The organism is Klebsiella sp. SYXHC3, assembly GCF_057196925.1.
In genome coordinates this window covers 1-57671 of record NZ_JBXUNG010000015.1, presented here as the reverse complement: position 1 = coordinate 57671, position 57671 = coordinate 1, and the positions used below count along the sequence as shown (strand labels likewise).

The window sequence follows — 57671 nt, the reverse complement described above, 5'->3', positions numbered from 1 at the left end:
TTTTATCCCTCGGCCTGGCCAGACGAAGGATACAAAAAAGCCGCCCTGAGGCGGCTTTTTCTGGCAACTTACTTGCTGCCCGGGATGCTGAAGCGCTTGTTGAAGCGGTCAACACGGCCACCGGTAGCAACATCACGCTGTTTGCCGGTGTAGAACGGGTGGCATTTACCGCACACGTCGAGGTTCAGGTCGTGACCAACGGTGGAACGGATTTTCATGACATTACCGCAAGAACAGGTAGCAGTAATTTCGTCGTAATTTGGGTGAATACCTTTTTTCATGGGAGAACCTCAGTTAAGGCCGCGTCGCTCTTCCAGCCCTAACGCCAGACACCACGCGATATTAATAATTTCCCGACGACCTTCGCGCAGCTGGCGTAAACCGGCTTAGCGAATTTCCCGGGTTTTGGGATGTTTGATGCGGCATAAAGCGCACCAAAGGCGGCGAATCATACAGAATTTGACCAGCAGATGCAAACTTATCCGCGTCACCTTCGGTAATGTGTATACTAACCCGCCAGATTTCAAGTCAGGAAGATTCCATGTCCGTCGCTCATGTCGCCCTGCCCGTTCCGCTGCCCCGCACCTTTGACTATTTGTTGCCTGAAGGCATCCCGGTCAAGGCGGGCTGTCGCGTACGCGTGCCGTTCGGCAAACAGGAGCGGATCGGTATCGTGGTGTCGGTCAGCGAACGTAGCGAACTCCCGCTCGCCGAACTCAAACCGGTCGCCGAAGCGCTGGATAGCGAACCGGTATTTTCCTCTACCGTCTGGCGCATGCTGCTATGGGCCGCGGATTACTATCATCATCCCATCGGCGACGTGCTGTTCCACGCGCTGCCGATTATGCTGCGCCAGGGCAAACCGGCCAGCGCCGCGCCAATGTGGTACTGGTTTGCGACGGAACAGGGACAAGCGCTGGATATCAACAGCCTTAAACGCTCGCCGAAGCAGCAGCAGGCGCTGGCGGCGCTGCGCCAGGGCAAAATCTGGCGCTATCAGGTCGCAGAACTTGAATTCAATGACGCGGCGCTACAGGCGCTGCGTGGCAAAGGGCTGGCGGAGCTAGCCTGCGAAGCGCCAGCGATTATTGACTGGCGGACCAGCTTCGCGGTGCCCGGCGAACGGCTGCGCCTGAATACCGAGCAGGCGACCGCCGTCGGGGCAATTCATAGCGCCTCCGACCGTTTCTCCGCCTGGCTGCTGGCGGGTATTACCGGCTCAGGGAAAACGGAGGTCTATCTGAGCGTGCTGGAGAACGTGCTGGCGCAGGGTCGACAGGCGCTGGTGATGGTGCCGGAAATCGGCCTGACGCCGCAGACTATCGCCCGCTTCCGCCAGCGTTTTAACGCCCCGGTGGAGGTCCTGCATTCGGGCCTCAACGACAGCGAGCGCCTCGCATCATGGTTAAAGGCGAAAAATGGCGAAGCGGCGATCGTTATCGGCACCCGCTCGTCGCTGTTTACGCCGTTTAAAGACCTCGGCGTTATTGTCATCGACGAAGAACACGATAGCTCCTATAAACAACAGGAAGGCTGGCGTTATCATGCTCGCGACCTGGCGGTATGGCGCGCCCATAGCGAACAGATCCCGATTATCCTCGGCTCGGCGACCCCGGCGCTGGAGACGCTCTATAACGTGCGCCAGCGCAAGTACCGTGAGTTAAAGCTGACCAAACGCGCGGGCAACGCCCGCCCGGCGCAGCAGCACGTGCTGGATTTAAAAGGCCAGCAGTTGCAGGCGGGCCTATCGCCTGCGCTGATTAACCGCATGCGACAGCATCTGCAGGCCGACAATCAGGTGATCCTGTTTTTGAACCGCCGCGGTTTCGCCCCGGCGCTGCTATGCCACGACTGCGGCTGGATAGCGGAGTGCCCGCGCTGCGATAGTTACTACACCCTGCATCAGGCGCAGCATCATCTGCGTTGCCACCACTGCGACAGCCAGCGCCCCATTCCGCGCCAATGTCCTTCCTGCGGGTCGACGCACCTGATGCCAGTGGGTCTCGGGACTGAACAGCTGGAGCAGGCGCTGGCGCCGATGTTCCCTGATGTACCAATCTCACGTATCGACCGCGATACCACCAGCCGTAAAGGGGCGCTGGAGCAATATCTTGCCGACGTCCATCGCGGCGGCGCACGCATTCTGATTGGCACCCAAATGCTGGCTAAGGGACATCATTTCCCGGACGTCACCCTGGTGTCGCTGCTGGATGTCGACGGCGCGCTGTTTTCCGCCGACTTTCGCTCGGCGGAGCGTTTTGCCCAGCTCTATACCCAGGTCTCCGGCCGCGCCGGGCGCGCGGGCAAGCAGGGTGAAGTGATCCTGCAAACCCATCATCCGGAACACCCGCTGCTGCAGACCCTGCTGTATAAAGGCTACGATGCGTTTGCCGAGCAGGCGCTGGCGGAACGGCAAACCATGCAGCTACCGCCGTGGACCAGTCACGTGCTGATCCGCGCCGAAGACCATAATAACCAGCAGGCGCCGCTGTTTTTACAACAGTTACGTAACCTGTTGCAGGCCAGCCCGCTGGCCGATGATAAACTGTGGGTACTCGGCCCGGTCCCCGCGCTGGCGCCAAAGCGCGGCGGTCGCTGGCGCTGGCAAATTCTGCTGCAGCACCCTTCCCGCATACGTCTACAACATATCGTCAGCGGTACGCTGGCGTTGATAAACACCCTGCCGGAAGCGCGTAAAGTGAAGTGGGTACTGGATGTCGATCCTATTGAAGGCTAAGTCTTCTCTTGCGAGGCGGATCGAAAAATTCAACAACCGTCACGTTTTTCATGAAAATTCTGTAACTCTCAGGCTGTACTATCTGTTAAAAATGTTGCTGATGTCAGCACGCAAGGGATGTGTCTGCGCAGTCAGCGAGGAGAAACCAGGTGAAGCCCAAAAAACAAATGGTTGCCGCCACCATGAAAGACGTCGCCCTGAAGGCAAACGTTTCAACGGCAACCGTATCCCGTGCGCTAATGAATCCCGACAAAGTGTCGCAGGCAACCCGCAGTCGGGTGGAGCAGGCGGCGCAGGAAGTCGGCTATTTACCGCAGTCGCTCGGGCGTAACATGAAACGCAATGAGTCGCGGACGATCCTTGTGATCGTGCCGGATATTTGCGATCCCTTCTTCAGTGAGGTGATTCGCGGCATTGAAGTGACCGCCGCCGACGAAGGCTATCTGGTGCTGATCGGCGATTGCGCCCATCAGAATCAGAAAGAAAAAACCTTTATTGATCTCATTATCACCAAACAAATTGACGGTATGGTGCTGCTGAGTTCGCGCCTGCCGTTCGACGCCAGCGTCGAAGAGCAGCGTAATTTGCCGCCGATGGTCATGTCGAACGAGTTTGCGCCGGAGCTGGAGCTCCCTACTGTGCATATCGATAACCTGACCGCCGCGTTTAATGCCGTTAATTATCTCCACGAACTGGGGCATCAACGTATCGGCTGTATCGCCGGGCCGGAGGATATGCCGCTGTGCCATTACCGGCTGCAGGGATATGTTCAGGCGCTGCGCCGCAGCGGTATCACCGTCGATCCGCACTACATCGCCCGCGGCAACTTTACCTTTGAAGCCGGGGCCAACGCGCTGGAGCAACTGCTGGCGCAGCCGGTGCCGCCGACCGCGGTCTTTTGCCATAGCGACGTTATGGCGCTGGGCGCATTGTCGCTGGCCAAACGTCGCGGCCTGAGGGTGCCGGAAGATTTATCGATTGTTGGGTTTGATAACATCGCGTTGTCTGAATTTTGCGATCCGCCGTTAACTACCGTTTCACAGCCGCGTTTTGATATCGGCCGTGAAGGAATGCTGCTATTACTCGAGCAAATGCAGGGCCGTAACGTCAACAGCGGCTCGCGTCTGCTCGATTGCGAACTGATCGTTCGCGGCAGTACGCAAAAAATCAGACGATAACCATCAGGCTTTCGGGCCTGCTCTTCTGGTCAAAGGCCCGCCGCTTAAGTAACATGGCGGGCTGACGAACGAATATAAGACAGCGAAACGATAGTGGCACAACGAGATTATGTACGCCGCAGCCAACCGGCTCCTTCGCGGCGCAAAAAGAGCAGCCCCCGAAGCTCAAGGAAAAAGCAGAGCAGCCTTCCGGCGATTTCACCGACTATGGTTGCGATCGCAGCGGCCGTGCTGGTGGCCTTTATCGGTGGTCTGTATTTCATTACCCATCACAAGAAAGAAGAAGCGGAAGCGCTGCAGAACCGTCAGGCGGCAGGCAACGGTCTCCCGCCGAAACCGGAAGAGCGCTGGCGCTATATTAAAGAGCTGGAAAGCCGCCAGCCGGGCGTTCGCGCGCCGACTGAGCCAACCGCCGGCGGCGAAGTGATGAAACCCGAGCAGCTTACCGACGAGCAGCGCCAGTTGCTGGCGCAAATGCAGGCGGATATGCGTCAGCAGCCTACGCAGCTGACTGAAGTGCCGTGGAACGAACAAACGCCGGCGCAACGTCAGCAGACGCTGCAGCGTCAACGTCTGGCGCAGCAACAGCAGCAGGCGCAACAGCAGCAGTGGGCGCAGACGCAGCAGCAGACCGCGCAGCAACAGCCGCGCGTCCAGCAGCCGAAGCCGGTGCAGCAACAGCAGCCGAAGCAAACCGCGTCCAACCAGCAGCCGTACCAGGATCTGCTGCAGACGCCGGCGCATAACACCACTGCTCAGCCGAAAACCCAGGCCGCCGCGCCGGTCGCCCGCGTAGAAGAAGCGCCGAAAGCCGCGGCCGCCGAGAAGAAAGACGATCGCAGCTGGATGGTTCAGTGTGGTTCCTTTAAAGGCGCCGAGCAGGCCGAAACCGTGCGCGCTCAGTTGGCCTTTGAGGGCTTTGCTTCGCATATCACCACCAACAACGGCTGGAACCGGGTAGTGATTGGGCCGCTGAAAGGCAAAGAGAACGCCAACGATATGATCAACCGTCTCAAGATGGCCGGACACGCAAACTGCATTCGTCTCGCCGCCAGGGGTTGAAACCCCAAAAATCCCCCCCATCTATAATTGCATTCTGCCCCGCGTAACCCGCGGGGCCCCTATTCCGCTTTTGCAACCAAGGGGTCTGCTCGTGACAACAATAGTTAGTGTTCGCCGTAATGGCCATGTCGTTATCGCCGGTGATGGCCAGGCCACGCTGGGCAACACCGTGATGAAAGGCAACGTGAAGAAAGTGCGTCGTCTGTACAACGACAAAGTGATCGCTGGTTTCGCTGGCGGCACCGCTGACGCCTTCACCCTGTTCGAACTGTTCGAGCGTAAGCTGGAGATGCATCAGGGCCATCTGGTGAAAGCCGCCGTTGAGCTGGCGAAAGACTGGCGTACCGACCGCATGCTGCGCAAACTGGAAGCGCTGCTCGCCGTCGCTGACGAAAACGCGTCGCTTATCATCACCGGTAACGGCGACGTGGTTCAGCCAGAAAACGATTTGATTGCGATTGGCTCCGGCGGGCCATATGCCCAGGCCGCCGCTCGCGCGCTGCTGGAAAACACCGAAATGGGCGCTCGCGACATCGCCGAGAAAGCGTTGGATATTGCAGGGGATATCTGCATCTATACCAACCACTTCCACACCATCGAAGAATTACCTTCTAAAGCGTAAGGATCTCCCATGTCTGAAATGACCCCACGCGAAATTGTCAGCGAACTGGACAAACATATTATCGGCCAGGACGCGGCCAAGCGTTCTGTTGCTATCGCCCTGCGAAACCGCTGGCGCCGTATGCAGCTTAATGAAGAGCTGCGTCATGAAGTCACGCCGAAAAACATTCTGATGATAGGCCCGACCGGCGTCGGTAAAACCGAAATCGCCCGTCGCCTGGCGAAGCTGGCCAACGCGCCGTTCATCAAAGTTGAAGCGACCAAGTTCACCGAAGTGGGCTATGTTGGTAAAGAAGTGGACTCTATCATCCGCGATCTGACCGACGCTGCGATCAAAATGGTACGCATGCAGTCCATCGATAAAAACCGCTATCGCGCCGAAGAAATGGCCGAAGAGCGTATCCTCGACGTGCTGATCCCGCCGGCGAAAAATAACTGGGGCCAGGCTGAACAGCCGCAGGAACCTTCCGCTGCGCGCCAGGCATTCCGCAAGAAACTGCGCGAAGGCCAGCTTGACGACAAAGAGATCGAAATCGATCTCGCCGCGGCGCCGATGGGCGTTGAAATCATGTCCCCTCCGGGCATGGAAGAGATGACCAGCCAGCTGCAGTCCATGTTCCAGAACCTGGGCGGCCAGAAACAGAAACCGCGTAAGCTGAAAATCAAAGACGCGATGAAGCTGCTTATCGAAGAAGAAGCGGCGAAGCTGGTTAACCCGGAAGAGCTGAAGCAAGAAGCTATCGACGCCGTTGAACAGCACGGTATCGTGTTCATCGACGAAATCGACAAAATCTGTAAGCGCGGCGGCAACGCCTCCGGCCCGGATGTGTCTCGTGAAGGCGTTCAGCGCGACCTGCTGCCGCTGGTGGAAGGCTGCACCGTCTCCACTAAACACGGGATGGTGAAAACCGATCACATTCTGTTTATCGCCTCCGGCGCGTTCCAGGTCGCCAGCCCATCAGATTTGATCCCGGAACTGCAGGGCCGTCTGCCGATCCGCGTTGAGCTGAAAGCGCTGACTACCCATGATTTCGAACGTATTCTGACCGAGCCGAATGCCTCCATCACCGTGCAGTACAAAGCGCTGATGGCGACCGAAGGCGTGAATATCGAATTCACTGAAGATGGTATCAAGCGTATCGCTCAGGCGGCATGGCAGGTTAACGAAACCACCGAAAACATCGGCGCGCGTCGCCTGCACACGGTGCTGGAACGTCTGATCGAAGACATCTCTTATGATGCCAGCGAAATGAACGGCCAGACGGTGACCATCGACGGCGATTATGTCGGTAAACACCTGGATGTTCTGGTGGCAGATGAAGATCTGAGCCGTTTTATCCTATAATCCGGTTCAATGCATTTTCATCACACACGGTGGGGCTATGATAGCCCCATTTTTTTGGCTGAAAGAAATGACTGAACAACCGATAACACGCACTAAGGCCTGGCTTGAAAGCCTGCGTCCAAAAACATTACCTCTGGCTTTCTCCGCTATCATCGTCGGCACCGCGTTGGCGTGGCAGCAAGGCCACTTCGATCCGCTGGTCGCGCTGCTGGCGCTTATTACCGCCGGTTTGCTGCAAATTTTATCTAATCTCGCCAATGATTATGGCGACGCCGTCAAAGGCAGCGATAAACCTGACCGTATCGGGCCGCTGCGCGGAATGCAAAAAGGCGCCATCACCCAGTCGCAGATGAAACGCGCGCTGATCGTAACGGTAGCGCTGATTTGCCTGTCCGGCCTGGCGTTGCTGTTCTCCGCCTGGCAGACAATGGCGGACTTCATCGGCTTTATGGTACTCGGCGGGTTGTCGATTATCGCCGCTATCACCTATACCGTTGGCACGCGTCCTTACGGCTATATTGGCCTTGGCGATATCTCGGTGCTGGTTTTCTTCGGCTGGCTGAGCGTCGTCGGCAGTTGGTATCTGCAGGCGCATAGCATCGAGGCGGTTATTTTCCTGCCCGCTACCGCCTGTGGCCTGCTGGCCGCCGCAGTGCTGAATATCAATAACCTGCGCGATATCGATAGCGACCGCCTGAACGGTAAAAATACCCTGGCGGTCCGTCTGGGGCCGGTGAACGCTCGCCGTTATCACAGCGTCCTGCTGCTTGGCGCTCCGCTGTGTCTGGCGCTTTTTAACCTGCTGGCGCTACATAGCCTGTGGGGCTGGCTGTTTATTCTCGCCATTCCGCTGCTGGTAAAACAGGCGCGTTTTGTCATGCGTGAACGCGAACCGGTGGCGATGCGTCCGATGCTGGAACGCACGGTCAAAGCGGCATTATTAACCAACCTGCTGTTTGTCATCGGGATTATCGGCAGTAAGCTGGCGGCATAACTGACAAATATCAATTAACAATTGATGATTTTGCAAACAATGCAGTTCACGGGATATACTAAAAATTCTCGCAGCAACTGAACGTTAAGCCTATGAAATACGATACTTCCGAGCTTTGCGACATCTACCAGGAAGATGTCAATGTCGTGGAACCGCTGTTTTCCAACTTTGGAGGGCGGTCGTCGTTTGGTGGACAGATCATTACGGTAAAATGTTTCGAGGATAACGGGTTGCTCTACGATCTGCTCGAGCAGAATGGCCGTGGTCATATTCTCCTTATCGACGGCGGCGGTTCCGTGCGACGCGCGTTAATTGACGCCGACCTGGCGCGTCTGGCGGTACAGAACGAATGGGAAGGGCTGGTGGTCTATGGCGCGGTGCGCCAGGTTGACGACCTGGAAGATTTAGATATCGGTATCCAGGCGTTAGCCGCCATTCCTGTGGCCGCTGCTGGGGAAGGTATCGGCGAAAGCGACGTGCGCGTCAATTTCGGCGGCGTCACCTTCTTCTCCGGCGATCATCTGTATGCCGACAATACCGGTATCATCCTTTCCGAGGATGCGCTGGATATCGAATAACGCGCTCGATAACGCCCTAATAAAAAAGGCCTTCTCACTGAGAAGGCCTTTTTGTTATGCCGCGAAACTTAGTACAGTTTCTTCGCGCAATCCATCCAGTCAGACTTGAACGGACGCTTCATATTTTCGATAGCATCGATGATGTCGTGGTGAACCAGCTTCTCGTTCTGGATACCAACACAGCGGCCGCCAAAGCCCTGCAGCAGCAGTTCGATGGCATATGCGCCCATACGGGAAGCCAGAATACGGTCGTAAGGAACCGGAGAGCCGCCGCGCTGAATGTGACCCAGCACGGTCGCACGAGTTTCACGGCCCGTTTCTTTCTCAATGAAGCTAGCCAGTTCGTCAACGTCGCACATGTGCTCGGTGATGGCCACGATCGCGTGTTTCTTACCTTTCGCGATGCCGGCTTTGATTTCAGCCACCAGATCGTCGCGGGTATATTCTACTTCCGGCACCATGATGAACTCACAGCCGCCGGCAATCGCCGCCGCCAGAGTCAGATCGCCACAGTAGCGGCCCATCACTTCCACCACAGAGATACGCTGGTGCGAAGAGGAGGTGTCACGCAGGCGGTCAATCGCTTCAACAACGGTGCTCAGCGCGGTAAAGAAACCGATGGTGTAGTCAGTACCTTTGATGTCGTTGTCGATGGTGCCCGGCAGGCCGATGCAAGGGAAACCCATCTCGGTCAGACGCATCGCCCCCATATAGGAACCGTCGCCGCCGATAACAACCAGCGCGTCCAGGCCGCGCTTTTTCATATTTTCAATGGCGACAGCGCGAATATGCTCTTCGCGGAATTCCGGGAAACGAGCGGAGCCGAGGAAGGTACCGCCACGGTTGATCATGTCGGACACGCTGTAACGGTCAAGCTGAACCATACGATCTTCATACAGGCCGAGGTAACCGTCATAGATTCCAAAAACTTCCAGACCTTCCGTTAATGCCGCGCGCACAACGCCGCGAATTGCTGCGTTCATGCCCGGCGCATCACCGCCACTTGTCAACACACCGATTTTCTTAATCATGACTACCTCTGAACTTAGGAAGCAAAAAATAATCCTGTTGCCTGAAGCGCTCCCATACCAGGAGTGCACGACGATAATTGCAATAGTATATCAAACGCTTCTGGCTGAATTGATTCAGGTCAGACCAAATGGCGGTAATTTATACAAAAAATGCCTACCCGCCCCACATTTTTACATCGAGTTTACAGACTATAACCGAAAGCTCAAAAAACGCCCTGCCGCGCCGGCGGCACCACAGAACAGGGATCCTGATGGATGATGACATCCGATCCCGGGAAACGGCGCAAAATAGCCTGCTCCACCTGGTCGGCGATTACGTGCGCCTGCACCAGCGGGAGGTTATCTTCCATTTCCAAATGTATTTGAATAAAGCGAGTCGGCCCTGACTGCCGCGTTCGTAGATCGTGCGCGCCGCTGACGCCGGGCCAGCTGTTCACGATACTGATGATTTCCTGACGTTCCTCATCCGGAAGCGCACGGTCTAATAACGATTGCACCGCGTCGTAACCCATACGCAGCGCGCTATATAAAATATAGATGCCAATCCCTAATGCAAACAGCGCATCGGCGCGGTGCCAGCCGTACCAGGAGAGGCCGAGGGCGATAAGAATAGCGCCGTTCATCATAACATCAGACTGATAATGAAGCATATCCGCACGCACGGCCTGGCTCTGGGTTTTTCTGACCACCCAGCGCTGAAAGGTCACCAGCATCAGGGTGCTTATCAAGGCGATCAGCGTCACCACCATCCCGACGCCCGCCGCCTGCATCGGTTCAGGGCGAATCAGATGCTGGATCCCGGTCAGGAACAGAAACAACGCCGAACCAGAAATAAACATGCTCTGCGCCAGCGCCGCCAGCGATTCCGCTTTCCCATGGCCAAAAGTATGTTCTTCATCAGCAGGTTGTAGCGAGTAACGCACCACCAGCAGGTTGGTCAGCGAGGCGGCAATATCCACCAGCGAATCCACCAGCGCCGCCAGAATACTCACCGAACCGGTATACCACCACGCAAAAATTTTGATCAAAAGTAACACGGAGGCCATCGCCGTCGCGGCAATAGCCGCGCGACTCACCAGCCGCCCATAAGATTGATTCATAAACGCTCCTTTTCCGGCGATGCGCTTAGTATAACCTGAACTTTTACCCGGAAGATGAACGGGCATGCGGCGGCTGAGGCGAAAAAAAGACAAAAAAAACCCCCACATCATGTGGGGGAAGACAGGGATGGTGTCTATGGCAAGGAAAACAGGGTTTGTTACTTGGGTTGCACGGTACTGCTACTACTGGAAAGCATCATGGCTGAGCCTTTCTGCATCCTTGCAACCTCACGCAACTGATCCATACGCTGCTGGTGCTTAGCATTTAAAACCGCTTGCTGCTCAGGAGTTAGCAGGTGGTACATCTGGTTGCGGACTTTCGCCATTTCTACCTGGCGGGCAACCTGTTCCTGCGCCATCTTTTCTGCCTGAGCGCGCACAGCGCTTTCATCAAATTTATCTGCGGTGACAAGGCTATGCATTGTCTCCAGTTCGCTAACATTAACAGGGAGCCGGTCATGGCGCGCCCGTTGCATAAGATCCCGTAACTGCTGTCGTTGCTGTTCGGTTAGACTTATGCCGTCAAACATATGGCTCTGGCCGCTGCGCTGGGCTCCCTCTTCTCCGTGGAGCCAGTTAACGCCGGTAACGACTTCAGCGGCTTGGCTAGTAGCACTTAGCGCCAGCGTTGAGGCCATGACGGCAGCGATAACATTGCGCATCACATACTCCCAAAACGTTTGTGTCGCGATTCAACGAGAGACAGTTTACGATTCAGGCTGCAAACATGCGTCAGGGGGTGTAAAACAACGTAAAGTCATGGATTAGCGAGCCTTGATGACGTAATTTCTGCCTCGGAGGTATTTAAACAATGAATAAAATCCTGTTAGTTGATGATGACCGGGAGCTCACCTCCCTGTTAAAAGAGCTGCTCGATATGGAAGGTTTTAATGTGCTCGTTGCCCATGACGGTGAACAGGCGCTGGCGCTTCTTGACGACAGCATTGATCTCCTTTTGCTTGATGTGATGATGCCGAAGAAAAACGGTATCGACACGCTTAAAGAATTACGTCAGACACACCAGACCCCGGTTATCATGCTAACGGCGCGCGGAAGCGAGCTGGATCGCGTTCTCGGCCTCGAACTCGGGGCGGATGACTATTTGCCTAAGCCGTTTAACGATCGCGAGCTGGTGGCCCGTATACGCGCGATTCTGCGTCGTTCCCACTGGAGCGAGCAGCAGCAGACCACCGAATCCGGTTCTCCGACCCTGGAAGTGGATGCGTTAAGCCTCAATCCGGGTCGTCAGGAAGCCAATTTTGATGGGCAAACGCTGGAGCTGACCGGCACCGAGTTCACCCTGCTGTATCTGCTTGCGCAGCATCTGGGTCAGGTGGTGTCACGTGAACACTTAAGCCAGGAAGTGCTGGGCAAGCGGCTGACGCCGTTCGACCGCGCTATCGATATGCATATTTCCAACCTGCGGCGTAAGCTGCCGGAGCGCAAAGACGGCCATCCGTGGTTTAAAACATTGCGCGGACGCGGCTATCTGATGGTTTCTGCTTCATGATTGGAAGTTTAACCGCACGCATCTTCGCTATCTTCTGGCTCACGCTGGCGCTGGTGTTGATGCTGGTACTGATGTTGCCCAAGCTGGACTCGCGCCAGATGACCGAGCTGCTGGAAAGCGAGCAACGTCAGGGCATCATGATTGAGCAGCACGTCGAGGCCGAACTGGCGAACGACCCGCCGAACGACCTGATGTGGTGGCGACGCCTGTTTCGCGCCATCGATAAGTGGGCGCCGCCGGGGCAGCGGCTGCTGCTAGTCACCAGCGAAGGCCGCGTGATCGGCGCAGAACGCAACGAAATGCAGATCATTCGTAACTTTATCGGCCAGGCCGATAATGCCGATCATCCGCAGAAGAAGCGTTACGGACGCCTGGAGATGGTCGGCCCGTTTTCCGTCAGGGATGGTGAAGATAATTATCAACTTTATCTCATCCGCCCTGCCAGCACTTCACAATCCGACTTCATCAACCTGCTGTTTGACCGTCCGCTATTACTGCTTATCGTGACGATGCTGGTCAGCGCCCCGCTGCTGCTCTGGCTGGCGTGGAGTCTGGCGAAACCGGCGCGCAAGCTGAAAAACGCCGCCGACGAAGTTGCCCAGGGTAACCTGCGGCAGCATCCTGAACTGGAAGCCGGTCCGCAGGAGTTTCTGGCCGCCGGGGCCAGCTTCAACCAGATGGTGACCGCGCTTGAGCGAATGATGACCAGCCAGCAGCGGCTGCTGTCGGATATCTCGCACGAGCTACGCACGCCGTTAACCCGTCTGCAGTTAGGCACTGCGTTGCTGCGCCGCCGCAGCGGTGAAAGCAAAGAGCTGGAGCGTATCGAAACCGAAGCGCACCGGCTGGATAGCATGATTAACGACCTGCTGGTGATGTCGCGTAATCAGGCGAAAAACGCGCTGGTCAGCGAGACGGTGAAAGCGAATCAGCTGTGGGGCGAAGTGCTGGACAACGCGGCATTTGAAGCCGAACAGATGGGGAAATCCTTCACCGTTGAGTATCCGCCGGGCCCCTGGCCGCTGTACGGTAACCCTAATGCGCTGGAAAGCGCGCTGGAAAATATCGTGCGCAACGCGCTGCGCTACTCGCACACGAAAATTTCCGTCAGTTTCTCGGTGGATAAAGACGGAATCACGGTCAACGTCGATGATGACGGCCCGGGCGTCAGCCCGGAGGATCGCGAACAGATTTTCCGTCCGTTCTATCGTACCGACGAGGCTCGCGATCGCGAGTCCGGCGGCACCGGTCTGGGGCTGGCGATTGTCGAAACGGCGATTCAGCAACATCGCGGCTGGGTTAAAGCCGACGATAGCCCGCTGGGTGGGCTGCGTTTAACAATCTGGCTGCCGCTGTATAAGCGTACTTAACCCTGTCCCGGCTTGCGCTACGCTGAGCCGGGCTACTGGTTGCAACGTTCAATATGGGGGAATTATTTCCCCCATAATCTGCGCGAATTATCCTCGATCTGCCCGCTTAAACGCCGTTTCTGCATGGTTCTGCTCCAGCTCACCGACAGTCCCGCCGCCGATAGCAGACGGTGATACTGGTCGTCGTCAAACGGCATATGCCAGGCAATCGCACCAGCCTCATGCACGCTCACGTCGCTCAGACGCGATACCAGCTCCAGCGGCGCATCGCTGGAAACCCGGCCGCCGGCGATAATGCGGTAGAGCCAGCCAACCTTGCCGCTGTTTTGCATCAGTTGCGCCATATCGCTAATACCGAAATGGTAATTCAGTTTGAAGCAGGGAGAGCGCGGTTGAGTGACCTGAATTAGCGCCTCGCCCCAACGAAAGATATCGCCGATATAGACGTTTTTTTCCGTTAGCCCTTCGGTAGAAAGGTTTTCGCCGAATGCGGGGGCGCAGAACAGATCGGCCTGCTGCGGGAATTCGCGGATCCAGTCGAGGTAATGCTCGCGGGGATAGTGGCACAGCGCGCGATCCGGCCCGCCGTGAATTTTCTTTTCCGCCTGCTCGTCCCCTTCCAGCCCGAGATCGCCGAGCTGTAATTCGCCATCGACCTGGATTTTGCCAATTGCGCTGGGGCGGCTACCGTCGTAGTCCCTGATTTTGCCGACAAAGACATTCACCGGATAATGCATTGCTGCTCTCCTTGCTACGGATATAAAAAAAGCGAGTCATCAGACTCGCTTCTCTCTTAGCACAATGCAACCTTATTTTTTGGCGGCAAAACGCGCTGCTGCTTCGTCCCAGTTCACCACGTCCCAGAAGGCTTTGATGTAGTCCGGACGGCGGTTCTGGAATTTCAGGTAGTAAGCGTGTTCCCACACATCCAGGCCGATAATCGGGAAGCCTGAAGCGCCGGAAATGGCTTCGCCCATCAGCGGGGAGTCCTGGTTAGCGGTAGAAACGACGGCCAGTTTGTCGCCTTTCAGCACCAGCCACGCCCAGCCGGAACCAAAGCGGGTAGCTGCCGCTTTTTCGAATTCAGCTTTGAAGTTGTCCACAGAACCGAAATCACGCTCGATAGCGGCTTTCAGGTCGCCCTGCAGGGTGGTGCCGGTTTTCAGGCCTTTCCAGAACAGGCTGTGGTTAGCGTGGCCGCCCGCGTTGTTACGCAGTACGGTTTTTTTGTCAGCCGGCAGTTGATCAAGCTTAGTGATCAGCTCTTCCGCGGACAGGTTAGCGAATTCCGGCAGGCTTTCCAGCGCTGCGTTAGCGTTGTTAACGTAGGTCTGGTGATGCTTAGTATGATGGATCTCCATCGTCTGCTTGTCGAAATGCGGTTCCAGAGCATCGTAAGCGTACGGCAGGGATGGCAGTGTATAACTCATAATCATCTCCATTATTATCGGGCGGCAGAGGGTGTTAACGCCGCGTAAGCAGTCGGTTCATTATAGTTAATTAAATGATATTGAAAATGATTATCAATGCCGTAGTTTTACTAAGGTTATACCCAAAATAGATACACACCGGTTTGTGAGCCAAAACAACCCATTAAGCCCCTGATTGCCAGAGTTTCGTCTGAGGTGGCAACAGCTCAAAGGCGTAAAAACTGCGCAATTTTTACACTCATCGCATCGGAGAGAGTCTATCCAACCCAACACAGATGAGGGTAAAGGCAATGAATCATGCGATTACGATGGGAATTTTTTGGCATTTAATCGGCGCCGCCAGTGCCGCCTGTTTTTATGCCCCTTTCAAGAAGGTGAAACACTGGTCGTGGGAAACCATGTGGTCGATCGGCGGGATTGTTTCCTGGCTAATTCTGCCGTGGGCGATAAGCGCCATGCTGCTGCCCGATTTCTGGGCCTACTATCGCTCATTTAGCGCTTCCACGCTGCTGCCGGTGTTTTTGTTCGGCGCGATGTGGGGCATCGGTAACATCAACTATGGCCTGACCATGCGCTATCTGGGGATGTCGATGGGTATCGGTATCGCTATCGGCATTACGCTTATCGTCGGCACCTTAATGACGCCGATCCTCAACGGCCACTTTGATGTGTTGATTCACACCAAAGGCGGACAAATGACCCTGCTCGGCGTGCTGGTGGCGGTGATTGGCGTGGGTATCGTCACCCGCGCCGGCCAGCTTAAAGAGCGCAAAATGGGCATCAAAGCGGAAGAGTTCAACCTGAAAAAAGGGCTGATGCTGGCGGTAATGTGCGGTATTTTCTCCGCCGGCATGTCATTTGCGATGAACGCCGCTAAACCAATGCATGAAGCCGCCGCGGCGCTGGGCGTCGATCCGCTGTATACCGCGCTGCCAAGCTACGTGGTGATCATGGGCGGCGGCGCACTGGTTAACCTCGGCTTCTGTTTTATTCGCCTCGCCAAAGTGAAGGATTTGTCGCTAAAAGCCGACTTCTCACTGGCAAAACCGCTTATCATCAGCAACATTCTGCTTTCCGCATTGGGCGGGCTAATGTGGTATCTGCAGTTCTTCTTCTATGCCTGGGGCCACGCCAGTATCCCGGCGCAGTATGACTACATGAGCTGGATGCTGCATATGAGCTTCTACGTACTGTGTGGCGGGCTGGTTGGGCTGGTGCTGAAAGAGTGGAACAACGCCGGACGCCGCCCGGTCAGCGTGCTCAGCCTCGGCTGCGTGGTGATTATCATCGCCGCGAATATCGTCGGCCTGGGAATGGCTAACTGATTTCCCCTTACGCGGCGGCGCGACTGCGCTGCCGCCACTGTCCCGGCGTCATGCCAATTTCCCGATTAAACACCACCGAAAAATAGTTACTGTCCTCAAACCCGCACTGCATGGCGATCTCGCCGATTAGCCGCTCGGTATGCTGCAGTAAATACTGCGCATGGCAGATCCGCAGCTGGCGCAAATAGTGAGTTATCGTCATTCCCGTTTGCTGGCGAAACTGCTGGCGTAACGCACGTTCGCTGCAGCCTTCACGCAGACAGAAGCTATCCAGATTAAAGGGGCGATTCAGACTTCCGGCCAGCGCCGTTAGCAGTTTATCGAGCTGTGTTTCGCTTTGCGTCGCCGCCAGGTTATCAGTGGCGTAGCGATAGCGCTGGAGCGTCAACACCAGTTGGGCGAACAGCAGCTCCGCCATGCTATCCGCCTGCGCATCCTGCCGCGCGCTTTCGTGCTCCAGCTGGGTAATCACCTGCCTGACCTGCGCCATCCCGCTGCTGCCGATCCGCCAGTGCGGCTGCCACGGCGTGCCGAATAATCCCGGAATATGCGCCGCCCAGTCAAAATTGAGCCGCAGCCGATCCGGGCAATAAATAATATTCTGCAGCACCAGGTCGTTGACCGACGCATAAGAGTGTTTATCTTCCGCGCGAATATAAAAGAGATCGCCGCGGGTAATCCGCCACGGGCGATCGTTGAGGATATGCAGACCGTTGCCGCGCCACACCAGCACCAGCTCGCAAAATTCATGGGTATGCTCGGCGAAGACGTTTTGCGGGTAACGGTCAGCCACCGCCACCGCCTGCGAGGGGGAGGCAAAAAACTCATCTTTGCGAAGCACCAGCTGACCTGCCACAACTCTCACTCCCGACGCGGAAACCAACCATTATTCGCATTTTGCTGAGGCAATACGTTGACTCTTCTCGCGTTACTGAAGAATAGCGTCGCGCCCCTGGCGAATATCGCGCGGCGACCAGTCGAATTCACGGCGAAATAGCGTCGAAAAATGGTTACTGTCGCCGAAACCGCAGCGATAAGCGATTTCTGTCACGCTATCATCGCTGTGGCGCAGCAGGTGCCGCGCTTTCATCAGGCGCACCCGGTTGAGATAGCGCTGGGGCGTCAGCCCGGTTTGCAGCTTTAACTGACGATGCAGGGTGCGTAAAGAGAGCGAAAACTGCGCCGCCACCTCCTCCCAGCATATCTCTTCGGCAAAATGGTCTTCCAGCCAGGCCATTAGTTGATTCAGCCGCGCCTCGTGGTTGCCGGCGCCTTCCGCCAGGCTGTTGCTGTGCAGCAGCACCAGTAGCTGCATAAAAAGGATCTCACGGCTGGCGATGGTATGCGGCTCGACGCCCGGGCCGATCTTTTCCATCTGACCGACGATTTGCCGCACCTGCTGTAGCACCGTTTGGTTGACCCGCCAGTGTGAAAGATAGTTGCCGTCCTGTTCTTGTGGCAGCAGCTGGTTCACGCCGGTCAGAAAACGAAAAGCATCCGGCGCGCGGTAAAGCACGTTGGTCAGACACAGGTTATTGGTGTGTTCGTAAAGATGGCGATCGTGATCGCGAATAAAGCAGACCGAACCGCCGCTGATGGTATAGGGCTGGCCGTTGAAAACGTGGATGCCCGTACCCTGCTCAACGATAACAATCTCATGAAAATCATGGTGATGCTCTGGAAAGGCCGCTTGAGGAAGACGCGGTTCAATCGCCACCGCCGAGACGCCGGCCTTAAAGAAATCCGTACTGTGCAACACGGTCATAGCAGCCTCCACGAATGAGAAAAATTATCAACCGTCGTCGCAAATAGTAATTAAGGGCCGGCAATCCGGCCTTCAATTTTTGACCGCAAACCGCGTAAAGCCTGCCGTTTTTTCAAGAACCAGCCGGAAATATCCGGAACTGCGGCCAGCATCACACCCCGCCTCGCGCCGCCCATAAAACGAAACTGTGACGCTTCTCACGGTCACCTTTGCTGTGTTGCCAGCCGCCCGCTTTCGCTGTCAGTAGCGAGAAGGTGACGCAGAGACGCCTTTTTTAGACTGCCTGTAATGATTTTAAGAAGGGTCGTGCCATGAGTATTCGTCATTGTGTCGCCGTTGATTTAGGCGCTTCCAGCGGTCGGGTCATGCTCGCGAATTATGCAACCGCGACGCGATCGCTGACGCTGCGCGAGGTTCATCGTTTCACTAACCGCCTGCAGAAAGTGGATGGCTACGATTGCTGGGATATCGATAGCCTGGAAGCGGAAATTTGTTGTGGGCTGGTGAAAGTATGCGAACAGGGGATCCTGATCGACAGCATCGGTATCGACACCTGGGGCGTTGATTTCGTCTTGCTGGATAAGCGCGGCCAGCGCGTCGGCCTGCCGGTTTCTTACCGCGATAGCCGCACTCACGGCCTGATGGCGCAAGCAATCGAACAACTTGGCCGCGCCAATATCTACTGCCGCAGCGGCATCCAGTTTCTGCCGTTTAACACCCTTTATCAATTGCGGGCGCTGGTCAGCCAGCAGCCGGCGCTGGCTGAACAGGTTGCCCATGCGCTGCTGATCCCAGACTACTTCAGCTACCGCCTGACCGGCGCGATGAACTGGGAATATACCAACGCCACCACCACGCAACTGGTCAATATCAATAGCGATAACTGGGATGACGAGCTGATCCGCTGGAGCGGCGCGCAGCCGGACTGGTTCGGTACGCCGACGCATCCGGGCAATGTTATCGGCCACTGGATCTGCCCGCAGGGTAACCGCATCCCGGTGGTCGCCGTCGCCAGCCACGATACGGCCAGCGCCGTGATCGCCTCGCCGCTGGCGGACAAAAATGCCGCCTATCTCTCATCGGGCACCTGGTCGCTGATGGGCTTTGAAAGTAAAACGCCTTACACCAGCCAGCAGGCACTGAAGGCGAATATCACCAATGAAGGCGGCGCCGAGGGGCGTTATCGGGTACTGAAAAACATCATGGGCCTGTGGCTGCTGCAGCAGGTACTGCAGGAGCAGAACATTAGCGATCTGCAGGCGCTGATTGTCGACACGGCGCAGCTACCGGCCTGTCGTTATCTGATTGATTGCAATAACGATCGCTTTATCAACCCGGCCAATATGAGCGCCGAAATTCAGGCCGCCTGCGCGGAGTCCGCCCAGCCGATCCCGGTCACTCCCGCCGAACTGGCGCGCTGCATTTTTGACAGCCTGGCGCTGCTGTATGCCCGGGTATTGGGCGAACTAGCGGCACTCCGCGGCCACCCTTTCAGCCAGCTGCATATCGTCGGCGGCGGCTGCCAGAACGCGCTGCTTAACCAGCTATGCGCCGATGCCTGCGGCCTGCCGGTGGTGGCCGGCCCCATTGAAGCCTCCACGCTTGGCAATATCGGCATCCAGCTGATGACGCTGGATGAACTGCACAACGTCGATGAATTCCGTCAGGTGGTAGGCGACAACGCGTCGCTCACCACGTTCACCCCACATTCAGATAGCGAAATTGCCCGCTTCGTCGCGCAATTTCAGCCACAACCTACGAAGGAGCTTTGCGCATGACCACTCAACTTGAACAAGCCTGGGAAATTGCTAAGCAGCGCTATGCCGCCATCGGCGTTGATGCCGAAGAAGCTCTGCGCCAGCTGGACCGCCTGCCGGTGTCAATGCACTGCTGGCAGGGCGATGACGTGGCGGGCTTTGAAAACCCGGAAGGCAGCTTAACCGGCGGCATTCAGGCCACCGGCAACTATCCCGGCAAAGCGCGTAATGCCCAGGAGCTACGCGCCGATCTCGAACAGGCGCTAAGCCTGATACCGGGGCCGAAGCGCCTTAATCTGCACGCGATTTATCTCGAATCCACCACGCCGGTAGCGCGTAACGAAATCAAGCCGGAACACTTTAAGCACTGGGTGGAATGGGCCAAACGCCACCAGTTGGGGCTCGATTTTAACCCTTCCTGCTTCTCACATCCGCTAAGCGCCGACGGCTTTACGCTGTCGCACGCCAACCCGGAGATTCGTCAGTTCTGGATCGATCACTGCAAAGCCAGCCGCCGCATATCCGCTTATTTCGGCGAGCAGCTTGGGACGCCATCGGTAATGAATATTTGGGTGCCGGACGGCATGAAAGATATTACCGTCGATCGCTTCGCCCCGCGCCAGCGGCTGCTGAACGCGCTGGATGAAGTTATCAGTGAAAAACTCGATCCGGCGCACCATATCGACGCCGTTGAGAGCAAGCTGTTCGGTATCGGCGCCGAAAGCTATACCGTTGGCTCCAATGAATTCTACATGGGCTACGCCGCCAGCCGTCAAACCGCGTTGTGCCTGGATGCCGGCCACTTCCATCCGACGGAAGTCATCTCTGACAAAATCTCCGCCGCCATGCTCTATATCCCGCGCCTGCTGCTGCACGTCAGCCGCCCGGTACGCTGGGACAGCGATCACGTGGTGCTGCTGGATGACGAAACCCAGGCCATCGCCAGCGAAATTATCCGCCACAACCTGTTCGACCGCGTGCATATCGGCCTCGACTTCTTTGATGCCTCCATCAACCGCATCGCGGCGTGGGTTATCGGTACCCGCAATATGAAAAAAGCCCTGCTGCGCGCGCTGCTGGAGCCGACGGCGCTGCTGCGCCAGCTGGAAAACGACGGTGATTACACCGCCCGCTTGGCGCTGCTCGAAGAGCAGAAATCGCTGCCGTGGCAGGCCATCTGGGAAATGTACTGCCAGCGTCACGATACGCCGGCAGGCAGCCAGTGGCTGGAAAACGTGCGGACCTATGAAAAAGACGTGCTGAGCCAGCGCGGCTAATGCCTGACTTCCCCGGATTGCACCGCACAGGGCTTATTCGGGGAGTCACACCTATTGCGAATCAACAGGAAAGACAAGACTATGCACAACATTATCAATTCATGGTTCGTTCAGGGCATGATCAAAGCCACCTCCGACGCCTGGCTTAAAGGCTGGGACGAACGTAACGGCGGCAATCTGACGCTGCGCCTGGATGAAGCGGATATCGCGCCATTCAAAGCCGATTTTCACCCCCAGCCGCGCTATATCGCCTTAAGCCAGCCGATGCCGGAACTGGCTAATCAGCCGTTTATCGTCACCGGATCCGGTAAATTCTTCCGTAATGTGCAGCTCGATCCCGCCGCCAATCTCGGGGTAGTGAAAGTGGACAGCGACGGCGCGGGCTACTTCATTCTGTGGGGGCTGACGGAAGAAGCCGTGCCGACGTCGGAACTACCGGCGCATTTCCTGTCGCATTGCGAGCGCATCAAAGCCACCGGCGGCAAAGACCGCGTGATCATGCACTGCCATGCCACCAACCTGATTGCCCTGACCTACGTGCTGGAGAACAACAGCGATCTGTTCACCCGCAAGCTATGGGAAGGCAGCACCGAATGCCTGGTGGTGTTCCCGGACGGCGTCGGCATTCTACCGTGGATGGTGCCGGGCACCGACGAGATTGGCCAGGCGACCGCCGGCGAAATGCAGAAACATTCTCTGGTGCTGTGGCCATTCCACGGCGTCTTCGGCAGCGGCCCGACGCTGGATGAAACTTTCGGCCTGATCGATACCGCCGAAAAGTCCGCTGAGGTATTGGTGAAAGTCTATTCGATGGGCGGCATGAAACAGACGATAAGCCGCGAAGAGTTGATTGCGTTAGGCCAACGATTTGGCGTCACGCCGCTGGCCAGCGCACTGGCGCTCTAAGAAAGCGAGTCGCTTTGTAAGGAGAATAATCATGAGCTTTATGTTGGCACTGCCGAAAATCAGCCTGCATGGCGCGGGCGCGATCGGCGATATGGTGAGCCTGGTGGCGGACAAGCAGTGGGGAAAAGCGCTGATTGTCACCGACGGCCATCTGGTGGAAATGGGCCTGCTCGATAGCCTGTTTCAGGCGCTGGAAGCGCATCAACTGTCTTATCATCTGTTCGATAACGTCTTTCCGAACCCAACTGAAGCGCTGGTTCAGCAAGGTATCGCCGCATTCCGTGCGGCGCAGTGCGACTATATTATCGCCTTCGGCGGCGGCAGCCCGATCGATACCGCTAAGGCGGTGAAAATCCTCAGCGCTAACCCAGCGCCGTCGACGGCCTATTCCGGCGTGGGCAAAGTGAAAAATGCCGGCGTGCCGCTGGTGGCAATTAACACCACCGCCGGAACCGCCGCCGAAATGACCAGCAACGCGGTGATTATCGATAGCGAACGTCAGGTGAAAGAGGTCATCATCGACCCGAACATCATCCCGGATATTGCCGTCGACGATGCCAGCGTCATGCTGGATATTCCGCCGTCGGTTACCGCCGCGACCGGTATGGATGCGTTAACCCACGCTATCGAAGCGTTTGTCTCCGTTGGCGCCCATCCGCTGACCGACGCCAACGCGCTGGAAGCGATTCGCTTAATTCACCAGTGGCTGCCGCTGGCCGTCGATGACGGGCACAATCTGCAGGCCCGCGAGCAGATGGCATACGGCCAGTATCTGGCAGGGATGGCGTTCAACAGCGCAGGTCTTGGTCTGGTACACGCGCTGGCGCATCAGCCGGGCGCAACCCACAATTTGCCGCACGGCGTTTGTAATGCCATCCTGCTACCGATTATCGAAAACTTTAACCGCCCGAACGCGGTGGCGCGTTTTGCCCGCATCGCCCAGGCGATGGGCGTCGATACGCGCGGCATGAGCGATGAAACCGCCAGCATGGCGGCGATTAACGCGATTCGCGCGTTGAGCAAACGAGTCGGTATTCCTGAAGGTTTTAGCCAGCTTGGCGTGAGTAAGGCTGATATCGAAGGCTGGCTGGATAAAGCGCTGGCCGACCCCTGCGCGCCCTGTAACCCGCGCAGCGCCAGCCGCGACGAGGTACGCGAGCTGTACCTGGAGGCGTTATGATCCGCAAAGCCTTCGTGATGCAGGTCAATCCCGACGCCCACGAGGAGTATCGGCGCCGTCATAATCCCATCTGGCCGGAACTGGAAGCGACGCTGAAAGCGCATGGCGCGCACCACTATGCAATCTACCTCGACAAACAGCGCCATCTGCTATTCGCCACGGTGGAAATTGAATCGGAAGCCCGCTGGAATGCGGTGGCGGAAACCGAGGTCTGCCAACGCTGGTGGCGCTATATGCGCGAGGTGATGCCGACGAATCCGGATAACAGCCCGTTGAGCGCTGAACTGAGTGAAGTGTTTTACCTTGCGTAATAAAGAAAACGCCTGAGCAATCAGGCGTTTTTGCTACCAGAGGGATTAGGCATTTTTGCGCACAAAGAAACCGTAGCAGCAGGCGCCCATAAACAGCAGTATCCCACCGAGAATAAATACGTTGGTAAAGTGCCCGGTAGCATCAAGAATAATGCCGGTGATAATCGGCGCCAGCGCCGCGCCGAGAAAGCCGCCAAAGTTCTGGATAGCACCCAATGAGGCGACCTGTTCTTTCGGCGCCATATCGGTCGCTAACGTCCAGATCACGCCGGAAGGCATTTGTGAACAGAAGTAGCCCAGCGTCAGCAGGGCGATCGCAACGCCGCTATTATCAACAAACGGAATCGGCATCACGAAACAGGCCGCCAGCGCGGCACCCGCCACAATCGGCACTTTACGCGCGGTAACGGCGTTCATCCCTTTACGCACCAGTCTGTCAGAAAGCATCCCGCCACACAGCACGCCGATAATACCGGCAAAGAAAGGAATCGAGGCGATAAAACCGGTCTGCTTGAGGCTAAAGCCCAGCGAGGTTTCCAGATATCCCGGCAGCCATGTCAGATAAACCCAAATGGTAAACATGATGCAGAAGTTACCGGCAATCATGAACCACGTGGTTTTCCGGCGAAACAGTTCGCCCCAGCTGACCTTCGGCTGCTCACCTTCGGGACGCATGACTTTGCCGGTGTTTATCAGCATCGCCTCGCGCGCGTCCGGGTCGCGATAAAATTTAAGCCACGCCAGCAACAATGGCAGTCCGAGCAGGCCGACAACCATGAACATGCCGCGCCAGCCGATCCATAACAGCAAAATAGTCAGCACCGGCGGCGCTATCGCATTGGCGATTTGCGAACCGGTATTGATAATCGATGTCGGCAGCCCGCGCTCTTTCTCCGAGAACCAGCTCTGGGTGATCTTGATACCGGAAGTGAAGAACGGTGACTCCGCCACGCCCAGCAGCATGCGCAAACCATAGAAGAAGCTATAGGTATTCACAAAACCCATTAAGAACGTTACCGCTGACCACAATCCCAGCGCGCCGCTGAACATTTTCTTCGCGCCGAAACGGTCTACCAGCCAGCCGGCGGGTAAATTCGCCAGCGCATAGGGCCAGAGAAACGCTGACAATAACAGCCCCATCTCAGTACCAGAGAAGCCAAACTCCCTGGCGATGGTGGTGTTCGCGATGCTCAGGTTGGCGCGATCGAGGTAATTGACCACCGCGGCCAGCAGCAGGATTAAAATAATGCCCCAACGTCGACGCGAGAGTTTCGGCGCCGCAATCGCTTCAGCCGCCGTTTGATTTAGCGAACTCATAAACCCTCCTCCAGCAAGGCGCGATCGATTTTCATCACCGCTTTACGGATATGTTGCCGCTCGCCATCGCGCGGATGGCAGCAGGGACGATGGATGTCCTGGGGAAAGAAAATAGCGAACATGCCGGGCTTCAGGGTTATCTGTGTCTCCTCATCTTCGACGTGCCAGAACAGGATGTCCTGCTGCGGCGTCCGATCCTCGGTAACGCGAGGACAGCCGCTTTCTGCGCGGCTGACACCCATCCGCTCCTCGCCGGAAATCAGATACTGAATATCAATAAACTGCTTATGCGACTCCGGTCGCGCCTGCGCGAAAGGCACACTCTCCATCTCCTGCAGCAGGCAGAAAAGTTTCCCGGGGATCAGGTCGATTTTCCCCGGCGCGAAGCGCTGGAAATCCTGGCTGGCGATAAACGCCAGCGCCTGGCGGATCGCCGGATGAAACGCGGCCTGTTGCGCAGGCCACGCCTGCAGACTCGATACGATCATAATGATCCCTCCCTTAGCCGGCGATCCGCTGCTGCCACAGTTCAGTCCCGGCGCGGATCTGGTCGAGGATCACCGTCAGCCCCCAGAATTTGCTCAGCACATCGTCTTTATTAACCCGGCAGGCATCGCTGTCGAAGGTCCCCAGCCGTTGATGGTAAATTTTGGCGTTTTTCGGGTAGCCCAGCGTTTCGGTTACCGCACCCAGCGACAGAAATATCGCCAGTTCATCGGCCAGCGCCCGCTGATTTTTGCCTTCCCGCCACAGCCAGCCGTACAGTTCGGGATGGAAGTTGGTGAACACGCCGCTGAAACCTTCGGCGCCCGCCAGCATCGCCGGCCAGGCGATCGCAGCATTGGCGTTAATGACCTTCAGCGGGGTTCCCTGCGCCAGACGCACGCGGCGCTCAACGGTTGGCAGATCGCAGCTCACATCTTTCAGCACCACGAAACGACCACTGTTGGCGCACCAGGCGAACTCGTCGTCGCTAAGCAGGCGGCGATACGGCGCCGGGCACTCGTACAGCCCCAGCGGCATGGAAGAAGGCAAAGCCGCTAACAGCGATTGCAGGGTAGCGAAAAAGACTTCACTGCCCTCATTACGCGGATCGAGATGATTAGTGACCAGCACCAGCGCATCAATGCCGGTCTGCGCCATTGCCAGCAACTCCTCTTTTTGCGCCGCCAGATCATCGCTGATATGGCCCGAGGCAATGACTGGAATGCGTCCCGCCACGCGTTGCACCACGAAACGCGCCAGCTCGACACGCTCCTGTAGGCTGAGATATTGCATTTCGCTGGACTGGCAGACGGCAAAAAGCGCATCCACGCCCTTTGCCAGATACCAATCAATCAGCTTCGCCAGCGCCGGATAATCAATCTGGTCGTCAGCGGTAAAAGGGGTCAGCATGACGGGTACAACACCGTTAATCGTTTTCATCTTATTTTTCCTGGATTAGAGGGTACGGAGTCGGGCACTTGCCTGCGCAAAGTCAGGCATGTTGGAAGCCCCCTCCAGCTCGACGGCCAGAGAGGCGAAAGCAGAGGCCCAGGTCGCGGCCTGAACCAGGGTGTTGCCGGCAGCCAGCGAGGCGGCGAGCGCGCCATTAAACGCATCGCCAGCGCCGGTGGTATCGACGGTGACCGCCGGAAAGGCGCGAATTTGGCTAAACTGGCGATTATCCAGCAGCAGCGCTCCGCGCGACCCCATGGTAATCAGAACTTTCTTTACACCTAATTCAGCGATGCGCAGCGCGGCTTCTTTGGCAGTATCAACATCGTGAATGTCGATACCGGATAATAATGAAGCCTCGGTTTCATTCGGTGTAATCACATCGATATAAGGGATGCTTTTGATTATTTCCGCCGAGTATGGCGCCGGATTGAGAATGACTGTCTTACCGAGTTCCCGGGCGATTTTTATTAGCGAATGGGTGGCGTCAAAATTATTCTCAAGCTGAACAAGTAAAACGTCGGAGGCGGACAACTCTGGAATAATCGCCTCAATCTCATTATGCGTTATTGTAGTATTGGCGCCAGAGTAAATAGCAATCATATTTTCGCCATTTTCCTGCGAAACATAAATAATGGCATTGCCGGTAGGTTCGCTCTCAGATTGATAAAGCGTATAGGAGTGTATTTCTGAACGAGTGAGATGATCGGCCGCCAGGTGGCTAAACTGATCCTTGCCCACCTTAGCGACAAAATGGACCTGCGCGCCGGCTTTACTGGCCGCCGTCGCCTGATTCGCCCCCTTGCCACCGGGCCCAAGGCTGCTGGCGAGCGCCAGTAGCGATTCTCCGCCGCGCGGAAAACGCTCCACTCGGGCCACGATATCCACATTAAATGAGCCGAATACACACACTTTGCCGTTCATCGATTTTCCTTTCTGCTGACCGCTCGCCGTAGGTTTCCGATGGTTAATCGGCTGCAGCAGCACGCCGAAACTATCACCGGTTTCAGAAATAAGTTCAGCCTTTAAATTGTGCCGGGAAATAATCGCTCCGCCATAACAACGTTGCACCAACCCCATTTCTGCAAGAATATTTAAATCACTGCGAATGGTTTCTTTTGAAACACTAAAATAAGCAGCAAAATAATTAACAAAACCACGCTCATGATCGTTTAAATATTTCAGGATATGCTTTCTACGTTCTTCTAAAAACATAATAGGCCCCAATGTCACGAATTAAGTATACGAACCCCTTCCGGAAGGAAGAGTGACATCAATCCCATGTTTTCAGGCAAAACGGAAGGAAACAAAAATGGAAAAACAATGAAGAAATTGAGTGAATAAATAATTCACTCAATCATTAATGGGAAATGAAATAATCTTCTGCGCATCAGAATAAAATGCGCAGATTCTGACTAATTTTGCTCTGCCACCAGCAGCGCCTGGGTATCCGGCTCCAGCGCCTGAAAGAGGTGTTCCCGATCGGCCGGGTAGCAGATGTAATCCCCTTCTCCCAGCTCTTCCGGCGCTTCGGTAAGACCAACGCGCGCGCGCCCCTGAGTGATAATAATATGTTCGACCGACCCGGGCGGGTGCGGGTGCGAGATCCGATCGGCGCCGGGCTGCGTCAACAGCAGATAGATGTCGCGACGCGCGCCGGGGGGACAAGCCGCCAGCAAAATGGCCTGATAGTTGGCCTGCTCAGCAACCACTTTGGTGCCTTCGCCGCGGCGAATCACCTGGGTCTGATTGGCCTGCGGCTCCAGTAAGCGGGCGAAGGGAATGTCCAGCGCCACGCACAGCGCCCACAATGTTTCCAGGCTAGGGTTGCCATTGCCGGATTCCAGCTGTGACAGGGTCGATTTGGCTATCCCGGCGCGGCGCGCCACCTCCGCCAGTGAGAGCCCGGTGCGCGAGCGCTCGCGCGTCAGGCTTTTAGCAATTACGCTGATGGGCTGTGTCATACACCGCTCCTCGTATTTTATATCGAACGAATCGTTCGCCTTGAAAAACCATTCTGTTGCGTTCATTATAATGGAAATTCGTTCGATATGGCTAAAGCGTATGCGTTACAAATTTTCCTGTCTCAGTGGGGACACCATTAAAGCAATCGTTCTGGTATGCCTGGCGGTCGGTGTGGTCGGCATGTCTTACGGTTCATTAGCGATGGCCTACGGTTTTCCGCTGTGGGTGCCGTTTGTCCTTTCCATTACGGTGCTGGCCGGCGCCTCTGAGTTTATGTTTATCGGTATTGTCGCCAGCGGCGGTAACCCTCTCGCCGCCGCCGCCGCAGGATTACTGGTGAACGCCCGCCACGTTCCTTTTGGCGTCACCGTGCGCGATCTGGTCGGCGCACGCGCCGCCAGCCTGCTCGGCTGCCACATTATGAATGATGAGAGCGTGGTGTTCGGCTTGTCGCAGAAAACCCCGGAGCAACGGAAAGCCGCCTACTGGCTCTGTGGCCTGGGTGTGGCGCTCATCTGGCCGCTCGGTACCCTGCTGGGCGCCGGGGTCGGGAAATTGTTACCCGCTCCAGAAACCATCGGCCTGGATGCGGTATTCCCGGCCATCCTGCTGGCGCTGGTGGTACCGGCTTTTAAAAAACGTACCACACTGATTCGCGCCTGCAGCGGCGCGGTTATTTCGCTGGCTGCCGTGCCCTTCGCGCCGGTTGGATTACCGGTTCTGCTCTCATTGTTTGGCTTACTGGCGAGGAAAAAATAATGGGCAATATGACGCTGTTTATCGCCGGGATCGCGATTCTGTCGATCGGCACATATCTGATGCGTTTGGGTGGGGCAAAGCTTGGCAGTCGTTTAGCGTTTTCCGAGCGCTCGCAGGCGCTGCTTTCTGATGCCGCGACGGTATTGCTTTTTTCCGTGGCGCTGGCGACCACCTTTTATGAAAGCGAGCATTTTTCCGGCATGGCGCGGGTACTGGGCGTCGGTTTTGCCGTGTTCCTTGCCTGGCGCAAGATGCCGCTTATCGTGGTGATTATCGCCGCGGCGGTGGTGACGGCGCTGCTGCGCCTGGCGGGTATAAACTAAAAAAGCGCCCTGAGGCGCTCTTTCGACGGTAGTGGGTTGCTAGCTTATTTGTTCAGCTCAGCGGTCATATGCACGCGGTTACCGTTAAATGCTTCGGTAATGGTGTAAGAAGACGCGCCGGCAGCCTGCGCCTGAGCGGCGATTTTCGCTTCCGCGGCGTCCATAGTGGAGGCGGTGGCGGTCACGGATTGCGCGGCGAAAGAACCGAAAGAAGCGGCCAGAGCGATAACAGCGACAAAAGTTTTGATGCTTTTCATGATATAAACCCTTTCATTTAGTTGTTTGGATAAGGCACCGTGCCTTGATGTGATAAATAATAGTCTTCACATCCCGTAACTAAAAGCGGAAGGATTTGCTGTCATCTTTCAAAAAAACTGACCAACATTTAACCGGCAATAAGACGCTGCGGATGAGTATAAATCGTCGCTCTGCCTGGCCTGCAGAACCCCACCAGCGTCAGATTACAACGTTCGGCGACTTCCACCGCCAGCGTCGTCGCCGCGGAGACCGCAAACAGAATTTCCACCCCACACATCGCGGCCTTCTGTACCATTTCATAACTGGCGCGGCTGGAGACTAAAGCTGCGCCCCGCTGCCAGCCCTCTCCTTCTGCACTACGACGACCCAGCAGTTTATCCAGCGCAACGTGACGGCCTACATCTTCATGCCCGCCTGCAAGTTCACCGTCAGGGCGCACCCACGCGGCGGCGTGCGTACAGCCGGTCAGGCGGCCGATTGGCTGAACCTCATTTAACTGTTTGAGCGCGCGATCGAGATGAGAGAGCGCAAAGGTCTGGCTAAAGGGCAGTGGCTCAACGGGCTTACCGATATCATTTAGCTGCTCGACGCCACATACTCCACAGCCGGTTCGCCCGGCGAGCGCCCGGCGGCGCTCTTTCAGCCCCATAAACCGGCGGCTGGAGAGTTCGATTTGCACTTCTACCCCGTTACAGGCCTGTACCACGTCCATCCCGTAGATCTCTTGTCGGCTTTGTATAATCCCTTCAGATAGGGAAAAACCGACGGCGAAATGTTCCAGGTCACGTGGCGTCGCCATCATGACGACGTGCGAGATGCCGTTATAAACCAGAGCGACGGGTACCTCTTCTGCTACCTCGTCTGGCTGAGGATGTTGCAAATCCTCACGTTTCCAGAGGGTAACCTGGCGATAACCTGTGACATCTGTCACATTTTTGATTTGTTCAGGAAGGTTCTTATTCACTTTCATTTAACCGTATTGGAACAGGCATACACACAATGTGGTATTCTGTTTTTATATCCCTCCAGGACCGAGGGAAATTAACTCAATTCTGAACCTTTGCGGCCTTCACCGCAAAGTAAATAACTACATGTGACAATGTCGAAACAAGGAGCGAACCATGCAGGTCAGCAGAAGGCAGTTCTTTAAGATCTGCGCTGGCGGTATGGCAGGTACGACGGCAGCAGCGCTGGGCTTTGCCCCGGCTACTGCGCTCGCGGAAACCCGGCAGTACAAACTGCTGCGTACTCGCGAAACCCGCAACACCTGTACGTACTGTTCCGTTGGCTGCGGGCTATTGATGTATAGCCTCGGCGACGGTGCGAAAAACGCCAAAGCATCCATTTTCCATATCGAAGGCGATCCGGACCATCCGGTAAACCGTGGTGCGCTCTGCCCGAAAGGGGCCGGTCTGGTGGACTTTATCCATTCTGAAAGCCGCCTGAAATTCCCGGAATATCGCGCGCCAGGTTCTGATAAATGGCAGCAAATCAGCTGGGACGAAGCGTTCGATCGCATCGCGAAGCTGATGAAAGAAGACCGTGACGCCAACTTTATCGCCCAAAACAGCGCCGGCACCACCGTTAACCGTTGGCTGACCACCGGTATGCTGTGCGCCTCCGCTTCCAGTAACGAAACCGGCTATTTAACGCAGAAATTCACCCGCGCCCTCGGGATGCTGGCGGTGGATAACCAGGCGCGTGTCTGACACGGACCAACGGTAGCAAGTCTTGCTCCAACATTTGGTCGCGGTGCGATGACCAACCACTGGGTTGATATTAAAAACGCCAACCTGGTCGTAGTGATGGGCGGTAACGCCGCAGAAGCGCATCCGGTAGGGTTCCGCTGGGCGATGGAAGCCAAAATTCATAACGGCGCCAAGCTCATCGTTATCGATCCGCGCTTTACGCGTACGGCGTCGGTGGCTGATTTCTATACCCCGATTCGTTCCGGTACCGACATAACCTTCCTGTCGGGCGTCATCCTGTATCTGCTGAATAACGAAAAATTCAACCGTGAATACACCGAAGCCTATACCAACGCCAGCCTGATCGTGCGTGAGGACTACAGCTTTGATGATGGTCTGTTCAGCGGCTACGATGCCGAAAAACGCCAGTATGACAAAACCAGCTGGAACTATGAACTGGATGAAAACGGCTTCGCCAAACGCGATACCACGCTGCAGCATCCACGCTGCGTCTGGAATCTGCTAAAACAGCACGTTTCCCGCTATACGCCGGATGTGGTCGAAAACATCTGTGGTACGCCGAAGGCCGATTTCCTTAAAGTTTGCGAATATATTGCAGAAACCAGCGCGCACGATAAAACCGCGTCGTTCCTGTATGCCCTCGGCTGGACCCAGCACTCCATCGGCGCGCAGAACATTCGCACCATGGCGATGATCCAGTTGCTGCTTGGCAACATGGGGATGGCAGGCGGCGGCGTCAATGCCCTGCGCGGTCACTCCAACATCCAGGGTCTGACCGACCTCGGCCTGCTCTCAACCAGCCTGCCGGGTTACATGTCGCTGCCTAATGAAAAACAGGCCGACCTGCAGACCTACCTGAGCGCCAACACGCCAAAACCGCTGTTGAAAGACCAGGTGAACTACTGGGGCAACTATCCGAAGTTCTTCGTCTCCATGATGAAAGCCTTCTTCGGCGATAAAGCTACGGCGGAAAATAGCTGGGGCTTTGACTGGCTGCCGAAGTGGGATAAGAGCTACGACGTGCTGCAGTATTTCGAGATGATGAATCAGGGCAAAGTGAACGGCTATATTTGCCAGGGCTTTAACCCGGTCGCCTCGTTCCCGAACAAAAACAAGGTAGTGGCTTCCCTGTCGAAGCTGAAGTTCCTTGTGACCATCGACCCGCTCAACACCGAAACGTCCACCTTCTGGCAAAACCACGGTGAGTCCAACGATGTTGATCCGGCGAAAATCCAGACCGAAGTGTTCCGCCTGCCGTCCACCTGCTTCGCCGAAGAAAACGGTTCTATCGTCAACTCCGGCCGCTGGCTGCAGTGGCACTGGAAAGGCGCGGACGCCCCGGGGATCGCCGTGACCGATGGTGAAATCCTCGCCGGTATCTTCACCCGCCTGCGTAAGATGTATGCCGAAGAAGGCGGCCCAACGCCGGAGCCGGTGCTTAACATGACGTGGAACTACTCCACGCCGCACGAGCCGGCGTCTGAAGAAGTGGCGATGGAAAGCAACGGTAAAGCGCTGGCGGATATCATCGATCCGGCAACCGGCGCGGTAATCGTTAAGAAAGGGCAGCAGTTGAGCTCCTTCGCACAGCTACGCGACGACGGCACGACTTCCAGCGGCTGCTGGATCTTCGCCGGTAGCTGGACGCCGGAAGGCAACCAGATGGCGCGCCGCGATAACGCCGACCCGTCAGGCCTCGGCAATACGCTGGGCTGGGCCTGGGCATGGCCGCTAAACCGCCGTATTCTGTATAACCGCGCCTCCGCGGACCCGCAGGGTAAACCGTGGGATCCGAAGCGTCAGTTGCTGAAATGGGACGGCGCGAAATGGGGCGGAGTGGATATTCCGGATTACAGCGCCGCCGCCCCTGGCAGCGACGTCGGTCCGTTTATCATGCAGCCTGAAGGGATGGGGCGTCTGTTCGCTATCGATAAGATGGCTGAAGGGCCGTTCCCGGAACACTACGAACCGTTTGAAACGCCGCTGGGGACTAACCCGCTGCATCCAAACGTGGTCTCTAACCCGGCCGCTCGCGTCTTTAAAGGCGATCTCGAGCAGATGGGCAAGGCCGAGAAGTTCCCGTACGTCGGCACCACTTACCGCCTGACCGAGCACTTCCACTACTGGACCAAACACGCGCTGCTTAACGCCATCGCGCAGCCGGAACAGTTTGTGGAGATCGGCGAAAAACTGGCGAATAAGCTCGGCATTGGCCACGGCGATACCGTGAAGGTCTCCTCTAACCGCGGCTATATCAAAGCCAAGGCGGTGGTGACCAAGCGTATTCGTACGCTGCAGGTTCACGGTAAAGAGGTGGATACCATCGGTATTCCTATTCACTGGGGCTACGAAGGCGTGGCGAAAAAAGGCTTTATCGCCAATACGTTGACGCCGTTTGTCGGCGACGCCAACACGCAGACGCCGGAGTTTAAGGCCTTCCTCGTGAACGTGGAAAAGGTGTAACGGAGACGACTTATGGCTTATCAATCGCAAGATATTATTCGTCGTTCCGCGACTAACGGTTTCACTCCCGCGCCTCAGGCGCGGGACCACCAGCAGGAAGTGGCGAAGCTTATCGACGTTACCACCTGCATCGGCTGTAAAGCCTGCCAGGTGGCCTGTTCTGAATGGAACGACCTTCGTGACGAAGTGGGTAGCAACGTCGGGGTGTATGACAACCCGGCGGACCTGACCGCCAAGTCATGGACGGTCATGCGCTTCTCGGAAGTGGAACAAAACGACAAGCTGGAATGGCTTATTCGTAAAGATGGCTGCATGCACTGCGCTGACCCGGGCTGCCTGAAGGCCTGTCCGTCAGAAGGCGCGATCATTCAGTACGCTAACGGCATCGTCGACTTCCAGTCTGAGCAGTGTATCGGCTGTGGCTACTGCATCGCAGGTTGCCCGTTCGATGTACCGCGCCTGAACCCGGAAGACAATCGCGTCTACAAATGTACGCTGTGCGTAGACCGCGTGACTGTCGGCCAGGAGCCGGCCTGCGTGAAAACCTGCCCGACCGGCGCTATCCACTTTGGTTCGAAAGAGGATATGAAAACGCTGGCCGGCGAGCGCGTCGCAGAGCTGAAAACCCGCGGTTATGACAAGGCGGGTCTGTACGATCCGGCTGGCGTTGGCGGCACCCACGTGATGTACGTGCTGCACCATGCCGATAAACCGAATCTCTACCACGGTCTGCCAGAGAATCCGGAAATCAGCCAAACGGTGAAATTCTGGAAAGGTATCTGGAAACCGCTGGCGGCGGTCGGCTTTGCTGCGACCTTCGCAGCCAGTATCTTCCACTACGTCGGCGTCGGTCCGAACCGCGCAGATGAAGAAGAAGACAACCTGCATGAAGAGAAAGACGAGGTGCGCAAATGAGAAAACGTGACACCATCGTGCGCTACACGGCGCCGGAACGCATCAACCACTGGATAACCGCCTTCTGCTTTATTCTGGCGGCGGTAAGCGGGTTAGGCTTTTTCTTCCCGTCGTTTAACTGGCTGATGCATATTCTCGGTACGCCGCAGCTGGCGCGTATTCTCCACCCGTTCGTCGGGGTGGTGATGTTCGCGTCGTTTATCATCATGTTTTTCCGTTACTGGCATCACAACCTAATCAATCGGGATGATATCTTTTGGGCGAAGAATATTCGTAAGATCGTCGTCAACGAGGAGGTAGGCGATACCGGGCGTTATAACTTCGGCCAGAAATGCGTATTCTGGGCGGCGATTATTTTCCTGGTGCTGCTGCTGGTAAGCGGCGTGATCATCTGGCGTCCGTACTTTGCGCCTGCATTCTCAATCCCGGTGATCCGATTCGCGCTGATGCTGCATTCTTTTGCCGCAGTCGCGTTAATTGTGGTTATCATGGTGCATATCTACGCCGCCCTTTGGGTGAAAGGCACCATTACCGCGATGGTGGAAGGCTGGGTTACCAAAACGTGGGCGAAGAAACATCACCCGCGCTGGTACCGTGAAGTCCGCCAGAAACAGGAAAAATAGACTGCATGAGTATTCGCATAATCCCGCAAGACGAGCTGGGTTCGAGCGAGAAACGCACGGCGGAAGCAATTCCGCCGCTACTGTTCCCCAGACTGAAGAATCTTTATAACCGCCGCGCAGAGCGCCTGCGCGAGCTGGTCGCCAACAACCCGCTGGGCGATTACCTGCGCTTTGCCGCGCTGATCGCTCATGCGCAGGAAGTGGTGCTGTACGACCATCCGTTGCAGATGGATCTGACTGCCCGCATTAAAGAGGCCAACGATCAGGGCAAGCCGCCGCTGGATATTCACGTATTGCCGCGTGATAAACACTGGCACAAACTGCTGCATTCGCTGATCGCCGAGCTGAAACCGGAGATGAGCGGCCCGGCGCTGTCGGTTATCGAGAATCTGGAAAAAGCTTCCGGGCCGGAACTGGAAGAGATGGCCAGCGCGCTGTTTGCTTCCGATTTCGCCTCGGTCAGCAGCGACAAAGCGCCGTTTATCTGGGCCGCGCTGTCGCTGTACTGGGCACAAATGGCCAGCCTGATCCCGGGGAAAGCGCGCGCCGAATACGGCGAGCATCGCCAGTTCTGCCCGGTTTGCGGCTCGATGCCGGTCTCCAGCATCGTGCAAATCGGCACCACTCAGGGGCTGCGCTATCTGCACTGCAACTTGTGTGAAACCGAATGGCATGTGGTACGCGTAAAATGCAGCAACTGCGAACAGAGCCGCGACCTGCACTACTGGTCGCTGGATAACGAGCAGGCGGCGGTGAAAGCCGAAAGCTGCGGCGACTGCGGGAGCTACCTGAAGATTATGTATCAGGAGAAAGACCCGAAAGTCGAAGCCGTTGCCGACGATTTAGCCTCGCTGGTACTCGATGCTCGCATGGAACAGGAAGGCTTCGCCAGAAGCTCAATTAACCCGTTCATGTTCCCCGGCGAAGGGGAGTAAGTTCTGCGCACCTATAACGGGCGACTCAGGTCGCTCGTTATCATTCATACGGCGTGACCACGCCGGAAATGCTCTCCTTATCCCGATCCTGCTTCTCCAGATATTGTTCAACAGAAGAAGCAGATCTTTGCTGAGAAATACGCTTTTGCGAGCCGCTTTCCACAATGCGATCGCGGCTTTATTCGGTATATCTTTTTCGCAAAAACCAGGCTATAACACTGGATATTAATCCAGTAAAAGGGACTTGCCATGACATTGGAAAAAGGTATTGCTTCGCTGGTTGAGGAGTTTATTGCTGCGGGGCGGCCATCAGCACGAGAACAGAGTATTGATGACCGGAGAAACGGCTATCTCGCCAGCGCCGTTCTCGCTGGGGCAACGGAAACGCGTGTACAGGTTGAAGACATCACGCTCGATGGCATGACCTTGCGCGTCGTCTCGCCGCCAAAAAGCAACGGCTTGCTACCCACCATTGTGTATTACCACGGCGGCTGTTTTGTGAGCGGCGGCTTTGCCACCCATGACAACCAATTGCGCCAGCTTGCCTGGTTCAGTGGGTGCCGGGTGATCGCCGTGCAGTACCGTCTGGCGCCGGAGTACACTTTTCCGGCGGCGCACGATGATGCGGAACGAGGCGCCAACATTATCTATCGGTATGCGCAGCGGCTTGGCGTTGACGCCGCGCGCATCACGCTGGCCGGCGACAGCGCCGGCGGCCACCTCGCCCTGGTCACTGCGCTACGCCTGAAAACGGCGGGAGTATGGCAACCTGCGCAGCTTATCCTGATTTACCCTATGCTCGACGCTACCGCCAGCATGGCAAGCTACGCCAGCAACGGCGAGGATTACATCATTACCCGGGATACGCTGCTTAGCGGCTACGAAATGTATTTAGCGGCCACACCCGCTACCCATCCGGAAGCCAGTCCGCTGTGGCGCGAAGATTTTAACGGGCTGCCGCCGGTTCATATCCTGACGGCCGAATTTGATCCTTTGCGCGATGAGGGAGAAGCGCTGTACCGGCGGTTAATAGCACAAGGGATAGAAAGCACCTGCCAGCGCTATCTGGGCGTCATTCACGGTTTCTTTCAGTTAGGCGGGATAAGCCTCACGGCAAAGCAGGCGATGCGCGATATCGCCTGGCGTACGCAAACGCCAGGCCAATAATAATGCCGGAGGCGGGTTACTCTTCCTCGTTCCCGCCCTCTTCATACGAACCGAACGGCTTCGCGGGCAGTACGATATAGGTTCCCTCAAAAACGGCGCCCAGCTTATCGTTACCGAACAGTTCGACCTGAAGCTGCACGCGAGCCTTACGCCCGCGCGCCAGGCGATCGAGATCGCCGCTTAGCGAGCCCAAATCGGCCACGGCATTCGGCCTCCCGCTGATCGGCTTGCTGTAACGGATATGCGCATCGGCAAGGATAATCGTGCCGCCAAGGTGCCGCTCGCGCAGCATTAACCAGATTAGCCCCCAGCCGGTTAAGGTAGCGAGCGAAAACAGGCTGCCGGCAAATAACGTATGGTGCGGATTCTGGTTCCCCGCTTCGGGCATGGTGGTGATAAATTTTTGCCCGGTATACTGCTGAATGCGCACCCCCATCTTTTCGCTCAGCGGAATGTGCTGATACCAGGCCTGCTGCAGTTGGCCGCACCAGTCGCCGCGGTGCAGGATGTCGTCCAGTGAAGCAATGGGTTTAATCATCAAAAAGTGGCGAATCGGCGTGGTTGTCGGCGTGGTGATTTCCCCCTGGTTCACAAAGCCCAGCTTAGAGAAAAACTCCATCGCATCTTCACGGGCGCTACAGGTCACCCGCTTCACCCCTTCCTGACGGGCGACTGACTCAAGGGTCATCGCCATAAGGGTGCCTAAACCTTTATCCTGAACGGAAGGATGAACGGCCATAAAACGGATCGAGGCTTCATTCTCCGCATTAATATACAGCCGGCCGACGGCAACCAGGTTGCCCTCTTCATCGACGACCATCTGGTGATGCGCCATGGCATCCCAGGCGTCGCGTTCCGACCCTTTAGGCTGATGCAGCGGCTTACGCAACATCTCCCAGCGGAACTGATAATAGCTTTCTAACTCTTCTTCTGTTTGCGGTACACGAAGGTGATACATAGCTGTACTCTCTTTTGTTACCCGCAGCCTGCCCGGAAGCTGACTCATACCTGCAACCAAAAGGTCACGGGACCATCGTTTACCAGCGAGACCTGCATATCCGCAGCGAATCTCCCGGTCTGAGTATTCATTTCTTGTTGGCGGCAGCGCTCAACAAAGTATTCATACAGCGCTTCCGCTCTGTCCGGCGCCGCGCCTTTGGAAAAACTCGGGCGCATGCCGCGCTCGGTATCGGCCGCTAGCGTAAACTGCGAAACTACCAGCACGCTGCCGCCCGCCTGCTGGACATTAAGATTCATTTTGCCTTCGGCATCGCTGAAAATGCGATAGCCGAGCACTCGTTCACACAGACGATTGGCCTTCTGTTCGTCATCGTCTTTCTCGACGCCCAGCAGCACCAGCAGTCCCGGACCGATTTCACCCGTCACTTCACCCTCCACGGTAACGCTTGCACGGGATACGCGTTGAATTAATGCAATCATGGTTGTTCTGTTTCTTCTTTTTTGAGTTTGCGGTATTCACCGAGAGTGACAGTTATTTCAGCGCCAAGCAAGACGATACACCAGGTCCAGTAAACCCATACAAACAAAATGGGTACTACCGCAATCACGCCATAAATCAGCTGGTATGACGGAAACATGGTGATATATAAAGCAAAAGCCTTCTTACCGGCTTCAAAAAGCAGTGCCGCCACCAGCGAGCCGATTACCGCATCGCGATTGCGTACCTGGGTGGTGGGCACAATGCTATAAAGCATCCAGAACGCCGCCCACGATAAGATTAGCGGGAATATACGGAGTACATCATCAATGACGCTATTGAGATCGCTGGCCCAGCGTAGTGAGAGAAGATAGGAACTGATTGCCAGACTGGCGCCGGCCAACAGCGGCCCGAGAGTCAGGATCATCCAATAGACCGCAAATGAATAGATTTTTGGCCGCGTCCGACTGCTGCGCCAGATGGTGTTCAGCGCGCTATCAATCGAATACATCAGCAGTAATGAGGTGACAATTAACCCAAAGGCGCCGACGGCCGTCATCCTGCTGGAGTTCGCCACAAACTGTTCGATATATCCCTGAATGACATCGCCGGTCGCCGGAATGAAGTTGGCAAAGATAAAATGGCGGATCTGCACGCTGACGTCGGAGAACATCGGAAAGGCGGCAAACAGGGCAAAAACCACGGCGATCAGCGGTACCAGCGCAAGTAAAGACACGTAGGCCAGATTCCCCGCCAACGTCGTCATGTTGTCTTCTTCAATTCGCCGCCACAGCAGCTTAAGCCAGGCCACCAGCGGCCTGGTATGGTATTTGGTTTTTTGATGAACGCTTTTTAGCATAGCTGCTTCGCAAAGTAGTTGGGGATGGTCTCCTTATCCGTGACCAGAATACTGGTGATCCCCAACTGGTTAGCCCCAGCTATATTATCGGCGTTATCGTCGAAAAAGACCGCATCTTGCGGCGAAAATCCTTCCGCCTGCAGCACGCTTTGGTAGATACGCGTTTCGGGTTTGCGCATCCCCATCTCTTGCGAAAGATACACATGATCTGCGGCAGCACGCACTTGTGGATATTCGCTTGGCCAGAAAGTGGTATGTAAACGGTTGGTGTTCGAGAGTACGACCACGCGGTGCCCCTGGTCGCGAAGTTTTTGCATAATGTCGGTGACTTCTGGACGCAAGGCGACAAAAACGGCCTGCCAACCGTGGGCAAACTGTTCATAGCTCAGCGGCATGTTCATTTCATGACACATTGCAGCGGCAAACTCTTCATCGCTGATCTCCCCGCGTTCATGCTGGTGGAAGGCATCGCCCATAACAAAGTCTTGCTTTAGCGTCGCCAGCGGGATGCGGGTCAAATCGCTCCACGTTCCGAGCACCCGGTTGAAGTCAATGTCGACAATCACATTACCTAAATCAAAGATATAGAGCATTTTTGTCTCCTTCCGCGCCGTTGAAGATTAACTGTAGCGGGAAAGAAGAGGTTTGACTATCGACGGCGTGAAAAGCGCCCAAAAAGAAACCCCGCCGTTGTGGCGGGGTTTAGCTTGCAGCAAGAAGGGTAAATTACTCTTCTTTCGCACCGCGCATAGCGCGTTTACGGTCGTTCTCGGTCAGGTGACGTTTACGGATACGGATAGACGTCGGAGTAACTTCTACCAGTTCGTCGTCATCGATGAACTCCAGAGCCTGCTCCAGGGTCATCTTAACCGGCGGAACCAGAACCGTTGCTTCGTCAGTACCGGACGCACGCATGTTGGTCAGTTTCTTACCGGTCAGGCAGTTTACCGTCAGGTCATTAGAACGGCTGTGAATACCGATAATCTGACCTTCGTAAACTTCAGCGCCGTGGCCGAGGAACAGCTTACCGCGATCCTGCAGGCCGAACAGTGCGAACGCAACCGCTTTACCCTGACCGTTAGAGATCAGTACGCCGTTGTTACGCTGGCCCACTTCGCCCGGACGAACATCGTCGTAGTGGCTGAAGGTGGAGTACAGCAGACCGGTACCGGAAGTCATGGTCATGAACTCTGAACGGAAGCCGATCAGACCACGGCTTGGGATCACGTAGTCGAGACGTACGCGGCCTTTACCGTCTGGATTCATGTTTTTCAGGTCGCCTTTACGCTCACCCAGCGCCTGCATGACAGAACCCTGGTGCTGCTCTTCGACGTCCAGCGTCACGTTCTCGAACGGCTCTTGTTTACGGCCATCGATTTCGCGGAAGATAACTTTCGGACGGGAAACCGCCATCTCGAAACCTTCACGACGCATGTTTTCAATCAGAACAGACAGGTGCAGTTCGCCACGGCCAGAAACGCGGAACGCATCGGCGTCTTCGGTTTCTTCAACGCGCAGCGCAACGTTGTGCACCAGCTCTTTGTTCAGACGGTCCAGAATCTGGCGAGAGGTAACGAACTTACCTTCTTTACCGCAGAACGGAGAGGTGTTGACGTTGAAGAACATAGATACGGTCGGCTCATCAACAGACAGTGCCGGCAGCGCTTCGACGTTCTGCGGGTCGCAGATGGTGTCGGAGATGTTCAGCTCGCCCAGACCGGTGATCGCGATGATGTCGCCGGCTTCGGCTACGTCGCTCTCGATACGCTCGAGACCCAGGTGAGTCAGTACTTTACCGACTTTACCGTTACGGGTTTTCCCTTCGCTATCGATGATAGTGATCTGCTGGTTCGGCTTCACTTTACCGCGCTTGATGCGACCAATGCCGATTACGCCAACGTAGTTGTTGTAGTCGAGCTGGGAGATTTGCATCTGCAGCGGACCGTCAAGGTCAACGTCCGGCGCCGGTACACGGTCAACAATCGCCTGGTACAACGGGGTCATGTCTTCAGCCATGTCTTCGTGGTCCAGACCCGCGATACCGTTCAGCGCGGAAGCGTAAACGATCGGGAAGTCCAGCTGTTCGTCGGTCGCGTCGAGGTTAACGAACAGGTCGAATACCTGGTCGACAACCCAATCCGGACGCGCGCCCGGACGGTCAACTTTGTTGATGACCACGATCGGCTTCAGACCGTGAGCAAACGCTTTTTTGGTAACAAAGCGCGTCTGCGGCATCGGGCCGTCAAAGGCATCAACCACCAGCAGCACAGAGTCAACCATGGACATAACACGCTCAACTTCACCTCCGAAGTCGGCGTGCCCTGGGGTATCAACGATGTTGATACGGTAATCATTCCATTTGATTGCAGTGTTTTTAGCGAGGATGGTAATCCCACGCTCTTTCTCCAAATCGTTGGAGTCCATCACACGTTCTTGTGCTTCAGTACGTGCGTCGAACGTACCGGATTGCTGTAGCAGCTTATCAACCAGGGTAGTTTTACCATGGTCGACGTGCGCGATGATGGCGATATTACGCAGATTTTCGATCACAACTTTGCCTCAGGCATTAGAAATAGCGCGTTATTGTACACGTATTAAGCGAAGGACTGAACAGGATCACAAAGATCCTCCGCAAACAAGTATTGCAGAGTTTGTTTGTGACCGCTTTCACGGAGCGATAAAAGGGCACCGTAATAAAAATTGCACCAAAATGGTGCTCAACGTTCACATTGAAGCACTATTTTGGTGCATTATCTCCATCATGGTGCAGTCCTTTTGCACTATGGTGCGCATGATACAGCGTTTTACCGTACTTTTAAAAGTTGGCACAGATTTCGCTTTATATTTTTTAAGGCAACAACGCCACTTTTAAGCAGTAAGAAGTTCGTTACCACGACGACAATGACCAATCCGGGAGAGTTTAAGTATGTCCGCTGAACACGTTTTGACGATGCTGAACGAGCACGAAGTGAAGTTTGTCGATCTGCGCTTCACCGATACCAAAGGTAAAGAACAGCACGTCACGATTCCTTCCCATCAGGTAAATGCCGAATTCTTTGAAGAAGGCAAAATGTTTGATGGCTCCTCGATTGGCGGTTGGAAAGGTATTAATGAATCCGACATGGTCCTGATGCCGGATGCCACCACGGCGCTGATCGACCCGTTCTATGAAGAACCGACGCTGATCATCCGCTGCGATATCCTGGAACCAGGCACCCTGCAGGGTTACGACCGCGACCCGCGCTCTATCGCCAAGCGCGCTGAAGAGTACCTGCGCGCCACCGGCATCGCCGACACCGTGCTGTTCGGGCCGGAACCAGAATTCTTCCTGTTCGACGACATCCGCTTTGGCGCATCCATCTCTGGTTCCCACGTGGCCATTGACGATATCGAAGGCGCATGGAACTCTTCTACCAAATACGAAGGCGGCAACAAAGGCCACCGTCCGGGCGTGAAAGGCGGTTACTTCCCGGTTCCGCCGGTAGACTCCTCTCAGGATATCCGTTCTACCATGTGTATGATCATGGAAGAGATGGGCCTGGTTGTTGAAGCTCACCACCACGAAGTGGCAACTGCCGGTCAGAACGAAATCGCTACCCGCTTCAACACCATGACCAAAAAAGCGGACGAAATTCAGATCTACAAATATGTTGTACACAACGTCGCTCACCGTTTCGGTAAAACCGCGACCTTCATGCCAAAACCAATGTTTGGCGATAACGGTTCCGGCATGCACTGCCACATGTCCCTGTCCAAGAACGGCGTAAACCTGTTCTCCGGCGACAAATACGCGGGCCTGTCTGAGCAAGCGCTGCACTACATCGGCGGCGTTATCAAGCACGCTAAAGCGATCAACGCCCTGGCGAACCCGACCACTAACTCCTACAAGCGTCTGGTCCCGGGTTACGAAGCGCCGGTCATGCTGGCTTACTCCGCCCGTAACCGCTCTGCTTCCATCCGTATTCCGGTAGTTGCCTCGCCGAAAGCGCGTCGTATCGAAGTGCGCTTCCCGGACCCGGCTGCCAACCCGTACCTGTGCTTCGCCGCGCTGCTGATGGCTGGCCTGGACGGTATTAAAAACAAAATTCACCCTGGCGATGCGATGGACAAAAACCTGTACGATCTGCCGCCGGAAGAAGCGAAAGAAATCCCGCAGGTTGCAGGTTCTCTGGAAGAAGCCCTGCAGGCTCTGGACGCAGACCGCGAGTTCCTGACCGCAGGCGGCGTCTTCACTGACGAAGCTATCGATGCTTACATCGCCCTGCGCATTGAAGAAAACGACCGCGTACGTATGACTCCGCACCCGGTTGAGTTCGAACTGTACTACAGCGTCTGATTTTGCTGTAAATCCATGGTGTTCCCGTGTTGTGGCACGGGATACCAGGGATGTTTTGTTGCCGTGGAAACTTTCAGCCCATCTCAGGATGGGCTTTTTTCTCCAGCAACACGCTGATCTCTCGCGCTTTTTACCAATAAAAAGCTATACTGCACTAAAATAGTGCAACCATTTCAGGAGACTGTCAGATGGCAACAGGCACACAGCCCGATGCTGGGCAGATCCTCAACTCGCTGATCCACAGTATCTTATTAGTCGATGACGACCTCGCGGTGCATTACGCTAACCCGGCTGCCCAGCAGTTACTGGCGCAAAGTTCGCGTAAATTATTCGGTACGCCGCTGCCAGAATTGCTGAGCTACTTTTCGTTAAACATTGGCCTGATGCAGGAAAGCCTGCAGGCGGGTCAGGGCTTCACGGATAATGAAGTGACGCTGGTGATTGACGGCCGCTCGCACATTCTCTCCCTCACCGCTCAGCGCCTGCCTGAAGGCTATATCCTGCTTGAGATGTCGCCGATGGATAATCAGCGTCGTTTGAGCCAGGAACAGCTGCAGCATGCTCAGCAGGTGGCGGCGCGCGATTTAGTGCGCGGTCTGGCGCATGAAATTAAAAACCCGCTCGGTGGCCTGCGCGGCGCGGCGCAGCTATTGAGTAAAGCGCTACCGGATCCCGCGCTGATGGAATATACCCAGGTGATTATTGAACAGGCCGACAGGTTACGTAACCTGGTCGATCGCCTGCTGGGGCCGCAGCATCCCGGTATGCATATCACGGAAAGCATTCATAAAGTCGCGGAGCGCGTGGTGGCGCTGGTCTCCATGGAATTGCCGGATAACGTCAAACTGATCCGCGATTACGACCCGAGCCTGCCAGAGCTGGCCCACGACCCGGAACAAATCGAGCAAGTGTTGCTGAATATCGTGCGCAACGCGCTGCAGGCCCTGGGGCCCGAAGGCGGCGAAATCATCCTGCGCACCCGTACCGCCTTTCAGCTCACGCTCCACGGCGTACGTTACCGTCTGGCGGCGCGTATCGACGTGGAAGATAATGGTCCCGGTATCCCACCCCATCTGCAGGATACGCTGTTTTACCCCATGGTCAGCGGCCGCGAAGGCGGTACCGGTCTTGGCCTTTCTATCGCCCGCAGTCTTATCGATCAGCACTCCGGCAAAATTGAATTTACCAGTTGGCCTGGCCATACCGAGTTCTCGGTATACCTGCCTATTCGGAAATAGAGGTGTTTATGCAACGAGGGATAGCCTGGGTAGTCGATGACGATAGCTCCATCCGTTGGGTGCTTGAACGCGCACTCACCGGAGCGGGTCTAAGCTGTACCACATTTGAGAGCGGCAATGAGGTGCTTGATGCCCTCACCACCAAAACGCCGGACGTTTTACTCTCCGACATTCGCATGCCTGGGATGGACGGTCTGGCGCTGTTAAAGCAGATTAAACAACGCCATCCGATGCTTCCGGTCATCATTATGACCGCGCACTCGGATCTCGATGCCGCCGTTAGCGCCTATCAGCAGGGCGCCTTTGATTACCTGCCGAAACCTTTTGATATTGATGAGGCGGTGGCGCTGGTTGACCGTGCGATTAGCCATTATCAGGAGCAGCAGCAGCCGCGTAATACGCCGGTCAGCAGCCCGACGGCCGATATTATTGGCGAAGCGCCGGCGATGCAGGATGTGTTTCGCATCATTGGCCGCCTGTCACGCTCCTCAATCAGCGTACTGATCAACGGCGAATCAGGTACCGGTAAAGAGCTGGTCGCCCACGCGCTGCATCGCCACAGTCCACGCGCCAAATCGCCGTTTATCGCCCTTAACATGGCGGCCATTCCGAAAGATTTGATTGAATCGGAACTGTTCGGCCATGAAAAAGGGGCTTTTACCGGCGCCAATACCGTCCGTCAGGGGCGTTTTGAGCAGGCCGATGGCGGTACGCTGTTCCTTGATGAAATTGGCGATATGCCGCTGGATGTTCAGACGCGACTGCTGCGCGTGCTGGCTGACGGCCAATTTTATCGCGTTGGCGGCTATGCGCCGGTGAAAGTCGATGTGCGGATTATTGCCGCGACCCACCAGAACCTTGAGCTACGCGTGCAGGAAGGAAAATTCCGTGAAGATTTGTTCCATCGCCTGAACGTGATTCGCGTGCATTTGCCGCCGCTGCGCGAACGCCGGGAAGATATTCCGCGCCTGGCGCGCCACTTCCTGCAGATTGCCGCCCGCGAACTGGGCGTCGAAGCCAAGCAGTTGCATCCGGAAACGGAAGCGGCGCTGACGCGACTGGCCTGGCCCGGTAACGTGCGACAGCTGGAGAACACCTGTCGCTGGCTAACGGTGATGGCAGCAGGCCAGGAGGTATTGACCCAGGATCTGCCGTCCGAGCTGTTCGAAACGTCGATTCCCGATAGCCCAACGCAGATCCAACCGGATAGCTGGGCGACGCTGCTGGGGCAATGGGCTGACCGTGCCCTGCGTTCCGGTCATCAAAACCTGCTATCAGAAGCGCAGCCGGAGATGGAGCGTGCATTGCTCACCACCGCGCTACGTCATACGCAAGGGCATAAGCAGGAAGCCGCTCGTCTGCTGGGCTGGGGGCGAAATACGTTAACGCGGAAGCTAAAAGAGCTGGGAATGGAATAACACCGGTCTTAGCGGCGAAATGAACACCCGGTGAGTTGGCTCACCGGGATTCGCTTAAATAACGCGAGAGAACTGCTGCAGGCGCGCTTTCTGCCGCAAATAGGCATCGAAGCACATACAGATGTTACGAATCAACAGACGGCCTTTTGCCGTGACCTGTATTCCTTTTTCATCCACATCCACCAGCCCATCTTTCGCCAGCGGTGCCAGCAATTTCATATCTTCGGCAAAGTAATCGTTGAAGATAAGATCCCACTGCGCTTCAACCGCCGCGAACTCAAGACGGAAGTTGCAAATCAGGGCCTTAATAACATCCCGGCGGATACAATCATCGCGGGTCAACGCAATACCCCGCCACAGCGCTGTGCCGCTTTCATCAACCTGCTGATAATACTGTTTCAGCTCTTTCTGGTTCTGCGCGTAGCAGTCGCCAATCATACTGATCGCCGACACACCCATTCCGAGCAGGTCGGTATCGCCCTGAGTGGTGTACCCCTGGAAGTTGCGGTGCAGCACGCCTTCGCGCTGGGCAATCGCCAGTTCATCGTCCGGGCGGGCAAAGTGGTCCATGCCGATAAACTGATAGCCAGCGTCGGTAAGCGAAGCGATGGTTTCCTGCAGGATATCCAGCTTCTGCTCTGCGCTCGGTAAATCCGCGTCTTTAATTTTGCGCTGCGCAGCGAATAGCGTAGGCAGATGCGCGTAGTTAAATACGCTCAGACGGTCCGGATTCAGTTCAGCGACTTTCTGCAGCGTGAAGGCAAAGCTTTCCGGCGTTTGCTTCGGCAGACCGTAAATCAAATCGATGTTGGTCGATGTGAAGCCAATCTCACGTGCATGACGCAGCAGCGCAAAGATGAATTCCTCATCTTGTTCACGGTTCACCAGGCGCTGCACTTCTTTATTGAAATCCTGCACCCCCATGCTCAAACGGTTGAACCCTGCAGATCGTAAATGATCCAGTACATCCAGTTCGATTTCACGCGGATCGACTTCGATGGAGATTTCCGCATCGGCGTTAAAGCTGAAGTGCCCGCGCAGCAGATTCATCAAGCGGCTGATTTGCGCTTTGTTGAGATAGGTCGGCGTACCGCCGCCCCAGTGCAGTTGACTAACCTGGCGGCCGGCAAAAAGCGGCGCGCGGTGAATAATTTCCTGCTCAAGGACATCAAGATACTGGTCAGCCTTATGCTGTTGGCGGGTGACAATCTTATTACAGCCGCAAAAATAGCAGAGCTTATGGCAGAACGGAATATGGACGTACAGCGACAGCGGCCGCTGCGGGTAGCGGTCCACGGCGGCGGCAAAATCAGCAGCGCCGAACGCCGGAGAAAACTCCAGCGCGGTGGGATACGAGGTATATCGCGGCCCGGAATAGTTATATTTCTGGATAAGGGCCAGATCCCAGTCGATTAACTGCTCAGACATGCTCACTCCTTCCGATGATGCCGCCGACGGGTACGCCGTGCCGGCCCAACCGCACCTCGGGTCATGAGCCGGTTGCGCAGCCATTTTTGACGCCGCGACAACCGTCTTAGTTTAACGAATAACCACAGCAGATAACATATAACCAGAAGGGTTATAAGCAGGACCGGGAATCCGATGGGATGCAAACGTTAGTTTCCACCCTTCAGCAGACGCATCATATCTTCCTGACGCTCTTCTTCTTCCTCGTCCTCGTCGTCGTCATAGGAGAGGCCAAGCTGCTGCATCAGCGCGTCAATACGATCCAGTTTGGCATCGACCCAAGCCTGCTCTTCAGCATTCAGGGTACCGCCCTCTTCCAGACGTTCCAGCAGCGCGTCCAGGCGCTCATCATTCTCCAGCAAATCCAGCTCAGCCTGCGGTGAAAGCATAGGTTTCTCGCTCTTCGGTTTGTGCTGCTTAATGGCCGGGGTGCTTTCTGTCACGCCCAGCGGGATCGGTTTTTTGCTGCCAATGCGTGGGTCCTGCTGCTGGCTGCGGCCTTTGCCTGCTGAAGCAGCATCGCCGCCGCTGGTGCGGCTGCCTGCGGCATGGCCGCGGTGTTTTTTCTGACGTTTACGGTCGCGTGCTTCCTGGTTCAACTCTTCACGCGACTTACCACGTGCTTTACCGCGCGATGCGGATGCCGGTTTTTTCATGATGTGTGATCTTCAGACAGTTTTCTTCAGTATAGAATTGAGGCGGAATCTAGCAGAAAGCAAGCAAAGAAAAAAGGCGACAGATTAATCTGTCGCCTTTTTCCGCACTCACAACCCTTAACGGGTTTCCACTTTCCATATCAGCTATCGACTTACCCTGTCTTTCCCTTAGCTTCCAACGGTCCTTGTTCTATCCCTTTCCCTTTTAAAACGTCTCCAGACGTTTGTCATCCTGACAATCCCGGTCTTCGCCTCCTGGCGCTCCTGACCCCTCGTCCTGAGTCGTAATCCTCCGGCATCCTCGCCTTTGCCCACTACTTTACCGTTTTGCCGGAAATCGACAACCACCTGTAGGATGAAAAGCCTGCTTAAGGGAATAGAGTTTCCTGTAACAGTATGATTTAACTATAATCTATGAATTTGACGTCAGGTTTTTCTCACAAATTTCGTATAGTCCTTATGGACAATGTCTCACAAAGCTCATGGTTTTTACTTACAACGCCGACGTGCGGTAAAAACAGCCTTTTTCTGCCTTTCAGGTATAATCCCCGCCATAGCCTGATTTTACGGAGACGACAGTCTTGACCAACTGGAATTATCAACAGACGCATTTTGTCACGAGCGCGCCTGATATCCGCCATCTTCCATCCGATACCGGAATCGAAGTGGCATTCGCTGGCCGCTCAAATGCGGGCAAATCCAGCGCCCTTAATACGCTGACTAACCAGAAAAGCCTGGCACGTACGTCAAAAACGCCGGGTCGTACCCAGCTTATCAACCTGTTTGAGGTTGCGGAAGGTAAACGCCTGGTCGACTTGCCGGGGTATGGCTACGCGCAGGTGCCGGAAGAGATGAAAATCAAATGGCAGAAGGCGCTGGGTGAGTATCTTGAAAAACGTCTGTGCCTGAAAGGCCTGGTGGTATTGATGGATATCCGTCATCCGCTGAAAGATCTCGATCAGCAGATGATCGAATGGGCGGTAGAAAGCGATATACAGGTGCTGGTCCTGCTAACCAAAGCCGATAAGCTCGCCAGCGGCGCGCGTAAAGCGCAGGTCAATATGGTGCGTGAAGCGGTACTGGCCTTCAATGGCGATATCCAGGTTGAGCCTTTCTCTTCGCTGAAAAAATCTGGCGTGGATAAGTTGCGTCAGAAGCTGGATAGCTGGTTTAACGACATCCCGCCACAAGAAGCCGCCGAAGACGCAGAGTAACCCCCGCTTTTTCCGGATAATGGCGCCCAGCGCCCTATCCGGACGTTCATTTTATGCGGTTGTCAGCGCGTAAAACTTTTCTTTCGCGCAATAAAAAACGCCCCGGTCATAAATGACCGGGGCGGCTAAAATATTCAGCCAAATCCGATTACGTGAAGTAAAAGGTCTGAAAGATAGAACATCTTACCTCTGTACCCTACGCGAATAACTTTACTCTTCTTTCGGTTATGGATAAAGCACTTTTTGTAGTTTTTTTTCACTATTTACATAACAAATTCAAATGACCATCACAAAAATCTATAAGTTATGTTGCTAACTTACAAAAAAGAACCTTACAGATTGCCCACTTAGTGCGCTTGATCCCAGTTTTCACCGCTACCGACTTCCACCAATAACGGCACCGCCAGCGTAGTACTGTTTTCCATCAGCTCATGCACCTTCTTCGATACGCTATCCAGATCGTCTTTGTGCACTTCAAACACCAGTTCATCGTGCACCTGCATGATCATCCGCACGCGCGGTTTTTCACTCAGCAGCCAGTCATCAACGGCAATCATCGCCCGCTTAATAATATCCGCCGCCGTTCCCTGCATCGGTGCGTTGATAGCCGCTCGTTCCGCGCCCGCGCGGCGAGCGCCATTGTTGGATTTGATATCCGGCAGATACAGACGACGCCCTTCCAGCGTTTCAACATAGCCCTGCTCTTTCGCCTGCGCGCGGGTACGTTCCATGTAGTCCAGTACGCCCGGATAGCGCTCGAAATAAAGATCCATGTACTTCTGCGCTTCTTTACGCGGGATATTCAGCTGACGTGCCAGACCAAATGCGCTCATACCGTAAATCAGGCCGAAGTTAATCGCCTTCGCGCTACGGCGCTGTTCATTACTGACGCTTTCTAACGGTAAGCCAAATACCTCTGCCGCGGTGGCGCGGTGAATATCCTTACCTTCCGCAAACGCCTTCAGCAGCCCCTCATCGCGCGACAGGTGCGCCATGATGCGCAGCTCAATCTGCGAATAGTCGGCAGACACAATCAGATAGTCCTGAGGCGCAATAAACGCCTGACGAATACGACGACCTTCGTCATTACGTACCGGAATATTCTGCAGGTTAGGATCGGTCGAAGAGAGACGCCCGGTCGCCGTCACCGCCTGATGATACGAAGTATGAACACGACCGGTTTTCGGGTTAATCATCAGCGGCAGCTTATCGGTATAGGTCGATTTAAGCTTCGCCAGCCCACGATACTCGAGGATCACCTTCGCCAGCGGGTAATCCAGCGCCAGTTCCTCCAGCACCTCTTCAGAAGTCGACGGCGCACCGCCAGGCGTTTTCTTCAGCGGCTTGATGCCCTGCTTTTCAAACAGGATAGTTTGCAACTGTTTGGTAGAAGAGAGGTTGAACTCCTCACCGGCAATTTCATGGGCGCGTTGTTCCAGTTCAACCAGACGCTTAGCGATCTCCTGCGAATGCGCGTGAAGCACCGCCGGATCGATTTTCACGCCGTTGCGCTCAACCCGCGACAGCACCGGCACCAGCGGCATCTCGATATTTTTAAAGATATTCAGCGGACCTTCATGCTGCTGCAGTTGCGGCCACATCTTCAGATGCAGTTGCAGCGTCACGTCAGCATCCTCCGCGGCGTAACGCCCGGCCTCTTCCAGCGCGATCTGATTAAAGGTGAGCTGATTTTTCCCCTTACCGGCAATCTCTTCAAAGGTGATGGTTTTGTGTTTCAACCAGCGATCGGACAGGCTATCCATATCATGTCGACCCGCGACGCTATCGAGGGTGTAGGATTCCAGCATGGTGTCGAAGGCAATACCACGCAGTTCAATGTCATAGTTGGCCAGGATGCCGCGATCGTACTTCAGGTTTTGCCCTACTTTTAGCACCTTGTCATCTTCCAGCAGCGGCTTGAGCAGCTCCAGCACGCGTTCACGTGGGATCTGGTCCGGCGCGTCGAGATAATCATGGGCCACCGGCACATAAGCCGCGACGCCAGGCTCAATCGCGAATGACAGACCCACCATATTGGCGGAAATGTTATCGAGGCTATCCGTTTCGGTATCAAAAGCGAATAGCGGCGCTTTCTTCAATCTGGCAATCCATTCGACCAGCGTCGCTTCATCCAGGATTGTCACATAATGCTCAGAAGAGAGCGTCGCGGCGACCTCTTCTTCCATAATTACCGCGGCTTCAGCTGGTTTCGCCGCTGGTTTAGCGCCTTTCCCCTGTAGCCATTTGCCGGATTCGACATCGGTGATCCAACGTTTGAATTCATATTGCTTAAACAACGCCAGCAGTTCATCTGCCGCCGGCTGCGCAACTAACAGCTCTTCGCAACCCAGATCCAGTTCAACATCGGTTTTTATCGTTGCGAGTTGATAAGAGAGGTAGGCCACCTCTTTGTTCTGCTCCAGCTTCGCCGCCATCGTTTTCGCGCCGCGGAAGGTCAGCCCGGCGATTTTTTCCGGTTCTGCATAGAGCGTATCCAGACCACCCAAACCCTGCAGTAGCGCCTGCGCCGTTTTTTCCCCAACGCCCGGGACGCCAGGTATGTTATCCGAGGAGTCGCCCATCAGCGCGAGGAAATCAATAATCAGTTCCGGCGGTACGCCGTACTTATTCACGACCTCTTCCGGGCCGAGGATAGTGTTGGTCATGGTGTTGATTAAGGTAATGCCCGGCGTCACCAGTTGCGCCATATCTTTATCACCGGTGCTGATCAGTACCGGGCGGCCCACTTTTTCCGCCTCGCGGGCCAGCGTGCCGATAACGTCATCCGCTTCAACGCCAGGCACCGCCATCAGCGGCAGCCCCATCGCCTTCACCATCTTGTGCAGCGGTTCAATCTGCGCACGTAGATCGTCCGGCATCGGCGGACGATGTGATTTGTAATGCTCAAACAATTCGTCACGGAAGGTTTTCCCTTTGGCATCAAATACCACGACGGCATGCGTCGGCTGATACTGCAGGATCAGGCTACGCAACATATTCAGCACGCCGTACATAGCGCCGGTAGGCTCCCCGGCGCTATTGGTTAGCGGTGGGAAGGCGTGGTAAGCCCGATATAGGTAAGAGGAGCCGTCGACGAGGATGAGAGGGTTTTCTGGGATCTGAACCATAATTTCCGTGCCTGTTTATCAGATTATGGGTAAAGGATGCCACAGACGGGCATGAAATCCTGAATTTTTCCCGCATTTAGCCGAAAAGATTCATCGCAGAGGGGAATCGCTGCACAATATTATCTGTGGATAACTTTGTGTATAGTTTTATCGCCTCAGCCAAAAAAGCCTAAGCCATGTAATATGTCATCTTATAACTCATTATATATCAAAGAATTAAATCTTCCCCCAAGGCTATATGCAATTCATGATGACTCAATGTTCCATGTGGATATAAGATTCGCGTTTTTTTCTGTTCTGGTAAGACCCGTTATTTACCGCGTTTTCTGGTAAAATCAGCCTCTTGCGCGGCTTAAGAAGGTTCTTTGCCGGCCTAACTTTCTGAATAAACTAACTATGTCGAGATTACTCGCTGCGATAACGCTCCCGCTGAGTATCGCCCTTACCATCTTAGTCACCGTTATCTGTTCCGTACCGATTATCATCGCCGGACTGATTAAACTGCTGGTACCTATCCCGGCGGTATGGCGTTCTATTTCCGTTTTTTGCAATTTTATGATGTATTGCTGGTGCGAAGGACTGGCGCTGCTGCTGCATCTCAACCCATGGTTGAAATGGGATATTCAGGGGCTGGAAGGGCTGAATAAAAAGAACTGGTATCTGCTTATCAGCAACCATCATAGCTGGGCGGACATCGTGGTGCTCTGCGTTCTGTTTCGCAAGCATATCCCGATGAATAAATACTTCCTCAAGCAGCAGTTGGCCTGGGTACCGTTTATCGGCCTGGCCTGCTGGGCGCTTGATATGCCTTTTATGCGCCGCTATTCGCGCGGCTACTTACTGCGCCACCCGGAACGTCGCGGTAAAGACGTCGAAACGACTCGCCGCTCATGTGAAAAATTCCGCTCTCATCCGACAACCATTGTCAACTTCGTTGAAGGTTCAAGGTTTACCGCTGAAAAGAAGCGCGAGACGCGCTCGCCTTACCACAACCTGTTGCCGCCTAAAGCTGCGGGCATTGCGATGGCGTTAAACGTCCTCGGCGCACAGTTCGATAAGCTACTGAACGTTACGCTGTGCTATCCGGATAATAATGCCAGGCCGTTTTACGATATGTTAAGCGGCCGCCTGACACGTATCGTGGTACGTATTAATCTGGTGCCGATTGGCGAGGAACTACACGGTGATTACGTCAATGATAAAAACTTTAAGCGCGGTTTCCAGCGCTGGCTGAATGGGCTTTGGGAAGAAAAAGATCGTCAGCTCACTGACATTATGCAGGGTAACGAAAAGTCGTGACTATAGAGTCGATAAAAAAAGCCGGTCAGTGACCGGCTTTTTTTTTATTTCTTTTCAACCAGTTGTTTCACCGTATCTGCGTACTGGGAAACAAACGCGTCCATATTGCTGGTATCCATACCCTGCGGGTTCAGCTGGTATTTACCATTAACAAACATCGCCGGAACGCCCTGCAGCTGTAAATCGGCTGCGGCTTTCTCTTGCTGGGCGACCAGAGACTTCACCACAAAGCTGTTCCATGCCGCGTCGTAATCTTCACCTTTAACGCCCGCATCAACGAAGACTTTACGGATGTCGGCAGTGGACTGCACGGTTTGGGTTTTCTGTACCGCTTCAAACATCGGCGCGGTTACTTTATCTTCAACGCCCAGCGCGATCGCCACAGCCCACGCCTGGGTCAGGTCTTTACCCAACGGGCCCAGGAATTCAACGTGATACTTGGTCATTTTGGTGCCTTCAGGCAGTTTCTGACGTACATTGTCGGAAACGTGCAGCACTTCTTCAAACTGATAGCAGTGCGGGCAGTAGAATGAGAAGAACTCAAGGACCTGAGGTTCACCTGCAACCGGCTTATCAAGGGTGGTGTACTGCTTGCCGTCGGTGATCTGGGCAGCGGATGCACTGAAAGCCAGAATCATACCAGCCAGCGCCAGCCAAATTTTTTTCATGATTATTTCTCTCCTGATATATCACATTAATACATTGGCGTTAACTGAAGAGGGGGTTCCTGCAGAACCTTCACCTGCTCAAGAAATGTTTCAGTCTGCCCGCGCCAATAATCTTCCCCGGTTAACCATGGGAAATTTATAGGGAAAGCAGGATCGTCCCAACGCCTGAGCAGCCACGCCAGATAATAAACTAAACGCATGGCGCGTAAAGGTTCGATGAGAGCGATTTCGTCCGTGTTGAACGGACTGAATTCTTCATAAGCCTCAATGATGGTCTCCAGCTGCATGCGCTGTTCGGCTTTATCGCCATTCAGCAGCATCCAGAGATCCTGTACCGCCGGGCCACTGCGGGCATCATCTAAATCAACAAACAGCGGACCATCGCGCCACAGGATATTACCGGCGTGGCAGTCGCCATGTAGACGAAGCGTATCCGCACGCCCGTGCCACTGCGCCCTGACGGCATCGATGAGTTTATCAGCCGCACCCAGGAAATCAGCCTTCAGGCCAGATGGAATAAGCGTCGCCTGTTCGAATACCTGACGTGGTTCCAACAGATATTCTTGTACGCCAATCTCCGGGCGCGCATTAAAACGCTGCTTACGACCGGTCTGGTGCAGGCGGCCAAGATAGCGCCCGACCCATTCTATTTGGTCAAGATTATCCGCTTCGAACTGGCGGCCACCGAGGCTTGGGAAGACGGCAAAGAAGAATCCTTGATGTTGATGTAGCGTGCTGTCGTTAAATAAGAGCGGCGCGGCAACGGGCACTTCATCTTCTACGAGTTGAAGCGCAAACTGATGTTCTTCGAGGATCTGTTCTGCAGACCAGCGTTCAGGACGATAGAACTTCACCACGTAGCGGCGGCGATCTTCGTCCTGAAACTGGTAAACACGGTTCTCATAGCTATTAAGCGGGGTCAGACCGGAGTCGACCCGCATTCCCAGATCGAATAATCCATCAATGATGGTATCCGGGTGAAGCGTCTGAAAAGTAAAAGCCTTATCGTGCATCCTGACATCCGATAATCGTACGAATGCTTCAGGATATCATCTCGTAGCCGGTTTCGCGGCAGCACTTACAACCTTTTACTCTTTAATAACACCGCGCGCGCGTAACAGTGCGGTTTTAAAATCCTCTTCATAATCTTTCTGAATACCCGGGATGACAGCCTCTTTCGATGAGTCACGCATCTTCAGGTGATAAATCAGAATATCATCAGAAAGATCGGCTAGTTCACCTTTGTAACCTGCTTCAGCCGCCAGTTTCTGCAAGAATTGCATCAGGTTCAGTTCAGGTTCTTTTTGCCAGGCTGGCTGGAGAAGCTCAATTACTTCATTCAGGCGTTTACATTTCATAGTCATGCTCCTTACTCTTGATAGGGACAAGTTAACAGGGTCAATCCCACAATGAAAGAGGCGATATTAATATGCAAAGCGAGGCAATAACCGGCGTCGTGCTGGCGGGTGGAAGAGCTACGCGCATGGGCGGTGTTGATAAGGGATTGCAGTTGCTGAATGGTCGTCCTCTCTGGCGTCACGTTGCGGATTCATTAGAGCCGCAGGTAGGCAGATTAGTGATTAGCGCTAATCGCAATCTTGAGTATTGGCATACTAGCGGATATGCCGTTTATCGCGATACCCAAGCTGATTTTCCAGGCCCACTGGCCGGAATGCTTGCCGTTATGCAGCAGGTAGATAGCCCATGGTTTGTATTTTGCCCCTGCGACACGCCGTTCATCCCCTCTTTTCTGGTCGAGCGCTTTCTACAACAGAAAGCTTCAGCGCCGGTGGTTTGGGTACACGATGGCGAGCGCGATCATCCCGCCGTTGCATTAGTTCATCGTCAAATCATTCCGGAACTGGAGACTTATCTGGCTCATGGAGAACGCCGGGTGATGGTCTTTATGCGTCAAGTAGGTGGGCACCCGGTGAATTTCAGCGATGTGAAATCAGCGTTCATCAATGTAAATACATTGGATGAGTTGCAGCAGATGCAGGAGTCATCATGATCCCCTTACTGGCGATCGCCGCATGGAGCGGTACCGGGAAAACAACGTTATTAAAACGCCTTATCCCTGAACTCTGCGCTAAAGGATTGCGGCCGGGGCTAATAAAGCATACTCATCACAATATGGATGTCGATAAACCTGGCAAGGATAGTTATGAGTTGCGCAAAGCTGGCGCTTCACAAACTATTGTCGCCAGTAAGCAGCGTTGGGCGCTGATGACAGAAACCCCAGATGAACCCGAATTAGATCTTCAATGGCTGGTAAGCAGAATGGATCCTGACAAATTGGATTTCGTTTTGGTGGAGGGTTTTAAGCATGAACCTGTGCCGAAGATCCTGCTTTTCCGGCAAAATAGCGGACATCTTGTAGAAGAGCTAGTGATTGATGAACATACGATCGCCGTGGCCAGCGATGTGCCCATAGTGACGTCACTTCCGCTGTTGGATTTAAATAATATTCCACAGATCGCGACGTTTATTGCGAGTTGGTTAGAGAGGCAATAGCGGTGATATAGGTGGGATTTCCCCGGAGGCGGTGCTGCGCACCTTTTCCGGGCTACGGGTCTGTAGCCCCGGTAAGCGCAGCGCCACC

56 protein-coding genes are annotated in these 57671 nt (G+C 55.2%); 29 read left to right on the top strand and 27 right to left on the bottom strand.

The features are described 5' to 3' along the window. Positions 1–68: 68 nt before the first annotated feature. A complete protein-coding gene (rpmE, locus tag AC2CGP_RS23255) occupies positions 69–281 on the bottom strand; it encodes a 50S ribosomal protein L31 (protein WP_015368925.1) in 213 nt (70 codons plus the stop codon). Between the two features lie 260 nt (positions 282–541). Between rpmE and priA the strand changes: the two genes are divergently transcribed. The 7 genes from priA to rraA all read left to right on the top strand — a co-directional run bounded on the left by priA (position 542) and on the right by rraA (position 8515). Continuing rightward, positions 542–2737 carry a primosomal protein N' gene (gene priA, locus AC2CGP_RS23250; RefSeq protein WP_042894754.1) on the top strand — a complete coding sequence of 732 codons (2196 nt, stop codon included), beginning with the start codon at positions 542–544 and terminating at the stop codon, positions 2735–2737. Positions 2738–2886: 149 nt separating this feature from the next. After that, positions 2887–3915 carry a DNA-binding transcriptional regulator CytR gene (gene cytR, locus AC2CGP_RS23245; RefSeq protein WP_015368928.1) on the top strand — a complete coding sequence of 343 codons (1029 nt, stop codon included), beginning with the start codon at positions 2887–2889 and terminating at the stop codon, positions 3913–3915. 93 nt (positions 3916–4008) lie between these two features. Next, positions 4009–4977, top strand: coding sequence for a cell division protein FtsN (gene ftsN, locus AC2CGP_RS23240; protein ID WP_071596034.1), 969 nt, complete (start codon positions 4009–4011; stop codon positions 4975–4977). 91 nt (positions 4978–5068) lie between these two features. Next, complete coding sequence (gene hslV / locus AC2CGP_RS23235; protein ID WP_015368930.1) at positions 5069–5599, top strand: ATP-dependent protease subunit HslV; 531 nt, start codon at positions 5069–5071, stop codon at positions 5597–5599. Between the two features lie 9 nt (positions 5600–5608). Then, a complete protein-coding gene (gene hslU, locus AC2CGP_RS23230; RefSeq protein ID WP_015368931.1) occupies positions 5609–6943 on the top strand; it encodes an ATP-dependent protease ATPase subunit HslU in 1335 nt (444 codons plus the stop codon). A gap of 67 nt (positions 6944–7010) precedes the next feature. Further along, the gene (gene menA, locus AC2CGP_RS23225; protein ID WP_026612186.1) at positions 7011–7937 is read left to right on the top strand and encodes a 1,4-dihydroxy-2-naphthoate polyprenyltransferase; all 927 of its coding nucleotides are present in this window, start codon (positions 7011–7013) and stop codon (positions 7935–7937) included. Positions 7938–8029: 92 nt separating this feature from the next. Next, positions 8030–8515 carry a ribonuclease E activity regulator RraA gene (rraA, locus tag AC2CGP_RS23220; RefSeq protein ID WP_015703948.1) on the top strand — a complete coding sequence of 162 codons (486 nt, stop codon included), beginning with the start codon at positions 8030–8032 and terminating at the stop codon, positions 8513–8515. Between the two features lie 68 nt (positions 8516–8583). Here rraA and pfkA read toward each other — a convergent pair whose 3' ends face one another. The 3 genes from pfkA to cpxP form a co-directional block, all read right to left on the bottom strand. Next, on the bottom strand, positions 8584–9546 hold the full coding sequence (gene pfkA, locus AC2CGP_RS23215) for a 6-phosphofructokinase (protein WP_015368934.1): 963 nt from the start codon (positions 9544–9546) through the stop codon (positions 8584–8586). A gap of 203 nt (positions 9547–9749) precedes the next feature. Then, a complete protein-coding gene (fieF, locus tag AC2CGP_RS23210) occupies positions 9750–10646 on the bottom strand; it encodes a CDF family cation-efflux transporter FieF (protein ID WP_015368935.1) in 897 nt (298 codons plus the stop codon). A 158-nt stretch (positions 10647–10804) separates the two neighbouring features. Then, positions 10805–11308, bottom strand: a complete 504-nt coding sequence (gene cpxP, locus AC2CGP_RS23205; RefSeq protein ID WP_015368936.1) for a cell-envelope stress modulator CpxP — start codon at positions 11306–11308, stop codon at positions 10805–10807. Positions 11309–11457: 149 nt separating this feature from the next. Here cpxP and cpxR point away from each other — a divergent pair, with 149 nt between their 5' ends. Together cpxR and cpxA are read left to right on the top strand one after the other, a co-directional pair. Further along, complete coding sequence (cpxR, locus tag AC2CGP_RS23200) at positions 11458–12156, top strand: envelope stress response regulator transcription factor CpxR (RefSeq protein ID WP_015368937.1); 699 nt, start codon at positions 11458–11460, stop codon at positions 12154–12156. Beyond that, on the top strand, positions 12153–13526 hold the full coding sequence (gene cpxA, locus AC2CGP_RS23195) for an envelope stress sensor histidine kinase CpxA (protein WP_015368938.1): 1374 nt from the start codon (positions 12153–12155) through the stop codon (positions 13524–13526). Before cpxR ends, cpxA begins: the two co-directional genes overlap by 4 nt. Before the next feature lie 62 nt (positions 13527–13588). Here the strand turns inward: cpxA and yiiM are convergent, their stop codons facing one another. Together yiiM and sodA are read right to left on the bottom strand one after the other, a co-directional pair. After that, on the bottom strand, positions 13589–14263 hold the full coding sequence (yiiM, locus tag AC2CGP_RS23190; RefSeq protein ID WP_015368939.1) for a 6-hydroxyaminopurine reductase: 675 nt from the start codon (positions 14261–14263) through the stop codon (positions 13589–13591). Positions 14264–14335: 72 nt separating this feature from the next. Next, the gene (sodA, locus tag AC2CGP_RS23185; protein WP_015368940.1) at positions 14336–14956 is read right to left on the bottom strand and encodes a superoxide dismutase [Mn]; all 621 of its coding nucleotides are present in this window, start codon (positions 14954–14956) and stop codon (positions 14336–14338) included. 290 nt (positions 14957–15246) lie between these two features. Here sodA and rhaT point away from each other — a divergent pair, with 290 nt between their 5' ends. After that, the gene (gene rhaT, locus AC2CGP_RS23180; RefSeq protein WP_032706783.1) at positions 15247–16281 is read left to right on the top strand and encodes an L-rhamnose/proton symporter RhaT; all 1035 of its coding nucleotides are present in this window, start codon (positions 15247–15249) and stop codon (positions 16279–16281) included. A 7-nt stretch (positions 16282–16288) separates the two neighbouring features. On the opposite strand, the gene rhaR is transcribed toward rhaT, so the two are convergent. Together rhaR and rhaS are read right to left on the bottom strand one after the other, a co-directional pair. Then, positions 16289–17137 carry an HTH-type transcriptional activator RhaR gene (gene rhaR / locus AC2CGP_RS23175; protein ID WP_049034564.1) on the bottom strand — a complete coding sequence of 283 codons (849 nt, stop codon included), beginning with the start codon at positions 17135–17137 and terminating at the stop codon, positions 16289–16291. Between the two features lie 72 nt (positions 17138–17209). Then, positions 17210–18046: an HTH-type transcriptional activator RhaS gene (gene rhaS / locus AC2CGP_RS23170; RefSeq protein ID WP_015368943.1), complete on the bottom strand. Its 837-nt coding sequence runs from the start codon at positions 18044–18046 to the stop codon at positions 17210–17212. A 311-nt stretch (positions 18047–18357) separates the two neighbouring features. Here rhaS and rhaB point away from each other — a divergent pair, with 311 nt between their 5' ends. From rhaB to rhaM, 5 genes are all read left to right on the top strand, one after another. Continuing rightward, positions 18358–19824, top strand: coding sequence for a rhamnulokinase (rhaB, locus tag AC2CGP_RS23165; RefSeq protein WP_049034566.1), 1467 nt, complete (start codon positions 18358–18360; stop codon positions 19822–19824). Continuing rightward, complete coding sequence (rhaA, locus tag AC2CGP_RS23160; protein WP_045378815.1) at positions 19821–21080, top strand: L-rhamnose isomerase; 1260 nt, start codon at positions 19821–19823, stop codon at positions 21078–21080. The genes rhaB and rhaA overlap by 4 nt, the downstream gene beginning before the upstream one ends. Before the next feature lie 81 nt (positions 21081–21161). After that, complete coding sequence (rhaD, locus tag AC2CGP_RS23155) at positions 21162–21986, top strand: rhamnulose-1-phosphate aldolase (protein ID WP_015703941.1); 825 nt, start codon at positions 21162–21164, stop codon at positions 21984–21986. A gap of 31 nt (positions 21987–22017) precedes the next feature. Beyond that, positions 22018–23166, top strand: a complete 1149-nt coding sequence (fucO, locus tag AC2CGP_RS23150; RefSeq protein WP_032709563.1) for a lactaldehyde reductase — start codon at positions 22018–22020, stop codon at positions 23164–23166. After that, positions 23163–23477 (top strand): L-rhamnose mutarotase, encoded by a 315-nt coding sequence (gene rhaM, locus AC2CGP_RS23145; protein ID WP_015368949.1) that lies wholly within the window; start codon positions 23163–23165, stop codon positions 23475–23477. The genes fucO and rhaM overlap by 4 nt, the downstream gene beginning before the upstream one ends. Before the next feature lie 45 nt (positions 23478–23522). Here rhaM and AC2CGP_RS23140 read toward each other — a convergent pair whose 3' ends face one another. From AC2CGP_RS23140 to AC2CGP_RS23120, 5 genes are all read right to left on the bottom strand, one after another. Beyond that, a complete protein-coding gene (locus AC2CGP_RS23140; RefSeq protein ID WP_015368950.1) occupies positions 23523–24794 on the bottom strand; it encodes an MFS transporter in 1272 nt (423 codons plus the stop codon). Continuing rightward, on the bottom strand, positions 24791–25282 hold the full coding sequence (locus AC2CGP_RS23135) for a NanQ anomerase/TabA/YiaL family protein (RefSeq protein ID WP_049034569.1): 492 nt from the start codon (positions 25280–25282) through the stop codon (positions 24791–24793). Before AC2CGP_RS23135 ends, AC2CGP_RS23140 begins: the two co-directional genes overlap by 4 nt. 13 nt (positions 25283–25295) lie before the next feature. Then, the gene (locus AC2CGP_RS23130) at positions 25296–26219 is read right to left on the bottom strand and encodes a dihydrodipicolinate synthase family protein (RefSeq protein ID WP_032712972.1); all 924 of its coding nucleotides are present in this window, start codon (positions 26217–26219) and stop codon (positions 25296–25298) included. A gap of 15 nt (positions 26220–26234) precedes the next feature. After that, positions 26235–27446: a PfkB family carbohydrate kinase gene (locus tag AC2CGP_RS23125; RefSeq protein ID WP_032712973.1), complete on the bottom strand. Its 1212-nt coding sequence runs from the start codon at positions 27444–27446 to the stop codon at positions 26235–26237. A 200-nt stretch (positions 27447–27646) separates the two neighbouring features. Next, entirely contained in the window at positions 27647–28195 is a 549-nt protein-coding gene (locus tag AC2CGP_RS23120; RefSeq protein WP_015368954.1) for a helix-turn-helix domain-containing protein, read from the bottom strand. A 100-nt stretch (positions 28196–28295) separates the two neighbouring features. Between AC2CGP_RS23120 and AC2CGP_RS23115 the strand changes: the two genes are divergently transcribed. Both AC2CGP_RS23115 and AC2CGP_RS23110 read left to right on the top strand, forming a co-directional pair. Then, complete coding sequence (locus AC2CGP_RS23115) at positions 28296–28955, top strand: AzlC family ABC transporter permease (RefSeq protein WP_015703937.1); 660 nt, start codon at positions 28296–28298, stop codon at positions 28953–28955. Continuing rightward, positions 28955–29278, top strand: coding sequence for an AzlD domain-containing protein (locus AC2CGP_RS23110; RefSeq protein WP_045412807.1), 324 nt, complete (start codon positions 28955–28957; stop codon positions 29276–29278). Before AC2CGP_RS23115 ends, AC2CGP_RS23110 begins: the two co-directional genes overlap by 1 nt. A 44-nt stretch (positions 29279–29322) precedes the next feature. Here the strand turns inward: AC2CGP_RS23110 and AC2CGP_RS23105 are convergent, their stop codons facing one another. Further along, on the bottom strand, positions 29323–29535 hold the full coding sequence (locus AC2CGP_RS23105; protein WP_015368957.1) for a YdgH/BhsA/McbA-like domain containing protein: 213 nt from the start codon (positions 29533–29535) through the stop codon (positions 29323–29325). Positions 29536–29663: 128 nt separating this feature from the next. Then, positions 29664–30500, bottom strand: coding sequence for a formate dehydrogenase accessory sulfurtransferase FdhD (gene fdhD / locus AC2CGP_RS23100; RefSeq protein WP_032713191.1), 837 nt, complete (start codon positions 30498–30500; stop codon positions 29664–29666). A gap of 157 nt (positions 30501–30657) precedes the next feature. Between fdhD and fdnG the strand changes: the two genes are divergently transcribed. The 5 genes from fdnG to AC2CGP_RS23075 all read left to right on the top strand — a co-directional run bounded on the left by fdnG (position 30658) and on the right by AC2CGP_RS23075 (position 37348). Next, positions 30658–33708, top strand: a complete 3051-nt coding sequence (fdnG, locus tag AC2CGP_RS23095) for a formate dehydrogenase-N subunit alpha (RefSeq protein ID WP_086538089.1) — start codon at positions 30658–30660, stop codon at positions 33706–33708. A gap of 12 nt (positions 33709–33720) precedes the next feature. Beyond that, entirely contained in the window at positions 33721–34623 is a 903-nt protein-coding gene (gene fdxH, locus AC2CGP_RS23090; RefSeq protein ID WP_032712975.1) for a formate dehydrogenase subunit beta, read from the top strand. Further along, positions 34620–35246, top strand: a complete 627-nt coding sequence (fdoI, locus tag AC2CGP_RS23085) for a formate dehydrogenase cytochrome b556 subunit (protein WP_015368962.1) — start codon at positions 34620–34622, stop codon at positions 35244–35246. Before fdxH ends, fdoI begins: the two co-directional genes overlap by 4 nt. Before the next feature lie 5 nt (positions 35247–35251). Then, positions 35252–36181, top strand: coding sequence for a formate dehydrogenase accessory protein FdhE (gene fdhE / locus AC2CGP_RS23080; protein WP_049034572.1), 930 nt, complete (start codon positions 35252–35254; stop codon positions 36179–36181). A gap of 249 nt (positions 36182–36430) precedes the next feature. After that, complete coding sequence (locus tag AC2CGP_RS23075; protein WP_032712977.1) at positions 36431–37348, top strand: alpha/beta hydrolase; 918 nt, start codon at positions 36431–36433, stop codon at positions 37346–37348. Between the two features lie 16 nt (positions 37349–37364). Here AC2CGP_RS23075 and fabY read toward each other — a convergent pair whose 3' ends face one another. The 5 genes from fabY to typA all read right to left on the bottom strand — a co-directional run bounded on the left by fabY (position 37365) and on the right by typA (position 42195). After that, on the bottom strand, positions 37365–38306 hold the full coding sequence (gene fabY / locus AC2CGP_RS23070) for a fatty acid biosynthesis protein FabY (protein ID WP_015368966.1): 942 nt from the start codon (positions 38304–38306) through the stop codon (positions 37365–37367). A 44-nt stretch (positions 38307–38350) separates the two neighbouring features. Continuing rightward, the gene (gene dtd / locus AC2CGP_RS23065; RefSeq protein WP_015368967.1) at positions 38351–38788 is read right to left on the bottom strand and encodes a D-aminoacyl-tRNA deacylase; all 438 of its coding nucleotides are present in this window, start codon (positions 38786–38788) and stop codon (positions 38351–38353) included. Continuing rightward, positions 38785–39645 carry a virulence factor BrkB family protein gene (locus tag AC2CGP_RS23060; protein WP_015368968.1) on the bottom strand — a complete coding sequence of 287 codons (861 nt, stop codon included), beginning with the start codon at positions 39643–39645 and terminating at the stop codon, positions 38785–38787. Before AC2CGP_RS23060 ends, dtd begins: the two co-directional genes overlap by 4 nt. Continuing rightward, positions 39639–40238, bottom strand: a complete 600-nt coding sequence (gene yihX / locus AC2CGP_RS23055; RefSeq protein WP_015368969.1) for a glucose-1-phosphatase — start codon at positions 40236–40238, stop codon at positions 39639–39641. Before yihX ends, AC2CGP_RS23060 begins: the two co-directional genes overlap by 7 nt. Positions 40239–40371: 133 nt before the next feature. After that, positions 40372–42195 (bottom strand): ribosome-dependent GTPase TypA, encoded by a 1824-nt coding sequence (gene typA, locus AC2CGP_RS23050; RefSeq protein WP_015368970.1) that lies wholly within the window; start codon positions 42193–42195, stop codon positions 40372–40374. Between the two features lie 376 nt (positions 42196–42571). Here typA and glnA point away from each other — a divergent pair, with 376 nt between their 5' ends. The 3 genes from glnA (at position 42572) to glnG (ending at position 46637) form a co-directional block, all read left to right on the top strand. Further along, the gene (glnA, locus tag AC2CGP_RS23045; RefSeq protein ID WP_015368971.1) at positions 42572–43981 is read left to right on the top strand and encodes a glutamate--ammonia ligase; all 1410 of its coding nucleotides are present in this window, start codon (positions 42572–42574) and stop codon (positions 43979–43981) included. 188 nt (positions 43982–44169) lie between these two features. Then, on the top strand, positions 44170–45219 hold the full coding sequence (gene glnL / locus AC2CGP_RS23040; protein WP_015368972.1) for a nitrogen regulation protein NR(II): 1050 nt from the start codon (positions 44170–44172) through the stop codon (positions 45217–45219). A gap of 8 nt (positions 45220–45227) precedes the next feature. Continuing rightward, positions 45228–46637, top strand: a complete 1410-nt coding sequence (gene glnG / locus AC2CGP_RS23035; protein ID WP_015368973.1) for a nitrogen regulation protein NR(I) — start codon at positions 45228–45230, stop codon at positions 46635–46637. A gap of 54 nt (positions 46638–46691) precedes the next feature. Here the strand turns inward: glnG and hemN are convergent, their stop codons facing one another. Continuing rightward, positions 46692–48065, bottom strand: a complete 1374-nt coding sequence (gene hemN / locus AC2CGP_RS23030) for an oxygen-independent coproporphyrinogen III oxidase (RefSeq protein ID WP_015368974.1) — start codon at positions 48063–48065, stop codon at positions 46692–46694. A 188-nt stretch (positions 48066–48253) separates the two neighbouring features. Next, a complete protein-coding gene (gene yihI / locus AC2CGP_RS23025; RefSeq protein ID WP_213760057.1) occupies positions 48254–48760 on the bottom strand; it encodes a Der GTPase-activating protein YihI in 507 nt (168 codons plus the stop codon). A gap of 581 nt (positions 48761–49341) precedes the next feature. Between yihI and yihA the strand changes: the two genes are divergently transcribed. Next, on the top strand, positions 49342–49974 hold the full coding sequence (yihA, locus tag AC2CGP_RS23020) for a ribosome biogenesis GTP-binding protein YihA/YsxC (RefSeq protein WP_015368976.1): 633 nt from the start codon (positions 49342–49344) through the stop codon (positions 49972–49974). A gap of 134 nt (positions 49975–50108) precedes the next feature. On the opposite strand, the gene spfP is transcribed toward yihA, so the two are convergent. Further along, a complete protein-coding gene (gene spfP, locus AC2CGP_RS23015; RefSeq protein WP_071892919.1) occupies positions 50109–50156 on the bottom strand; it encodes a small protein SpfP in 48 nt (15 codons plus the stop codon). 165 nt (positions 50157–50321) lie between these two features. Continuing rightward, positions 50322–53102 carry a DNA polymerase I gene (polA, locus tag AC2CGP_RS23010; RefSeq protein WP_213760056.1) on the bottom strand — a complete coding sequence of 927 codons (2781 nt, stop codon included), beginning with the start codon at positions 53100–53102 and terminating at the stop codon, positions 50322–50324. Between the two features lie 396 nt (positions 53103–53498). Between polA and AC2CGP_RS23005 the strand changes: the two genes are divergently transcribed. Next, entirely contained in the window at positions 53499–54401 is a 903-nt protein-coding gene (locus AC2CGP_RS23005; RefSeq protein ID WP_213760054.1) for an acyltransferase, read from the top strand. Between the two features lie 44 nt (positions 54402–54445). Here the strand turns inward: AC2CGP_RS23005 and dsbA are convergent, their stop codons facing one another. The 3 genes from dsbA to AC2CGP_RS22990 all read right to left on the bottom strand — a co-directional run bounded on the left by dsbA (position 54446) and on the right by AC2CGP_RS22990 (position 56427). Continuing rightward, on the bottom strand, positions 54446–55069 hold the full coding sequence (gene dsbA, locus AC2CGP_RS23000; RefSeq protein WP_015368980.1) for a thiol:disulfide interchange protein DsbA: 624 nt from the start codon (positions 55067–55069) through the stop codon (positions 54446–54448). A 26-nt stretch (positions 55070–55095) separates the two neighbouring features. Continuing rightward, on the bottom strand, positions 55096–56082 hold the full coding sequence (locus tag AC2CGP_RS22995; protein ID WP_015703925.1) for a serine/threonine protein kinase: 987 nt from the start codon (positions 56080–56082) through the stop codon (positions 55096–55098). Positions 56083–56157: 75 nt separating this feature from the next. Further along, positions 56158–56427, bottom strand: coding sequence for a YihD family protein (locus tag AC2CGP_RS22990; RefSeq protein WP_015368982.1), 270 nt, complete (start codon positions 56425–56427; stop codon positions 56158–56160). Between the two features lie 71 nt (positions 56428–56498). On the opposite strand from AC2CGP_RS22990, the gene mobA reads away from it, so the two are divergent. Further along, positions 56499–57080 carry a molybdenum cofactor guanylyltransferase MobA gene (mobA, locus tag AC2CGP_RS22985; RefSeq protein WP_015703924.1) on the top strand — a complete coding sequence of 194 codons (582 nt, stop codon included), beginning with the start codon at positions 56499–56501 and terminating at the stop codon, positions 57078–57080. Further along, complete coding sequence (gene mobB / locus AC2CGP_RS22980) at positions 57077–57583, top strand: molybdopterin-guanine dinucleotide biosynthesis protein MobB (RefSeq protein ID WP_015368985.1); 507 nt, start codon at positions 57077–57079, stop codon at positions 57581–57583. Before mobA ends, mobB begins: the two co-directional genes overlap by 4 nt. Positions 57584–57671: the final 88 nt, after the last annotated feature.

Excerpts from the sequence above, each read along its gene's own strand:
- rpmE (WP_015368925.1), bottom strand. The coding sequence starts at position 281 with ATGAAAAAAGGTATTCACCCAAATTACGACGAAATTACTGCTACCTGT.
- priA (WP_042894754.1), top strand. The coding sequence starts at position 542 with ATGTCCGTCGCTCATGTCGCCCTGCCCGTTCCGCTGCCCCGCACCTTT.
- hslU (WP_015368931.1), top strand. The coding sequence starts at position 5,609 with ATGTCTGAAATGACCCCACGCGAAATTGTCAGCGAACTGGACAAACAT.
- menA (WP_026612186.1), top strand. The coding sequence starts at position 7,011 with ATGACTGAACAACCGATAACACGCACTAAGGCCTGGCTTGAAAGCCTG.
- rraA (WP_015703948.1), top strand. The coding sequence starts at position 8,030 with ATGAAATACGATACTTCCGAGCTTTGCGACATCTACCAGGAAGATGTC.
- pfkA (WP_015368934.1), bottom strand. The coding sequence starts at position 9,546 with ATGATTAAGAAAATCGGTGTGTTGACAAGTGGCGGTGATGCGCCGGGC.
- fieF (WP_015368935.1), bottom strand. The coding sequence starts at position 10,646 with ATGAATCAATCTTATGGGCGGCTGGTGAGTCGCGCGGCTATTGCCGCG.
- cpxP (WP_015368936.1), bottom strand. The coding sequence starts at position 11,308 with ATGCGCAATGTTATCGCTGCCGTCATGGCCTCAACGCTGGCGCTAAGT.
- cpxR (WP_015368937.1), top strand. The coding sequence starts at position 11,458 with ATGAATAAAATCCTGTTAGTTGATGATGACCGGGAGCTCACCTCCCTG.
- cpxA (WP_015368938.1), top strand. The coding sequence starts at position 12,153 with ATGATTGGAAGTTTAACCGCACGCATCTTCGCTATCTTCTGGCTCACG.
- yiiM (WP_015368939.1), bottom strand. The coding sequence starts at position 14,263 with ATGCATTATCCGGTGAATGTCTTTGTCGGCAAAATCAGGGACTACGAC.
- sodA (WP_015368940.1), bottom strand. The coding sequence starts at position 14,956 with ATGAGTTATACACTGCCATCCCTGCCGTACGCTTACGATGCTCTGGAA.
- rhaT (WP_032706783.1), top strand. The coding sequence starts at position 15,247 with ATGAATCATGCGATTACGATGGGAATTTTTTGGCATTTAATCGGCGCC.
- rhaS (WP_015368943.1), bottom strand. The coding sequence starts at position 18,046 with ATGACCGTGTTGCACAGTACGGATTTCTTTAAGGCCGGCGTCTCGGCG.
- rhaB (WP_049034566.1), top strand. The coding sequence starts at position 18,358 with ATGAGTATTCGTCATTGTGTCGCCGTTGATTTAGGCGCTTCCAGCGGT.
- rhaA (WP_045378815.1), top strand. The coding sequence starts at position 19,821 with ATGACCACTCAACTTGAACAAGCCTGGGAAATTGCTAAGCAGCGCTAT.
- rhaD (WP_015703941.1), top strand. The coding sequence starts at position 21,162 with ATGCACAACATTATCAATTCATGGTTCGTTCAGGGCATGATCAAAGCC.
- fucO (WP_032709563.1), top strand. The coding sequence starts at position 22,018 with ATGAGCTTTATGTTGGCACTGCCGAAAATCAGCCTGCATGGCGCGGGC.
- rhaM (WP_015368949.1), top strand. The coding sequence starts at position 23,163 with ATGATCCGCAAAGCCTTCGTGATGCAGGTCAATCCCGACGCCCACGAG.
- AC2CGP_RS23140 (WP_015368950.1), bottom strand. The coding sequence starts at position 24,794 with ATGAGTTCGCTAAATCAAACGGCGGCTGAAGCGATTGCGGCGCCGAAA.
- AC2CGP_RS23135 (WP_049034569.1), bottom strand. The coding sequence starts at position 25,282 with ATGATCGTATCGAGTCTGCAGGCGTGGCCTGCGCAACAGGCCGCGTTT.
- AC2CGP_RS23130 (WP_032712972.1), bottom strand. The coding sequence starts at position 26,219 with ATGAAAACGATTAACGGTGTTGTACCCGTCATGCTGACCCCTTTTACC.
- AC2CGP_RS23125 (WP_032712973.1), bottom strand. The coding sequence starts at position 27,446 with ATGTTTTTAGAAGAACGTAGAAAGCATATCCTGAAATATTTAAACGAT.
- AC2CGP_RS23120 (WP_015368954.1), bottom strand. The coding sequence starts at position 28,195 with ATGACACAGCCCATCAGCGTAATTGCTAAAAGCCTGACGCGCGAGCGC.
- AC2CGP_RS23115 (WP_015703937.1), top strand. The coding sequence starts at position 28,296 with ATGCGTTACAAATTTTCCTGTCTCAGTGGGGACACCATTAAAGCAATC.
- AC2CGP_RS23110 (WP_045412807.1), top strand. The coding sequence starts at position 28,955 with ATGGGCAATATGACGCTGTTTATCGCCGGGATCGCGATTCTGTCGATC.
- AC2CGP_RS23105 (WP_015368957.1), bottom strand. The coding sequence starts at position 29,535 with ATGAAAAGCATCAAAACTTTTGTCGCTGTTATCGCTCTGGCCGCTTCT.
- fdxH (WP_032712975.1), top strand. The coding sequence starts at position 33,721 with ATGGCTTATCAATCGCAAGATATTATTCGTCGTTCCGCGACTAACGGT.
- fdoI (WP_015368962.1), top strand. The coding sequence starts at position 34,620 with ATGAGAAAACGTGACACCATCGTGCGCTACACGGCGCCGGAACGCATC.
- fdhE (WP_049034572.1), top strand. The coding sequence starts at position 35,252 with ATGAGTATTCGCATAATCCCGCAAGACGAGCTGGGTTCGAGCGAGAAA.
- AC2CGP_RS23075 (WP_032712977.1), top strand. The coding sequence starts at position 36,431 with ATGACATTGGAAAAAGGTATTGCTTCGCTGGTTGAGGAGTTTATTGCT.
- fabY (WP_015368966.1), bottom strand. The coding sequence starts at position 38,306 with ATGTATCACCTTCGTGTACCGCAAACAGAAGAAGAGTTAGAAAGCTAT.
- dtd (WP_015368967.1), bottom strand. The coding sequence starts at position 38,788 with ATGATTGCATTAATTCAACGCGTATCCCGTGCAAGCGTTACCGTGGAG.
- AC2CGP_RS23060 (WP_015368968.1), bottom strand. The coding sequence starts at position 39,645 with ATGCTAAAAAGCGTTCATCAAAAAACCAAATACCATACCAGGCCGCTG.
- yihX (WP_015368969.1), bottom strand. The coding sequence starts at position 40,238 with ATGCTCTATATCTTTGATTTAGGTAATGTGATTGTCGACATTGACTTC.
- glnA (WP_015368971.1), top strand. The coding sequence starts at position 42,572 with ATGTCCGCTGAACACGTTTTGACGATGCTGAACGAGCACGAAGTGAAG.
- glnL (WP_015368972.1), top strand. The coding sequence starts at position 44,170 with ATGGCAACAGGCACACAGCCCGATGCTGGGCAGATCCTCAACTCGCTG.
- glnG (WP_015368973.1), top strand. The coding sequence starts at position 45,228 with ATGCAACGAGGGATAGCCTGGGTAGTCGATGACGATAGCTCCATCCGT.
- hemN (WP_015368974.1), bottom strand. The coding sequence starts at position 48,065 with ATGTCTGAGCAGTTAATCGACTGGGATCTGGCCCTTATCCAGAAATAT.
- yihI (WP_213760057.1), bottom strand. The coding sequence starts at position 48,760 with ATGAAAAAACCGGCATCCGCATCGCGCGGTAAAGCACGTGGTAAGTCG.
- polA (WP_213760056.1), bottom strand. The coding sequence starts at position 53,102 with ATGGTTCAGATCCCAGAAAACCCTCTCATCCTCGTCGACGGCTCCTCT.
- AC2CGP_RS23005 (WP_213760054.1), top strand. The coding sequence starts at position 53,499 with ATGTCGAGATTACTCGCTGCGATAACGCTCCCGCTGAGTATCGCCCTT.
- dsbA (WP_015368980.1), bottom strand. The coding sequence starts at position 55,069 with ATGAAAAAAATTTGGCTGGCGCTGGCTGGTATGATTCTGGCTTTCAGT.
- AC2CGP_RS22995 (WP_015703925.1), bottom strand. The coding sequence starts at position 56,082 with ATGCACGATAAGGCTTTTACTTTTCAGACGCTTCACCCGGATACCATC.
- AC2CGP_RS22990 (WP_015368982.1), bottom strand. The coding sequence starts at position 56,427 with ATGAAATGTAAACGCCTGAATGAAGTAATTGAGCTTCTCCAGCCAGCC.
- mobA (WP_015703924.1), top strand. The coding sequence starts at position 56,499 with ATGCAAAGCGAGGCAATAACCGGCGTCGTGCTGGCGGGTGGAAGAGCT.
- mobB (WP_015368985.1), top strand. The coding sequence starts at position 57,077 with ATGATCCCCTTACTGGCGATCGCCGCATGGAGCGGTACCGGGAAAACA.